Origin of the sequence: Thorsellia anophelis DSM 18579 (genome assembly GCF_900111395.1) — a bacterium.
Lineage (GTDB): Bacteria > Pseudomonadota > Gammaproteobacteria > Enterobacterales > Thorselliaceae > Thorsellia > Thorsellia anophelis.
The window spans coordinates 57,672-113,801 of sequence record NZ_FOHV01000011.1; the positions used below are offsets into that span (position 1 = coordinate 57,672).

Annotated in this window: 36 protein-coding genes and 1 pseudogene; 19 read left to right on the plus strand and 18 right to left on the minus strand. The window is 36.4% G+C overall.

What is annotated here, in order from left to right; all coding sequences use genetic code 11:
• The first annotated feature begins 272 nt into the window (after positions 1-272).
• From BMW37_RS08310 to BMW37_RS08325, 4 genes are all read left to right on the plus strand, one after another.
• Positions 273-1,859 (plus strand): TerC family protein, encoded by a 1,587-nt coding sequence (locus tag BMW37_RS08310; protein ID WP_093319595.1) that lies wholly within the window; start codon positions 273-275, stop codon positions 1,857-1,859.
• Between the two features lie 66 nt (positions 1,860-1,925).
• The gene (gene hspQ, locus BMW37_RS08315; RefSeq protein WP_093319597.1) at positions 1,926-2,243 is read left to right on the plus strand and encodes a heat shock protein HspQ; all 318 of its coding nucleotides are present in this window, start codon (positions 1,926-1,928) and stop codon (positions 2,241-2,243) included.
• A gap of 339 nt (positions 2,244-2,582) precedes the next feature.
• On the plus strand, positions 2,583-3,371 hold the full coding sequence (gene fabI, locus BMW37_RS08320; RefSeq protein WP_093319600.1) for an enoyl-ACP reductase FabI: 789 nt from the start codon (positions 2,583-2,585) through the stop codon (positions 3,369-3,371).
• Between the two features lie 183 nt (positions 3,372-3,554).
• Entirely contained in the window at positions 3,555-5,603 is a 2,049-nt protein-coding gene (locus BMW37_RS08325; RefSeq protein WP_093319602.1) for an exoribonuclease II, read from the plus strand.
• A gap of 54 nt (positions 5,604-5,657) precedes the next feature.
• On the opposite strand, the gene arcC is transcribed toward BMW37_RS08325, so the two are convergent.
• From arcC to gcl, 16 genes are all read right to left on the minus strand, one after another.
• Positions 5,658-6,617: a carbamate kinase gene (gene arcC, locus BMW37_RS08330; RefSeq protein WP_093319686.1), complete on the minus strand. Its 960-nt coding sequence runs from the start codon at positions 6,615-6,617 to the stop codon at positions 5,658-5,660.
• A gap of 159 nt (positions 6,618-6,776) precedes the next feature.
• Positions 6,777-7,580 carry an IclR family transcriptional regulator domain-containing protein gene (locus BMW37_RS08335; RefSeq protein WP_093319605.1) on the minus strand — a complete coding sequence of 268 codons (804 nt, stop codon included), beginning with the start codon at positions 7,578-7,580 and terminating at the stop codon, positions 6,777-6,779.
• Between the two features lie 139 nt (positions 7,581-7,719).
• Entirely contained in the window at positions 7,720-7,893 is a 174-nt protein-coding gene (locus BMW37_RS15105; RefSeq protein WP_177168622.1) for a hypothetical protein, read from the minus strand.
• 25 nt (positions 7,894-7,918) lie between these two features.
• The gene (locus tag BMW37_RS08340) at positions 7,919-9,511 is read right to left on the minus strand and encodes an L-lactate permease (protein ID WP_093319607.1); all 1,593 of its coding nucleotides are present in this window, start codon (positions 9,509-9,511) and stop codon (positions 7,919-7,921) included.
• On the minus strand, positions 9,508-10,926 hold the full coding sequence (locus BMW37_RS08345; protein ID WP_093319610.1) for a YlbE family protein: 1,419 nt from the start codon (positions 10,924-10,926) through the stop codon (positions 9,508-9,510). Before BMW37_RS08345 ends, BMW37_RS08340 begins: the two co-directional genes overlap by 4 nt.
• A gap of 12 nt (positions 10,927-10,938) precedes the next feature.
• The gene (locus BMW37_RS08350) at positions 10,939-12,471 is read right to left on the minus strand and encodes an AllF/FdrA family protein (protein ID WP_093319613.1); all 1,533 of its coding nucleotides are present in this window, start codon (positions 12,469-12,471) and stop codon (positions 10,939-10,941) included.
• A gap of 78 nt (positions 12,472-12,549) precedes the next feature.
• Entirely contained in the window at positions 12,550-13,737 is a 1,188-nt protein-coding gene (locus tag BMW37_RS08355; protein WP_093319615.1) for an oxamate carbamoyltransferase subunit AllH family protein, read from the minus strand.
• A gap of 81 nt (positions 13,738-13,818) precedes the next feature.
• Entirely contained in the window at positions 13,819-15,180 is a 1,362-nt protein-coding gene (allB, locus tag BMW37_RS08360) for an allantoinase AllB (RefSeq protein WP_093319618.1), read from the minus strand.
• A gap of 145 nt (positions 15,181-15,325) precedes the next feature.
• On the minus strand, positions 15,326-16,792 hold the full coding sequence (locus BMW37_RS08365; RefSeq protein WP_093319621.1) for an allantoin transporter: 1,467 nt from the start codon (positions 16,790-16,792) through the stop codon (positions 15,326-15,328).
• Positions 16,793-17,108: 316 nt separating this feature from the next.
• The gene (allD, locus tag BMW37_RS08370; protein WP_093319623.1) at positions 17,109-18,158 is read right to left on the minus strand and encodes an ureidoglycolate dehydrogenase; all 1,050 of its coding nucleotides are present in this window, start codon (positions 18,156-18,158) and stop codon (positions 17,109-17,111) included.
• Between the two features lie 15 nt (positions 18,159-18,173).
• A complete protein-coding gene (locus BMW37_RS08375) occupies positions 18,174-19,004 on the minus strand; it encodes a bifunctional allantoicase/(S)-ureidoglycine aminohydrolase (protein ID WP_093319626.1) in 831 nt (276 codons plus the stop codon).
• A 43-nt stretch (positions 19,005-19,047) separates the two neighbouring features.
• Complete coding sequence (locus tag BMW37_RS08380) at positions 19,048-19,533, minus strand: ureidoglycolate lyase (RefSeq protein ID WP_093319628.1); 486 nt, start codon at positions 19,531-19,533, stop codon at positions 19,048-19,050.
• 8 nt (positions 19,534-19,541) lie between these two features.
• A complete protein-coding gene (locus BMW37_RS08385; protein WP_093319631.1) occupies positions 19,542-20,819 on the minus strand; it encodes a glycerate kinase type-2 family protein in 1,278 nt (425 codons plus the stop codon).
• Positions 20,820-20,934: 115 nt separating this feature from the next.
• Complete coding sequence (gene glxR / locus BMW37_RS08390) at positions 20,935-21,816, minus strand: 2-hydroxy-3-oxopropionate reductase (RefSeq protein ID WP_093319633.1); 882 nt, start codon at positions 21,814-21,816, stop codon at positions 20,935-20,937.
• A gap of 33 nt (positions 21,817-21,849) precedes the next feature.
• Positions 21,850-22,620 (minus strand): hydroxypyruvate isomerase, encoded by a 771-nt coding sequence (hyi, locus tag BMW37_RS08395; protein WP_093319636.1) that lies wholly within the window; start codon positions 22,618-22,620, stop codon positions 21,850-21,852.
• A 68-nt stretch (positions 22,621-22,688) separates the two neighbouring features.
• On the minus strand, positions 22,689-24,473 hold the full coding sequence (gcl, locus tag BMW37_RS08400) for a glyoxylate carboligase (RefSeq protein WP_093319639.1): 1,785 nt from the start codon (positions 24,471-24,473) through the stop codon (positions 22,689-22,691).
• Positions 24,474-25,188: 715 nt separating this feature from the next.
• Between gcl and BMW37_RS08405 the strand changes: the two genes are divergently transcribed.
• From BMW37_RS08405 to BMW37_RS08445, 9 genes are all read left to right on the plus strand, one after another.
• Positions 25,189-26,331: a ribosomal protein uL16 3-hydroxylase gene (locus BMW37_RS08405; RefSeq protein ID WP_093319641.1), complete on the plus strand. Its 1,143-nt coding sequence runs from the start codon at positions 25,189-25,191 to the stop codon at positions 26,329-26,331.
• A 24-nt stretch (positions 26,332-26,355) separates the two neighbouring features.
• Entirely contained in the window at positions 26,356-27,183 is an 828-nt protein-coding gene (mazG, locus tag BMW37_RS08410; protein WP_093319644.1) for a nucleoside triphosphate pyrophosphohydrolase, read from the plus strand.
• A gap of 59 nt (positions 27,184-27,242) precedes the next feature.
• Entirely contained in the window at positions 27,243-27,704 is a 462-nt protein-coding gene (locus BMW37_RS08415) for a methylglyoxal synthase (RefSeq protein WP_093319646.1), read from the plus strand.
• A 185-nt stretch (positions 27,705-27,889) separates the two neighbouring features.
• Entirely contained in the window at positions 27,890-28,696 is an 807-nt protein-coding gene (locus BMW37_RS08420; RefSeq protein WP_093319649.1) for a DedA family protein, read from the plus strand.
• A gap of 344 nt (positions 28,697-29,040) precedes the next feature.
• Positions 29,041-32,964: a DUF4132 domain-containing protein gene (locus tag BMW37_RS08425; RefSeq protein WP_093319650.1), complete on the plus strand. Its 3,924-nt coding sequence runs from the start codon at positions 29,041-29,043 to the stop codon at positions 32,962-32,964.
• 254 nt (positions 32,965-33,218) lie between these two features.
• The gene (locus BMW37_RS08430) at positions 33,219-34,328 is read left to right on the plus strand and encodes an ATP-binding protein (protein WP_093319653.1); all 1,110 of its coding nucleotides are present in this window, start codon (positions 33,219-33,221) and stop codon (positions 34,326-34,328) included.
• A gap of 11 nt (positions 34,329-34,339) precedes the next feature.
• Positions 34,340-36,748 carry a DUF5682 family protein gene (locus BMW37_RS08435; protein WP_093319655.1) on the plus strand — a complete coding sequence of 803 codons (2,409 nt, stop codon included), beginning with the start codon at positions 34,340-34,342 and terminating at the stop codon, positions 36,746-36,748.
• On the plus strand, positions 36,741-37,865 hold the full coding sequence (locus BMW37_RS08440) for a vWA domain-containing protein (protein ID WP_093319660.1): 1,125 nt from the start codon (positions 36,741-36,743) through the stop codon (positions 37,863-37,865). Before BMW37_RS08435 ends, BMW37_RS08440 begins: the two co-directional genes overlap by 8 nt.
• Before the next feature lie 2 nt (positions 37,866-37,867).
• Entirely contained in the window at positions 37,868-39,949 is a 2,082-nt protein-coding gene (locus tag BMW37_RS08445; protein WP_093319662.1) for an SWIM zinc finger family protein, read from the plus strand.
• 333 nt (positions 39,950-40,282) lie between these two features.
• Here the strand turns inward: BMW37_RS08445 and hrpA are convergent, their stop codons facing one another.
• Positions 40,283-44,260: an ATP-dependent RNA helicase HrpA gene (gene hrpA / locus BMW37_RS08450; protein WP_093319664.1), complete on the minus strand. Its 3,978-nt coding sequence runs from the start codon at positions 44,258-44,260 to the stop codon at positions 40,283-40,285.
• Positions 44,261-44,888: 628 nt separating this feature from the next.
• On the opposite strand from hrpA, the pseudogene glgB reads away from it, so the two are divergent.
• The 5 genes and pseudogenes from glgB to glgP all read left to right on the plus strand — a co-directional run.
• Positions 44,889-47,072: pseudogene (gene glgB, locus BMW37_RS08455) on the plus strand (1,4-alpha-glucan branching protein GlgB); the annotation flags it as partial.
• 375 nt (positions 47,073-47,447) lie between these two features.
• The gene (glgX, locus tag BMW37_RS08460) at positions 47,448-49,460 is read left to right on the plus strand and encodes a glycogen debranching protein GlgX (RefSeq protein WP_093319667.1); all 2,013 of its coding nucleotides are present in this window, start codon (positions 47,448-47,450) and stop codon (positions 49,458-49,460) included.
• Positions 49,461-49,522: 62 nt separating this feature from the next.
• Positions 49,523-50,812, plus strand: coding sequence for a glucose-1-phosphate adenylyltransferase (glgC, locus tag BMW37_RS08465; RefSeq protein WP_093319669.1), 1,290 nt, complete (start codon positions 49,523-49,525; stop codon positions 50,810-50,812).
• Positions 50,813-50,828: 16 nt separating this feature from the next.
• The gene (glgA, locus tag BMW37_RS08470; protein WP_093319673.1) at positions 50,829-52,301 is read left to right on the plus strand and encodes a glycogen synthase GlgA; all 1,473 of its coding nucleotides are present in this window, start codon (positions 50,829-50,831) and stop codon (positions 52,299-52,301) included.
• Between the two features lie 66 nt (positions 52,302-52,367).
• Entirely contained in the window at positions 52,368-54,836 is a 2,469-nt protein-coding gene (gene glgP / locus BMW37_RS08475) for a glycogen/starch/alpha-glucan family phosphorylase (protein ID WP_093319676.1), read from the plus strand.
• 777 nt (positions 54,837-55,613) lie between these two features.
• Here glgP and BMW37_RS08485 read toward each other — a convergent pair.
• Positions 55,614-55,856, minus strand: a complete 243-nt coding sequence (locus BMW37_RS08485; RefSeq protein ID WP_093319693.1) for a Txe/YoeB family addiction module toxin — start codon at positions 55,854-55,856, stop codon at positions 55,614-55,616.
• A 72-nt stretch (positions 55,857-55,928) separates the two neighbouring features.
• Between BMW37_RS08485 and BMW37_RS08490 the strand changes: the two genes are divergently transcribed.
• On the plus strand, positions 55,929-56,130 hold a 202-nt coding region (locus tag BMW37_RS08490), incomplete at its 3' end, for a helix-turn-helix domain-containing protein (RefSeq protein ID WP_143047619.1).

Below are 56,130 nucleotides of genomic sequence, written 5' to 3' on the forward strand. Positions count from 1 at the left end.
CCCAGTATCTTAATGCTCAGCTAGGAATTATTTAGCTAGTCTAAATGAGTTAAACAACTCAAAACTATACTTTGCCAAACTTTGCCAAAAATATCTGCAACAACCTTAGGCATCTCATATAATTATCTAAAAAAGTTGTACTTTCATTTGCAAATTTTTACGTATTTGTTACGATATTGCTTTATTGAAAATTAAGCGTAAAAATTACACGTTCAATTAAGTGTTTTTTCCTAAATTGATTTTTTAAACTAGCAAAAGGTATACACAAACATATGGAATGGATCTACGATCCAACTGCTTGGGCAGGTTTAGTCTCTCTTATTTTACTCGAAATCGTGCTTGGTATTGATAACTTAATATTCATAGCCATTCTTTCCGAAAAAGTCCCAAAACATCAACGCGATAAAGCCAGAGTTACAGGCCTTGTACTTGCACTACTTATGCGAGTGGGTTTACTGTTTACAATATCTTGGCTTATCAAACTTAAAGCAACGCTTTTTACAATAGCTGAACATGCTTTCACTGCAAGAGATCTAATTTTAATCGTTGGTGGTCTATTTTTATTATTCAAAGCTACCATGGAGCTTAATGAAAAAATAGAAGGCGAAGATCACGAAGTCACCGGTGGTAGAAAAACGGCTAAGTTTTGGGCAGTTGTAACGCAAATTGTCATATTAGATGCTGTTTTCTCTTTAGATTCAGTTATAACCGCTATGGGTATGGTTGAGCACGTATCAATCATGATTATTGCTGTTACAATAGCAATTGGCCTAATGTTACTTGCAAGTAAACCTCTAACCCGATTTGTTAATAAACATCCTACTTTAGTGATTTTATGCTTAAGCTTTCTGCTCATGATTGGATTTAGCTTAGTTGCAGAAGGTTTCGGAGTTAAGATCCCTAAAGGTTATCTATATGCAGCAATAGGGTTTTCCGTCCTAATTGAAATATTCAATCAAGTTGCTTCATTTAATCGTAAAAAATTCTTATCAAATAGTAAACCACTTCGAGAAAGAACAGCTGAAGCTGTACTTAATCTACTAAGTGGTAAGCAAGCTCAAAGCGATCTAGAACATGATGCCCCTGAATGGAGCGCAGAACCAAAAGCTGAACTATCCAAAGATGGATTTAATCTTCAAGAAAGATTAATGATTGGGCAAGTTCTTAGGCTTGGCGAAAGAACAGTCAATAGCATAATGACGTCAAGACATGATGTGACTTTTCTTTCTCTTGATGATAATTTAGATAAAGTTTTACCTTTACTAGAAGAACAGCCGCATACTAGGCTTATCATTAAAGAAAAACGAGATGATGATGAACCTATTGGTATAGTACATGTTGTTGACTTATTGACTCAACAGCTAAATGGCATCCCTTTTTCATTGAGAAATGTTTTGCAAAAACCCTTAGTTTTCCCTGAACAACTCTCCCTATTAGCAGCACTTGAGCAATTTAGGCAAGCTAAAACTCATTTTGCATTTGTTGCTGATGAATTTGGCTCTATTGAAGGTTTAGTCACATTGACCGATATAATGGAAACAATTGCAGGTGATCTCCCTACAATTGAAGAGCCTGAGCAAACTAACTCTGACATACATAGAACAAGTCAACATCAGTGGATTGCTCAAGGGAATATAGCCCTTGAGGATTTAGCACAACATATCAAGCTTGAACTCGATAAAAAGAGAGAATATCAAACTTTAGCAGGTCTTTTAATGGAAGTATCTGAAAGGATCCCCTTGCTGGGCGAACACTTTACAATCGGTCAATATGAGTTTAAAGTATTAGAAATTGATAATCACAAAATATTGCAAGTAGAGATCAAACAAATTGTTATCGATGAGGAAACAGAATCGTAAGATACTTTATCTTACTATCAAAGGCTGGCATAAGGATTTTTCAGCCTACTTAAAAAGGAGGCTTATATGATGAAATCACAATTTAACATCGGACAGCATGTTCAGCATAGAATGCTCGGTTATCCTGGTGTCGTTATAGATGTGGATGCTGAGTATACACTAACCCAACCAACCCTTGATGAACTTGATGTTCATGAGTCATTCTTAACAAAGCCTTGGTATCATGTTATTTTACAAGATGAAAATGGTAAGCATATTCACACTTATTTAGCTGAATCTCAAATTAGTGAACGTTCATCTAGTGAAGATGAACCAGATGAAGGATTAAACGATATTAGCCGTTCTATTTATAAACAGTATAACGATTTAAAAGCTCGAATCTAACTTAGGATAGAGAATGATAATCTCACATACTTTGCCCGCTCAAAACTTTTGAGCAGGCAAAGTATGTGAGATTATTTGAATGAAGTAGATTTCCGTATTTTGTTAAATTAAACAATAATGGTGCGATAGATATCAAAATATGTTAAATTAATACACAAAGTCATGTAAACACACAATCTATTTTTGTGTTATTTTTGAAAAAACATATTGGCAGTAAAGATCATTGGTAATGCACAAAACCCATGATTAAGAAGGTTAAATGTGCAAGATTATATTTGCATTTAAGTTCAGTACGTTGACTAACTTAAATTATCACTAAAACAAAAACTTGAGGTACATATGGGATTTTTAACAGGTAAAAGAATTTTGATAACTGGTCTTGCAAGCAAGCTGTCGATTGCGCACGGAATAGCAAAAGCAATGCATGACCAAGGTGCGGAACTTGCTTTTACTTACCAAAATGACAAACTTAAAGCCAGAGTTGAGGGATTTGCGGAAGAATTCGGTTCTTCAATTGTTCTGCATTGTGATGTGGCCGATGATGAAAATATTACCTCTATGTTCACTGATCTAGCAACACATTGGCCAACTTTCGATGGCTTTGTACACTCTATTGGTTTTGCTCCTGCAGATCAATTAGATGGTGACTATGTTAATGCCGTTACCCGTGATGGATTTAAAATTGCTCATGACATTAGTTCATACAGCTTTGTTGCGATGGCAAAAGCATGTAGAGCGATGTTAAATCCAAACTCTGCACTTCTTACCCTTACTTATTTAGGTGCTGAGCGAGCTATCCCTAACTATAACGTTATGGGTTTAGCTAAAGCATCACTAGAAGCAAATGTCCGCTACATGGCAAATGCAATGGGCCCTGAAGGAGTGCGTGTAAATGGTATATCAGCCGGCCCTATTAGAACCTTAGCTGCATCAGGTATAAAAGATTTTCGTAAAATGCTAGCTCATTGTGAATCTGTAACACCAATACGCCGGGTTGTTACTATTGAAGATGTAGGAAACTCAGCTGCTTTCTTATGTTCAGATTTAGCAGGTGGAATAACTGGTGAAATCGTTCATGTTGATGGTGGGTTTAGTATTGCAGCAATGAATGAACTTGAACTGAAATAATCAAAATTAATACTTTTGGTTGAATGATTTTAATCTTAATAGCTCAATGCTTTGACCGATAGTGGGGGTATATGACACTATCGGTTTTTTTGATTATTAAAGTAAATTTTAATATATAGTTTCGATTAAAAATGTCCTTTTAACTATTCACATATTTTTCTCACTCAATTTAATTAGGTTATTATGTTCCAAAACAACCCCCTACTCGCTCAATTAAAGCAACAATTACATGTTGAAATACCTGTTATTGAAGGTTTAGTAAAAGGTACAGCTAAAGGCTACGGATTTCTAGAAGTTGACGCTCAAACTAGCCATTTCATTCCCCCTCCACAAATGAAAAAAGTTATGCATGGAGATAGAGTTACAGTCACTCTTAAAGCAGAAAATGGAAAAGAATTTGCCGAAATTGAAACTTTAATTACGCCTTCATTAGACCGTTTTATTGCCAGGGTTGTTTTTGAAAATAATCGCCTCGCAATCATACCTGACCATCCTCAAATTAATCAGTCAATAAATGCAAGATTATCTGAATCAGGTAAAACCGATTTTCATAATGCACTTATAGCCAAAGGTATTGAAGTAACAAGTCAGCACCAACTCAAAGATGGCGATTGGGTTGTAGCAAAATTAACCAATCACCCATTAGGATTGGCATCAGCTTCGCAAAAACCAGCTGCAAAAAATCAATTTTTCTTTGCCGAAATTATTCAGTTCATAACCTTTAATGAAGATCCACTTGCACCATGGTGGGTTACTCTCGCAGATCAAGACTTGCCAAGAACAGCGCCTGTTTTACCTGAACAGCTACAAACACTTTTAGCAGAATCATCAGCTATTGCAGGGAATGAGCCCTCTACAAATTATCCTGATATGACAGATATGTGTTTTTTCACTATTGACAGTGAATCAACATTTGATATGGATGATGCATTAAATATTCGAGCAGAGGGCGAGGATTTAATCTTAACTGTAGCAATTTCAAACCCAACAGAATTTATTACTAAAGATTCAGAGTTAGATTTAATTGCAAAAGAAAGAGGTTTTACGCACTACTTACCAGGTTTTAATGTACCTATGCTGCCAAGAGAGCTTGCAGATAATTATTGCTCATTATTACCAAATGAACATAGAAAAGTATTAGCATGTGAAATGAAAATTACTCAATCAGGTAGTATTGAAAAATTCCATTTCTTTACAGCTTTAATTGAATCAAAATATAAGCTTAGTTACACTCAAATATCTGATTACCTCGAAATGAAAGGTGATTGGATGCCTGATAATTTAGTTTTACAAAAACAAATCAGTTTGCTTGCAGATTTCACTAAAAGACGTCAAGCATGGAGAGAGAAAAATGCACTTATCTTTAATGAAAAACCAGAATATCGCTTCGTACTTGGAGACGAAGGCACCGTTACAGATATAGTCATCGAAGATAGACGCATCTCAAATAAAATGGTTGAAGAATCTATGTTAGCAGCTAATCTTTGCGCGGCTGATTTTCTGACTAGCTCTATTGGTTATGGGCTATTTAACGTTCATGAAGGATTTGATAAAGAACAAATTGAGTCGGCAGTAAAAACATTAACAAACTATGAAATCAGCTGTGAGGCTGAGAGATTACTGACATTAGATGGTTTTTGTGAGTTAAAGCGTAGGTTACTTGCTGAACCTACCGAGTTAATAGATAGTCGTTTAAGACGCTTTCAATCAATCGCTGAAATTCGTACAACTCCAGGTCCTCATTTCGGGCTTGGATTTAAAGGATATGCGACTTGGACTTCTCCTATTAGAAAGTATAGTGACATTATTAATCATAGATTAATTAAAGCAATTCTAACCCAGTCTGAAACAGAAAAAATTGAAGATACATTATGTGAGCATCTGATGGCCTGTCGTAAAACTAGTCGTCAAGCTGAGCGATTTATAGCAAATTGGCTCTATGCAAGATTTTTGGCACCTTTTGCAGGCACTTCGACTCAATTTAAAGGTGAAGTGATAGATATTAATCGTGCTGGGATGCGTATTAAATTAGTTGATAATGGTGCTATTGGTTTTATTCCTAACACATTTTTACATGATAATCGGGATGAAATTGTCAGTTTCATCGATGATGGTTATATTGAAATTAAGGCAACCAAAGTATATTCACTCGGGGATGTGATAGATGTCGTCATCCAAGAAGTGCGAGAGGAAAGCCGTTCAATTATATTCAACACTGTTAAAATGAAGTAAAAACCCACCTGCATAAACTTTTACTAACTGTTTATGCAGGTTAATCTAAAAAGATTATGAGATTATATGTGTTCCTGTTTCGTTTCTGAGAGCTGGTAATAATTTTTCTGGTAACGTGATAATAGCTCGTTGACCACCAGAGCGCACAAATGAAAGTGCTGCATCTATTTTAGGAAGCATACTACCTGCTGGAAAATGACCTTCTTTTTTATATTCCTCAATTTCATTTACTGTTACCTCACCTAAGCTTTTCTGTGTAGGCTTGCCAAAGTTTACTGCCACATTTTCAACACCTGTAGTAATCAATAAAATATCAGCATTTAATGTTCTTGCTAGCAATTCAGTAGAGAGATCTTTATCAATTACAGCATCAACACCAGATAGTAAACTCACCTCGTTTTCAATAGTTGATACAACAGGAATACCACCGCCTCCTATAGCAATAACAACATTTTGATTTTCAATTAATTGCATAATGGTATTAAGTTCAACAATATTCATTGGAGTAGGTGAAGGAACGACTCTTCTATACCCTCTTCCTGAATCTTCAACAAATGACCAAGTAGGATTTTCCTGCTGTAAAGTATTTTTTTCTTCAAGTGAAAAAAATGAACCAATTGGTTTGCTTGGTTTTTTAAATGAAGGATCAGCACTATCAACCTCTACTTGTGTTAATACAGTCACAACATTTCTTTGAACTTTTCTAGAGCGCAATTCATTTTGCAAACATTGTTGAATAAGGTAACCGATCCCACCTTGAGTATTAGCCACGCAATTTACTAATGGCATCAATGGCACCTGATTATGCTGATTAGCTATTTCGGAACGTTGGAGCTCTAAACCTACTTGCGGCCCATTTCCATGTGTTAAGACCACATTATAGCCCTCTTCAATAATATCAGCGATAGGCTTTACCATGAGCTTGATTGCTGATAGCTGGTGACTAATACTTTGTGAATCATTATCTGTAATGATGCTATTACCACCAATTGCAACAACAACAGTTTCTTTTATTTTTTTTGACATATGGCATCCTTAAATTTAAATACAATTTAACTTACAATTTTCGCTAGAGTCAATCAGTCTAACAATTTATTTTTACTGAATAATAATTACAAACGCGACAGTGTCACAAATGCAGAGAAAACGTAAAAGCAGCCGCAAAAAAATTCGTTAAATCATGGTATATCGTCTACTAATTTCTTGAGCAGCATTTTTTACATGAATGATGATTTTATTAATTTTTTCATCTGTCATTCTAGCTTTAGGGCCTGAAACAGAAACGGCAGCGAATATCTGATTATGCTCATCAGAAATTGGAGCAGCAATACATCTCAAGTCTAGTGCATGCTCCTCATTATCATAGGCATAGCCCTTATCTCTAACTAAAGCTAAAGCATCTAACAAATTAGCAAGTGTCCCAAGCGTATGTTCAGTATATTGAGTAAATAATTTATCATTCTTAAATAAATGTTCAATTTCTAAATTACTATAGTTAGACAATAATACTTTTCCTCCTCCAGAAGCATGAATCGGTAATCTTGCACCTATAGGAGAGACCATACGCATCAGTTCAAGACATTGAACTTGTCCTACAATAACAGCATCGAGTTTAACAGTGTCTAAAACACACATATTAACCGTTTCTCCAGATTCATTCATTAGCTGTTTCATTACAGGTGTAGCTATTTGCATTAAATCTCGACTCCGTGCAAATGTACTTCCCATTGAAAATAATTTACCACTCACTTGCCATCGCTCATTACTCAAATCATGAAAAATAAACCCATGGCTTTCAACTGTTTTTAGTAATCTATGGGTAGTTGAGTTTGGTAAATTAACTCTTACAGCTAATTCAGTTAATGTCAAACCATCCCTAGAAGACGCGATAGCTTCTATAAGCTGCAATCCTCTTGATAAAGACTGAACTTGAGAAACATTTGCTTTACTAGCTTGCGTCTTATTACTGCTATTCATAGTATCTCCTATGGCACTAAATACTGGATAAAGGAATTATAATCGAATTATTTATAAGTATCTTTAATTTAAATCTAAAGAAGTGTATAACTCATAGTGATACTATACAACTCAAATCAAGAATATATTAAATCAGTACTCAAGTATCTTTCAAGATTTTACGAGTAAATCCTAAACATAAAGATAATATAAATACCCCCCATCCAATTTGCTCACAAACTATCTCTGTATAAAGGCAAACTGCAGCAAGAATTAGCATCATTAAAGCGACTAAACGCCTTATACCTACCCAATTTAGTTTACTTACACTCATAGAACCTCTTTGCTAATAATTACCACTAAGCCATAATAGCCGTAATAATCCCAATAATTATTAATAGACTGATGATTAAAGGCAGTAATTTTTTAATAATTTCACCTTCTTTTCCGGCTATTCCAGCAGTTGTTACGCCAAGTAATAAATTAGAAGGGGAAATCATTGTGCCTATTGCACCGCCACTTGTTTGAGCTGCCAAAAATATTGCTTTGTTATTACCAGTGATCTCAGCCATGGATTCTTGAAATTGTGCTAATAGAATGTTGGAACTCACATTACTTGAAGACATAAATGCACCAATTGTGCCAACAAATGGTGAGAAAAATGCATAATATCCTCCAGTTACTGCTGCAACTCCCATAGCAAGCACGCCCACTTGATTACTACCGTTCATAACTTTGCTCATTATCAGAAGTAGCATAATTGATAATGCTGGAGGTACTGATTTATCGATGGTAGCTTTAAGCATATTCAAGATCGAAATCACGCTTAAGTGCCCTTTAATAAAATAGTAGCTAAATGCCATTAATGCTGATATTAATAAGAAAAAACCTGAATGTGTTAACCATGTGATTGAGCCGTATTCCTCAACTGCAGGGTTAATATAACCATAACCAGTCGTTGTAGAGGGAAAGGATAAGCTCATCTTAAACTGACCTAAAAATGTGTTTAAGGGTGTGAAAACCAGAACAACTGCTGATAAACCGACTAAAACATAGTAAGGTAATAATGCTTCATGAAAGCTCAATTTTGTGGATATTTCTCTATTTTGAACAACTGAAGAGTCTAAAATTTTAGAGGTGATGTTCGTATTTTTATATCTAGGCAATCTAGCAATAAAAAAAATGAGAGCCAACGCTAATGTTGTAGGTAATACCGCGCTTAACGCAGTGAAATATTGCGATGTAATAAGTTGTCCAGTTGATATCACACCGCCAATCAATACTATAGCGGGTAAACCATGGACTATTGCTCTGAACCCTCCATAAACATAAGCAATTACAAAACCTGCAATAGCAGCCGTAAACCCTGTAAATAGACTCGTCCACAAAGCTGCTTCTTTATAAGCACCAATATCATAACTTAAAAAAGTTTGTTGTACTAATGCTTGCCAGCCTAATGCCAAAGTGCCAAATGTCCCAGCCCACGCATGTCCAACAAGCGGTATTAAAACTGCCCAAAGTGGTCTCACACCAATCCCTATTAAAATTGGAGCTGTTACTGCGATAGGCACCCCGAATCCAGATGGGCCTTGCAAAAAACTGGCGAAACACCAACCAATCGCCAGTACCTGAAGCAATTTATCAGGGATCAATTGTGTTAAAGCATTTTGTATAGCTTGATAAGCATTAGTTCTAAAACTTAATTCATATAAAAATATTGCAGGGATAATAACAGCAATAATAGAAATACTATTCCAAACTCCTTTTGTTATTTCATATCCAATCGTAGATAAGGGGGATTGAAACACATATAGTGCTGACACAATCGATGTGACAACACCAATGATGGCGGCATCAACTACCGCCCATTTTCTTACGATTAATAAGAATAATAACAAAATAATCGGCAGCACTGCTGCTGACCATGTTATCAAGGTTACCGGCGTGGTCATTTAAGATACCTTGCCGCAAAAGCTTTTAGAGCGTCCACCATAATATCCATTGGTGGTGTAACGATACCCGCTCCAACTTGACCAACTCCAGCAAGTTTATGGGCTACACCAGTATTAATAATAGGCAACAATCCAGTCGATACAACTTTACGAATATCAATACCAAGCCCTACCCCTGCAAAATCCATTGTAGGTATGGGTAAATCATTATTCAATCCAACAGTGATTTGTTGCATTTGTTCTGTATATTTAAATGCCTCATAAACACTCTCTGCTCCAACAAACCGAACCACTGCAGGAGAAGCCCCCATCGCCATGCCGCCAATACCATAACACTCAACAATCGCTGAATCCCCCATATCTGGGTTAGCATCTGCCTCGCTGTAACCTGGAAAATAAAGAGCATTTGGTTTTAAACAAGGGGCAGTGAACCATTCAGGCCCAAGGCTACTGACGTTAATCCCAAAATTAACGCCGTTACGACTCATTGCTGTTAATACGGTACAATATGGAATATCTCTAACAGTATCAGTAATTGATTTTGTTGCTGCCATTGCTAAATTTAAAAAGAATTGATCATTTTTCTTGGCAATGAATTCCACTATAGCTTGCGCCTCTTCCACTCCTTGCGTTACTTTGGCTAACTCACCACTTATTTGGCGATAAAATAATAAGCTTGCTGCTACATTACGTTGGTGCATTTCATCACCCATCGTTAAGGCAAGTGACATGATATTTTTAAGATTAACGCCACCACATGCAACAAGCGCTTTATCTAATGCTGGGGCTAATACTTTTTCAAGCCAATGCAAACGCTCTATGACTTCAGGACCATTTGCTCCAAAACGCATTACCTTGCCAATCCCTTCATTAATTGTACAATATGCTTTATTACCATAGGTTTCATTGATAACCTCAAACAAAGGCATAGAATAAGAGATCATACCTGTCATTGGACCAACACAATTATTATAGTGATTAGGACCATAGGTAATTTGGCCACTTTCCATTAATGCAATCGCTTCTTCATCTGTATTGGCTAATCCTTCATATTTAATTGCACCAATATAAGCACCTTGCATTGGTCCACACATATCCCTCCATTCTATAGGTGGCCCTGCATGAAATATTGATGTTTTTGTCATATTAGGGATGCATTCATGAGCAGGCCTCACTCTTTTTAAAACCGGCTGTCCGGCCTTCATCTTATTAAATGCTTCAAGATTCGCAATATCAATTAAAGATTGACCCGTTTCATCTACTAATTCAGTAGCTAAACGAAACAGAATATTGATTAATTCAGTATTACCCTGGGCAGGTGGCTTCCAGTCTAAATTAATGTGAGAAATATCATTTTGTTCAAATGCATCAATAAAACTATCGACACCTAAATTAATTACATTTTGATTTGTCATAACATGCTATCCTTAATTATTATTCGCGATAACTGAACATGCCCATTTAGCTGCCAGAGCATTGCTCTCGAACACCATTACACCTGCCTGCTCTAGAATTTGCTTAACTGCAGTTCTACTTGGAGAGTCGAGTTCTGTACCACAAACAGATACTGCGATTAGGGTATTTTTACTTTTGCCATCAGATTTAGTTTCAGCACGCTTAACGGCTTGGACAAATGTCTGAGCTTGACCTTCAGCAGCGCCATAACCAATCACTAAATCAGCTATGACCACCCCAACTTCAGGATCGACTAAAGCTTGAACTAAATGATCCATTCTAAGTTCTGGTGCCATCATAGGATGTGGTCTACCGACGGTAAATTCATCTTCTCCAAAATCCCAAAAACAATTACCTTTACTCTGCATAGATGCATTAACGTACCCAAAACCCTGAACTTTTAAATTTGAATAGAGTTCTTTGCCGATGATTTTACCGGCTATTTCCGCAGACTCTTGACATAACGTGCCACCACTAAATAGTCCCCTTATATATTTTCCTTTTACCGTAACTAAGTTAGGTAATGCTTTGAAAAATGCTTTTGTATCGAGAGAGGGATTTGCCAGCTCAGCCAATAAACAGCTAAATTCTGTTAAATCATTTGCATAAGGAATATTAGCAGCTTTCTCTTCATCATAATTATCCGCACCTAAAAAATGGACTGCAACTTTTTTAGGAGAACGCTTGGCAAGTTCAATCAATTTTGCTCTTGTTTTAGCGCCAGGTGGCTTGCCTAATATGCCAATGATTTTAGTCGTGTCATCAGCAATCAATCTTTCAAAAGCACTTATTGCTGTGATTCCACCAATCTCATCTTTTAAATCGCGCCCACCTGTACCGTAGGCTTGGCTAATGCCAACCCCTAACCTATCAAGTAAACAAGTAACTTCTTGTAAACCCGTTCCCGATGCGCCAATTACCCCAACTATACCTTTTGAAACTTTATTAGCAAATGCGAACGGTATTCCTTCTATGATAGCCGTTCCACAATCTGGCCCCATCACTAAGCATCCTTTTTTCTTAGCAAGTTCTTTAAGCAGCCGTTCATTTTCAAGGGAGATATTATCGCTATACAATACCACATCGCATCCATAAGTTACCGCTTGAGCAGCTTCATAAGCAGCATAATCTCCTGCACTACTAATCAAAACAGTTGTTTTCCCCTCAAATTCATCAAGGGCTTCTTTTATTGTTTTAGGAATATCACGTCCAGCTTGGCCCTGTTTTTTAGGTGCAGCTTCAAGCATTTGTTTAACTATATTAAGTGCTGCATCAATTAAATCTTCAGGAGCTTTAACTGCAATTGCAAGATCATCAGGCTTTGCTTGGCTAATTTCAGTAGTCAGCAAACCTGAGCTTTGATACAAATCTTTATTGCGTTCTGTGGCCATCATCGCCGATATCTGTTCAGCGCCACTTGCATCACGCGCTTGGACGGATAACTTCATTAAAAAAACCGAATCTCTATATGTATCCGGAAGTACTATCGATTTGACAATAGACATGTCTGTTCCTCTTTAATGTTAATAGATAAAACAAATTAGCTTTTAAAATAATCTACTGAATTTTTTGATTAGCTATAATTAGATTTTTGATGAACATCTTGTCTGTTGAGTCAGTATCCCTACCCCAAAAACAAGCCCTGTTAACGCATCTATCCCTGAACTATGCCCTATTGTGAATAGGTGTTTTATTGAGTGAATCAAATCATTTGTAACTTTCTGGTTGTGCTTATCAATTGTGATAAATTGATAAAGACTGTCAAGTGAGTTAGCTAAAGGCTCCGAGACAAACCCATCAATAGCAGCTTTCAAAAATGCCCGACTAATTTTATGTGTATTCTTCCAATGACCTACAATTGCCCGCTTAAGTAATGAATGCAATCTTTTATGTTTAAAATACTTAAACGATATGATTAGCCCAACTAGAAAATCATCTCCTGAAGGCGTTAACCCATCACCAAAGCCAATTAACTGTTTTACACCCCTGCTTATACTTTCATATTCATTCTTGATAAGTCCCAGATGGATTAAATGTATTGCAGTTAACACATCTTTTATAAAATGTGTCTTATGGTCAAATAACAATTTTTGCTCTTCAAATCCAAGGTTAGAAAGTAAAAATTGCCCCTTGTTTTTTAATGTGCTAGATGATAAAGCTCGTTTACTACTCATACGCGCTAAATGAGATACATACCCAGTGCTCGATTTTCTTTTTTTATCTAATTGAAAGAATAATTCAACTAGATTGCGGTTCGTAGATAGAATCCAAGGTAAAATCATACCTAAACCGGTTGAATATATTTTCTGGACTAAAGAAAAGTCTGAGTTTAGAAAACCTTTTAGGGCCGCACTATATTTTTCGCTAAATGAACCGCATTGACTAAATAATATAGGGTTGAGTGAAAGAAAATCGACACAACCAATCCTTGTCGCAGTATTTATTAACTTAGCTCTATGCCGATTTTTTTCTAAACTTAGCTCCAAATTATCAATCATTAAATTCTCTTTAACTATACGCAGAACAAAATACTGACTGGTTCTCATCAATAAATTCATATAGTCAAATAAAACTTCCCACTGGTACACTCTAATTGACAAAGGTCCTAATGTAACCCATTGTGGAGTAAAGCAGATTATGTTATCGAGTTGATTGACATCAGCACAGTAAATCGCTTTAGAAAAGCATGCGATTACTTTACATTCCAACCCTTGCTCGTAATGTTCATAGTCACTCAATAAAAGGTAAGCGCTATAATCCATAATCTGCATTAAATTCGTACTCCAGAATTAAGATAATTTAAGCAATAAGTGAAGTGGATAAAACAATTAACCACACTTCACTAAATCATTTTATTGACTATGTTTAAGAATGAATTGGCCATTTGATGTTTCTGCCACACCCGTTGCAATATCATAAACCACTTCACCGCGACGAACTGTTTTAGCAATTTGTGCATTGATGGTTCTATTTACATATGGACTCACTTTATGACGATATTCAAGATCTTCATTTTTAAGTACATAGCTAGAATTTGGTTTAATTAAAACGATATCAGCATCTTTTCCGATAGCAATGCGTCCTTTATGTTTAAGCCCAAATCTATCTGCGGCATTCGTAGCCATAATTTTTGCAAATTGCTCAAGTGGCATACCCCGTTTTTGAACGGCCTCATCAAACATCATATCCATACAGTTTTGAATACCTGCGATGCCTCCCCATGCCTGCATAATATTGCCGTCTTTCATACTTGGTATACAAGGCGAGTGATCTGAACCTAAGAAATCAATTTCTCCATTCAATAATTTTTCCCACAATCTTTCCTGATTATCTTCATCTCTCAAAGGCGGTGAACATTTAGCTAACGTACCAATTTGAGCAAATTGATTCGTCGTTATCGTGAAATAATGTGGGCAAGATTCACAAGTTGCATCTTGACCTGCCTGTCTTGCACGAGTCACTTCAGCAACACCTTCAGGGCTACTTACATGACAAATATGGATACTACAATTTGCCTGCTTTGCAAGATAGAGTACGCGTCGGATTGCTTCAACTTCTGTGAATACTGGACGAGAAGCGACATAGTCATGTGCTGTGACTCTACCTTCATTAACTGCCTCAGCACCTAACCCATCACAGATGAGTGCATTTTCTGCATGTACAGCAATAAAACTATTAAACTTAGCGATTTGTGAAACACCTTTAAAAAATTCATAGTCATTCACATCGCGAAAATCATTACTGATTGATCTATCACCACATGTTGCAACAAAGCACTTGTAAGCAACCACACCACCTTCTTCTAGTTCATTTAAACGATCTACGTTGTAATTAACTAGCCCTCCAATAATCGCGATATCCACTGTCAATTTATTTTTTGCAGCATCAAACTTAACGGCTAATGACTCTTTGTCAACCGTCGCGGGTAATTGATTTAATGGCATCTCAATTAATGTGGTTACGCCACCTTTTGCTGCGGCGCGCCCTGCTGTTTTATACCCTTCCCATTCCGTTCTACCTGGTTCAGAAATATGCATATGTGGATCAACCATGCCTGGAACAACCACATGGCCAGTTGCATCAATTTCATTCTTAGCACCCGTTAAATTTTGTCCAATAGCCACTATTTTTCCATCTTTAATTGCAATATCAGTCACAACAGCTTCATTTTCTAAAACAACTTTACCATTTTTAATAATTATATCGTATGACATATAATGCTCCTCATTAAATTAATTAATCATAATTTGATATATTTTATTAAATAAAACAATATCTAATTACCTTCAGAAAATAATAACTACAACTTACTTATTTACAATAATAACCTTATCAAATTAAACTCATAAAATATATTTATTATGCTGTGGTATCAGAAATAGATTCTTCAATAATTTCCTTAGTTCTCATTTGCAATAATATATAAATAAAGAATGCAACTAACACCCCAACAAACCAAGAAACTCGAGATAAGTTTTCCATAAATGGAATGAATTTACCACTTAAAGAGAATACGACTGCAATTAATGTTGCGATAAAGGCGTTAGTATTAAAGCCACCTGAATAATATTGATAATCACCATCTTTTGTATAGAGCGTGTCTAGATCTAAATTTCCTCTGATGACAAAGAAATAGTGAGCAATCATCACACCGAATACAGGCCCAAGCATTCCACCTATAATATCGAGAAATAGGTAAATACTATTTTGATTTTCCATTAATTTCCAAGGACAAATGATAACACTAATAATACTGGCGATAATAACACCTGTTTTATAGTTGAGCTTTCTCGGTGCTAGTGCAGCTATTTGGAATCCTGCTGGGATGATATTACCTGTCGCATTAGTTGAAATTGTTGTCATTAAAATGACAAGTCCTGCAAATACTGAAGCGAAAACACTATCCCATTTCTGGATAATATCTAGCACATTCCAAGTGTCCATCCCATAATGAATACTTGCACCTGCAAGAATACATACACTTGCTACTGCAAATAAGATATACCCCACCAATAAACCGACAGTTTGTCCAACCGCTTGACCTTTAATTGAGTTTGAACTTTGAGTAAAATCAGAAGCGGTTACTGCAGGTGCAGCCCAAACAGATACAATCGAATTGATTACGACAAAGTACAGAAAAAAGCTTCCCCCAGTTGCTGCTGTTTGAGGCTTATAACTTAAAATATTACCCATACCCGCAAGATAGATAGCCCAAATAGCCATCCCACCAAATACAACATAAATCAAAGGATTTAATATTGCGGTGAATTTATTTAACACGCCACCACCGCCTAGTCCTATTAAAACATTAACAGCCCAAAAGAGTAAAAAACAAATCATATTAGGTACAGGTAATCCTATTATAGTTGCACCTGAGCCTATGTCCAAAAATGCTGGCCATATTTTAGCAATCAAAATTAGCAATGCTAAAGAGCCTGCGTAGTTTTGTAAGCCAAACCACATAATTGCAGCAATCCCACCTCTTAAAATACCTGGGACTAATGCTCCTCTTATACCGTAAGAAGCTCTTAATAACATCGTACCTGGGATGCCATATTTTGTTCCCGCAATGCCATTAAGAACAAGCATTCCCGCGATAAAAAATGCACTAACCGATATCGCAGTCATGACAGTAAATGTTGAGAATCCTAATGCTAAAAACCCGCCTACTGCAACGTAATTTGGAACATTATGAACTGACCCCATCCATAAAGTAAAATAATTAAATGTTTTCCAATTTTGTTGATCTTTTGTCTTAGGTAATAAATCATCACTATATCCACGACTTTTATATAGCTCAATTTGTTTATTTCTTATTTCAGTCATGTAAATCTCCTATTAGTCAGAGAAACAATTAATTTGGATTAGTAAGTATTAATGATTTACACTAAAACAAAAAATCATTATTAACTCACATTAACACCAACCAGAAAATATATAACATATAAAATCTTCACAAATAAATAGCAAATAGCAAATAGCAAATAGCAAATAGCAAATAGCAAATAGCAAATTAAATATATTAAAAATACATTTAATTAAAAAATATTTAATTTAAAAATATACCTAATTAAAAATATAAAATTTACTTAATTTAATTATTAGGGATTTATTATTAACAAATCCCTAATGAATAATTATTTTAATTAGCAAAAGGGCTCTTATTATCATAACGATTATGATGAATAATATCTGATTTTAAATATTCATAAATATCATCTACAATTTCAATTCCGTCTTTTTCATAAGCAGCAACACGTTTTGCACTAGATTGGCCTGGAACCATTACTTGATCAAAACCTGGTGCTGGTTTCATTGCATTTATCTCTTTAATTGTGTCCGCAATGCCTTGTGTAAATAACTCAAATGCGCCAAATCTTGCTGGATCGAAAACAATATGTAATTGACCGAGCTCTCTTCCTGCTGTCAAATCATGATACATTGAACTAACATGTTTACCATGTGGTTGCCCAACTAATATGCCAGAGAGAATATCAATTACCATTCCAAGCCCATATCCTTTAGCACCTGCAATGGCAAGCAATGCATGGACTTTATGCGGATCTGTTGTTTCACGCCCTTCGGCATCGACAGCCCATCCCTCTGGTATTTCAGTATTTTTTGATCTGGCATGTAAAATACGTCCCCATACTCCAACTGTCGTTCCCATATCAAAAACAATATGATCGCCATATTTACCTGGAATACCAAAACCAATAGGGTTCGTTCCATAATAACGTTCCGTTCCACCATATGGTACAACCATAGGATCTGATTGGCACATGGAGATCCCTATTAATCCAGATTCTGCTGCTTTTCTAACATAGTACGAAAGATCTCCACTATGTCCTAAACGACGTATCCCTATAATGGCAGCACCATTCTTTTTAGCCATTTTAATGGCTTCATCCATTGCTAAATTCGCGACGACATGGCCCGCTGCATTATCACCATCAAATACGCCAGTACAAGGACCAGTCTCCTCGAATTTAAAGGTAGGATTACAGTTAGTGCCACCTTTGTTAATTCGCTCTGCATAATATTCCACTCGCATTGCACCATGAGAATGAAGCCCTCTTGCATCAGAGTAGGTGAGTACATCCGCAACCATATCAGCATGCTCCCGGGTAAGACCAGCTTTATTTAATTTGTTTGACATCAATTGATGTAGTTCAGCTTTGGTAAGACGCATAGTTTCTCCTAAAATTTAACGAAAGCTTAATTTAGCGTGGCGATTAACATCTTTATATAATAAATACCTAAAATCAGAAGGCCCTCCGGCATAACAAGCTTGTGGGCAGAATGCTCTTAACCACATATAGTCACCTGCCTCAACCTCAACCCAATCTTGATTTAATAGATAATTTCCTTTTCCTTCTATAACATAAAGTCCATGCTCCATTACATGTGTTTCTGGGAATGGAATCACAGCGCCAGGTTTTAAAGTCACGATGGTAATATGCATATCATGGCGAATATCATTCGGATCCATAAAACGAGTTGTAGCCCACCTACCTTCTGTCCCTACCATTTCATTAGCTGGTAAATCTGCATCGTTAACAAAAATTGGATCTGGGTAATCAATGCCTTCAATTTTTTCATATGCCTTACGCCACCAATGGAAGTTAGCAATACCTGCACCATTATTCTTAAGCGTCCATTTAGCACCAGCGGGTAGATAAATAAAATCCCCCTTGGATGCAATATGATCTTTGCCTTCAAAATTAACCGTAATTTCACCATCTACAACAAATAAAGCAGTTTGTGCCTCTTTGTCTAATTCTGGTTTGTCACTGCCGCCTCCAGGTTGCACTTCCATAATATAATGCGAAAATGTTTCAGCAAAACCTGATAATGGGCGAGCGATAATCCATAAACGAGTTTTTTCCCAAAAAGGTAAAAAGCTGGTGACAATATCCATCATTGTCCCTTTAGGTAATACTGCGTAGGCATTCGTAAATACTGCTCTGGTGGTTGTTATTTGAGTTTGTGGTGGATTGCCACCTTTTAAAACGAAATAATTTTTATCATTTGACATAAATACTCCCTAATTAAAAATAGTATGAAGCTGCAAAAATAGTTTATACATCGAGTTTGAACGCTTCTTTTAAATCGATGACATCGCAATTATCACTTCCAGCTCGATCGACAACTAACATATCTGTGATATCATCAAGTGCAAGGATGGGGAAATGCCACACACCAGCATGATAATTAACCCCCTGTTTTCCATTTGTCACAAATAATTCAATCTTATTAGGATCGACTTCTTCGCCCGCTTTTGCAACTGCTACCAAAAATCTACGATTATGAATTGGGATAAACGCTTGACTCGCATGAGGATGTCTTTCCATCATATCTATCACAACAGGAAGTTGCACTGGTTTTGAACGTACTAAGCTAATGCTTGGTGTTTGCTCATTTCTGACATCAACATGGGCAATATTATGGTAACGCTCGCATTGTCCATCATTGATATGAAAAAAATCATTACCTTCAAATTCAATAACATCTCCGTATGCGATAAAATCATCTTTTGTCAAAGGTCTTGCTTTTTTAATCTGCATATCTCACCTCAAAGAATAAGTATTGCTCGAAAATCATTTACATTCGTTCTCGTAGGTCCCGTAATGACTTGATCAGAAAGTGCCTCAAAGAAACCATGTCCATTATTATTGTCTAATTCTGTTCTTGGATTAATGCCAAGTTCCCAAGATCTTAATAGGGTATCAGGTGTGATAATGGCACCGGCTACTTCTTCTTGGCCATCTACTCCATCAGTATCTGCAGCAAGTGCATAGATATTTGCTTTACCTTGTAAGACTAGCGCCATTGAAAGTAAACATTCTACATTCCGCCCTCCCCGACCATTACCTTTCAAAGTAACTGACGTTTCCCCTCCAGATAGAATGACGCACGGAGGTTTAATCGGATCACCATAATTTGCAGCTGATAAAGCAATACCTGCTAGCATGGTGCCTAAATCAGATGCTTCTCCTTCTAAACTATCACCAAGAATCAATGGAGCCACACCCGCATCTCGTGCAACGTCAGCTGCATGTTGCAAAGCCATTCTAGGTGTGGCAATCAAGTGATAAATACTTGTTTTTATCCTTTCATCACTACTTTTAATACTTTCAGCTTCTTGAGTTGCTAATGCAGCTTTGACAGATTCACTCAGCACTATTTTGTAACGTTTTAAAATGAGATTTGCATCTTCAGTTGTTGTGTTATCACTCACTGTGGGACCTGATGCAATATCCATTTCATTGTCACCAGGCACATCTGAAATAGCGAGTGTATAAACTTGGGCAGGGTAGCATGCGACAGCAAGACGACCGCCTTTAATTTTTGATAAGTGACGTCGTACACAATTCATTTCACTAATAGTTGCACCAGAACTTAATAACTGTCGACTGATATCCTGCTTTTCTTCAAGTGTAATGCCATTTAATGGCAGAGGTAAAAGTGCCGAGCCGCCTCCTGAAATTAGACAGATCACCACATCATCTGCTGTTAAATTAGAAACTAATTTAAGCATTTTCTTACTTGCCGCTATTCCGTTTTCATCAGGTACAGGATGACTTGCAGAAACAATTTTAATACGCTTGCATTCAGCTTCATAACCATAGCGAGTGACAACCAAACTTGCATCAATTTTATGCGGGTAGAGCTCTTCAAAGGCTTGTGCCATTGCAGCGGAAGCTTTGCCTGCACCAATCACTATCACCCGTCCTTTAGTTGCATTAGGTAATTTATTAATAAAAGGTTTTATGCAGTTAATTGGCTGAGCCGATTGAACGGCGCACAAAAATAGTTTTGTTAATAATGTGCGAGCCTTTAATTTTTCCATAATTACTCCAACTAGCATGATCATTTTGGGTTACACAATTTAGTTCAGGCAAAACTTTCTCAACCAGTTAAGAAACAATTAACCGTTACTCAACTGATTGAAAAGTAAGGTTACATTATGACTTAATTTCGAAATTAGCCATAAATTCTAACGCTTTAACAATAGAGGAATGATCCCAACCACTGCCACCATGCGCTGCACAGCTATTTAATAATTCTTGAGCTGTTGCAGTATTCGGTAACGACAAACCTAATTTTTTTGCTGTATCTAACGCAATACTAAGATCTTTCTGATGCAGCTCTACTCTAAAACCAGGGTTAAATGTTCGTTTAATCATTCTCTCAGCATGCACTTCTAATACTTTTGAAGAAGCAAATCCACCCATTAAAGCCTCCCTGACTTTTGCAGGATCAGCACCTGCTTTTGCAGCAAAGAGTAGCGCTTCTGCGCAAGCTTCAATATTAAGTGCAACAATGATTTGGTTGGCAACTTTAGCGGTTTGGCCATCCCCATTCCCACCTACCAATGTAATATTTTTCCCCATTGCTTCAAATAATGGTTTAGCTCTATCAAATGCATTTTGAGGTCCACCTACCATAATAGATAACGTACCCGCTTTAGCACCCACTTCCCCTCCTGATACTGGGGCATCTAGATAATCGCATCCGAGATCTGATATTTTTTGTGCAAATGTTTTAGTATCTATTGGAGAGATTGAACTCATATCAATCACTAATTTTCCTTTAGAAAGCCCAGCCGCTACGCCATCATGACTAAACAATACGGTTTCAACATCGGACGTATTTGGTACCATTGTGATAATAATATCTGACTTCTGAGCAACCTCTTTTGCAGTAGCACAAACCACTCCACCTTTATTTGTCAACTCTGGATTGACATTTCCTCGAGTATTGAGAAATAAAGAGTGTCCTGCATTAATTAAATTCAGTGCCATTGGTGCACCCATAATTCCCAATCCAATAAATCCTATATTCATTTTGAGCTCCTTACAATTCGTTATAACTACGGATTAAACAGTTAACCAAGATAGTCCAGCTTCAGTTGTCGTAAGAGGTTTATATTCTGCACCAATCCAACCGGTATAGCCCATTTCATCAATCGCTTTAAATAAGAATGGATAGTTAATTTCACCTGTACCTGGTTCGTTTCTGCCAGGATTATCAGCAAGTTGGATGTGCGCAATTTTTGATAAATTTTGTTTGATGGTATTAACCAACTCTCCTTCCATTCTTTGCATATGATAAATATCATATTGGATATAAAGATTATCGCTACCAACCTCTTCTAAAATATCGACTGCTTGTTGAGTTCTGTTTACAAAAAAACCTGGAATATCAAAGTAATTGATTGGCTCCATAAGTAATTTAATACCAGCTTGCTTTAATTCTTTTGCGGCAAATCTTAAATTGCTGATTAACGTTTTTTGAAGCATGCCCATTGCAATTCCTTCAGGGGCAATACCGACTAACACATTAACCTGCTTGCAATTTAAAGCTGTTGCATACTCGATTGCTTTACCGACTCCGTCTTGGAATTCATTTACTCTCTCCGGCAATATAGCAATCCCCCTCTCTCCTTTACCCCAATCACCTGCAGGTAGATTATGAAGAACTTGTTCTAACTGATGAGTTTGTAACAAATCAGCGAGTTGATTTTTATCGAAATCATAGGGAAAAAGATATTCAACACCTTTAAAACCAGCGAGTTTAGCTTTTTCAAATCTTGCTAAAAAATCCACTTCATTGAATAACATTGTTAAATTTGCACAAAACTTAGCCATTTATCCTCCGTTGAATATAATCAATGATGCTTAGGTCAGATAAAAATTTTAACTGACCGATAGTAAAGTTATTTTTTAGATGCGTTAATTGCTGCCATAGACATAGGCGCATCTGAGTAATTTTTTGCTAATTCTTCAAATTCGTTAATGTTATTGATTTCCCCACCCATGGAAATATTAGTCACTCTTTCTAAGATAACTTCAACAACTACTGGCACTTTATATTTATTCATCAGTACTTTAGCATCTTCTAATGCCTTACCAATTTGATTTGGGTCCGTGACTCTAATTGCTTTACACCCTAATCCCTCAACAACGGCCTTATGATCTACACCGTAACCCTCGATATCAGGATTATTGATATTATCAAATGCTAATTGCACGCAGAAATCCATATCGAATGCACGTTGAGATTGTCTAATCAAACCTAAATAACTGTTATTAACTAAAACGTGTATGTATGGAATTTTGAATTGAGCGCCGACGGCTAGTTCTTCAATCATGAATTGGAAATCGTAGTCTCCTGATAATCCAACAACAAGTCCATCATAACCTTTAGCTACTCCTAACGCGGCAGGTAAAGTCCATCCTAACGGTCCTGCTTGAGCTGCATTTATCCAATGTCTTGGTTTATAAACATTTAAAAATTGAGCACCCGCAATTTGTGAAAGTCCAATTGTTGTGACATAGCAAGCCTCTTGCCCAAATGCGCGATTCATTTCCTCATATACACGCTGTGGTTTGATTGGCGTATTATCAAAATGCGTTTTACGTTGCATTTCAATATCATGTTTACGATCAAAACACTCTTTAACCCAATCTTTACGATCACCTGATGTACTTTTAGCACTTTTCGCTAAAGCAACTAATCCAGTTAATGCCGCCTTTGCATCAGAAGCGATTCCTAAATCCGGATTGAATACACGCCCAATTTGTGTAGGCTCGATATCAATGTGAATAAATTTACGATCTTTTGTATAGACTGGAATTGAGCCAGTATGTCTATTAGCCCATCTATTACCAATACCAACGACAAGGTCTGATTCTAGGAAACTTGCATTGCCATAGCGGTGAGCAGTTTGTAATCCGACCATTCCAATCATGAGTGGATGATCATCTGGAATCGATCCCCATCCCATTAGTGTGGGTATAACGGGAATATTCATTAATTCAGCAAACTCAACTAATTCTTTTGAGGCTTCTGCATTGATAACACCGCCACCAGCAATAATAACTGGCTTTTTAGCTTCACTTATCATTTGCATCACTTTTTCAAGTTGTTTAGTGCTTGCTGCAGGTCGATAAACCGGTAATGGTTCGTATGTATCGATATCAAATTCAATTTCAGCCATTTGAACATCGATTGGCAAATCAATCAAAACAGGTCCCCGTCTACCTGAACGCATTAAATGAAAAGCTTGCTGAAAAACCCTCGGCACTAAGCCAGGCTCCCTGACCGTAACCGCCCATTTAGCTAACGGTTTAGCAATTGATTCGATATCTACTGCTTGAAAATCTTCTTTATGTAATTTAGCAACAGGTGCTTGGCCTGTAATACATAAAATTGGAATTGAATCTGCTACTGCAGCATAAAGCCCAGTAATCATATCTGTTCCAGCTGGTCCTGATGTCCCAATACACACCCCTATTCTATCCAATGCAGTTCTCGCATATCCATCCGCCATATGCGATGCACCTTCCACATGCCTTGCTAATATATGTTCAATACCACCTTCTTTTTTCATAGCACTATAGAGCGGATTGATTGCTGCGCCAGGTACACCAAAAACTGTTTCAACGCCTTCTTTTTTCATCACTAATACTGCTGCATCTACGGCACGCATCTTTGCCATTCGAACCTCCAAAATTGATTTGATAGTTGCATGTAATTAAAATTATTCACTTATTCTATATCTAAAATTTTAAGCCATTTCAAAAGCTAGACCTGGATTAAAGCATGTAACAAATTAGCTTCATATCTAGTTTGCGTTTTTATAGTAAGTTATTGGTGTACATATATCAACATAAAATGGAAATGATTTCCATTATTTTAATGCATAAAATGAAAACCAATTCCATTTTTAAGACTAACATCACAAATTTAGATAACCCATTAAGTTAAATAGTTTTCCTTGATTTAGATCAATGCATAAAACACATTGTCTCCATAGCTTAACTTTTACTTTATTAATTATATAATTAGTTAATTGAATTACATTATCTATAAATTTAACATTATAACTTAGCAATAAAATTATTAAGTTTAAAAAATAAATTATCACAGACACCTCAAATTTTAAAAATAAAAATTAATATTAAAATTAATTAACAATAACTTAAGATAAGTTAAAACTTGCTAATAAGACTTTAACCTGGTGTTCTATAAATACTTTGCTGAATCAAAGCGATAATATGGTTAGTTGCCAAACTTACTCATTTTTACCTAAAAGGTAGTTTCCTAATTAATCCATTCAAAAAATTTAATTACTATTATGTACTTTGCAGCACGATTCATATGCTAAAATAGACTAATACTATCAAAATCAACTTTTTCATATGGACGACTTAATGAGTTATATACTAAATTTAAACTGGCAAGACTTTTTAGATAACTATTGGCAGAAAAAGCCGGTTTTAATTAAACATGCCTTCAATCAATTCATTGACCCCATTACTCCAGAAATATTAGCTGGGCTTGCGATGGAACAAGAAATAGATTCTCGCATCGTGACAAATCACAACCAACAATGGTCTTTGATGCATGGCCCATTTGAGAATTTTTCCGAATTAACAGATAGCCATTCAACCCTACTTGTTCAGGCAGTTAATCACTGGTATGAGGAGGTGAATCCTTTGCTAGAGCCTTTTCGTTGCCTACCTAATTGGCGATTAGATGATCTTATGATCTCTTACTCAACACCAAATGGAGGTGTCGGACCTCATGTTGATCAATATGATGTTTTTATCTTACAAGGTATGGGAAAACGCCACTGGAGAGTAGGTGAAATACAAAATGTTAAATCCATTTCACCCCATCCACAACTTCTCCAAATCGAAGGATTTGAAACTTACATTGATGTCATATTAGAACCAGGAGATTTGCTGTATATTCCGCCATTAGCGCCTCATGAAGGCTACGCTATTGAACCATCTCTGAACTACTCGATAGGATTTCGAGCACCTAATGCAAGAGAATTATTAAGTGGATTTGCTGATTATGTGATTGAGAACCAACTTGGTGGTGAACGCTATTATGATAAAAAAGCTTATCAACTGCCGAGTACTATGTTAAGAGACGATGTACATTCAATTAATCCAACTGAGTTAATTGCTCTTAAGTCAATGTTACAAAATCTATTAGAGGATGACAATCATTTTACTCATTTTGCCGGTTCTTTTCTGTCACAATCAAGGCACGAGCTCAATTTAGTTGAGGACGAGTGTGTTACGCTTGAAGAATTATTAGAAATAGTGCACGAAGGTGAATCATTAATAAAATTATCCGGACTTAGAATTATACACCTAGATAATCATTTATTTATCAATGGTGAAATGTTTGATATACAAAACCCTATACTAAAAAACCATATTTTAAAGAATATACCATTTGATTATTCAACCTTGAGTTCCATTCAAGCAGATGAAAGCGCAATGAATCAATTACTAGAACTTGTAAATCATGGCTATTGGCATTTTGATTCTATTGATTAATATTACATTTATTAGGGCAATCTCATGATACAAAATAATAGTCAATCACATACAATAGAGACATTACGTCAGATAATGGTACAGCTTCGAGATAAAGATAAAGGTTGCCCTTGGGATATTAAGCAAACTTTTAAGTCATTAATCGGTTGTACACTTGAAGAAGCTTATGAGGTCAAAGAGGCAATTGAAACAAGTAATTACCTTGCATTAAAAGAAGAACTTGGCGATCTCTTATTTCAAATTATATTTTATGCAGAATTAGGTAATGAACAAGGCATGTTTGATTTTGATTCTATTTGCCACACAATCTGTGAAAAATTAATTAGGCGCCACCCACATGTATTTGGTGAATTAGCCAACAAGGAGCTTAAAAATCAGACCTCGGATGAAATGCAAATAAAACAGAATTGGGAAATGATTAAACAAGAAGAAAGAAACAACAAATCATTTACTTCTAGAATGGATGATATTCCACAGGCCCTCCCCGCTTTACTAAGAGCTCATAAGATTCAAAAACGTTGTCAATCTGTCGGATTTGATTGGGATAACCTCGATGATGTATTTGATAAAGTAGAAGAAGAGATATTAGAAGTTAAAGAGACCTTAATTAATAAGAAGCCCACTGAAAAAACAGAAGAGGAGTTAGGTGATTTACTATTTGCTTTAGTGAATTTAACCAGACATCTTGGTTATAATCCTGAATTGACATTAGACAAAGCGAACCAAAAATTTATGCGTAGGTTCAGACTTGTTGAGACCTACTTAGCAAATAGTGGGGTTAATTGTCAGCAAGCAACACTTGAGCAAATGGAAAGCGCATGGATTCATGTTAAAAAAAATGAATCTAGCTAGTTATATGAATCCACGTCTAATAATTAACATCAAAATATCTAATATAGAAGGTGCAGTTCATGGATAAAACAATAAGAACCATACAAAAAAACAAATCGATTGCATTAATTGCACATGATAATCTTAAGTCAGAATTGATCCAATGGGTTAAAACAAATGAAATCTGTTTATCTCATCATAATCTCTACGCAACCGGTACTACAGGCAGTTATATTGAGCAAGCAACAGAACTTAATATTCATAAATTAATCAGTGGCCCACTAGGTGGAGATCAACAAGTAGGCGCGTTAATTGCTGAGCAGAAACTTGATATGATGATATTCTTTTGGGATCCTTTGAATGCAGCTGCGCATGACCCAGACGTCAAAGCCTTACTCAGATTAGCTGCAGTATGGAATATCCCAATCGCAACAAATCAAGTGACCGCTGATTTTATTATACATTCAGCGCTATTTCATGAAGAAGTGATAATTTCAATCCCAGATTACGAGTCGTACATGATTAAACGAGGTATTAGCTGACGGATAAGATCCAAGTATAATAAATTAAATGATCACAAGCTAACTTAATATACGCTATTTTGTATCAGGATTAGTAATTACTTACTGGATAACAAATATTCTTCAACTCAAAATAACCAAATAAGATCAAAAATTTACTTAAACACTGTTTTTTATTTGAATTATTCACTAAAAGGTCTTAAAAAATGATGCAAACGCTAGCGCAATTCTTAACTGAGTCTATCTTCATAGCTGCTTTAATTTTATTTGTCATCACATTCGTAGAATCAATCGCGATAGTTGGCTTATTAGTCCCTAGTGCTATCATTATGACTGCAGTAGGTGCGCTCATTGCTCAGTCCTATTTCAATTTTTACTTAGCATGGGCAATTGCATTTTTAGGCTGTTTTCTAGGAGACGGTTGTTCGTTTTTATTAGGCAAATACTTTAAAACACCTATTATGAAGAATTCATGGATTATTAAGCAAAAAAAAATCATAGACAAAGCAGAATCTTCATTAATTAACAATCGCTTTATGGCAATTGTACTAGGTCGTTACATAGGTGTATTTAGGCCCATTATCCCCTTATTTGCAGGAATTTTAAATTTAAACTGGAAAGCTTATATTGTACCAAGCTTTGTTGCCTGCTTAACATGGCCAGTCTTATATTTACTTCCAGGTATTATAGCTGGTGCAGCAGCTAAGTTCCCTGAAGGTGTTAGCCCTACAGGCTTTCAACTACTGCTTGCTTTGGTTATTATAATGTCGTGGCTACTTTTGTGGTTTATTCCTAAATTTAAGAAAATTCGTAAACTGCAATCTAATCGGTGTGACGATAATCCAAACGATGCAGAGATACCAAGGTGGTTAATACAACTTTGTCATAAAAAAACTGCTCTTATTCTAATTGGTTTATCTTGCTTTGTACTCGTTTGCGCTACCTATTTACTTGTTACTCACCCATTGTTTTCAGTTTATTCGAGTATTCTTAAACATGTATTTTCACTCTAAATAGTCATGCTGAGGTGTATTTTACGTTTGATATAGTGAAACCATTTATAGTGGAACCTTTTTTCTTTAATTTATAAACAATCGTTTTATCCATAGGGAGATTTATTTACGTAGCTGGCAGCTTCAATAGTAGTTAATATTAAGATAACCCTCGTCTGAATTACTCTTTCATGTAGTTCATCCCTTCCTCTAAATGTAATGATAAGATAGAATATGTAAAAATTAATAACAAAATTAAGTTAATTTAAATCTTAATCATTCTTTTTTGTGATGACTTATGTAAACATCCAAGTTTTTTGCCTAAATTAGACATTCAACTTGATCTTTAATGTTAGGAGCCTTTCATGCGTTACTTTGAGTTAAAAGACAGTAAATCAAATAAATTTTGGCAAGTAGAACAAAGAGAAAGTGATATTTATGTCTGCTGGGGTAAAATTGGCACTAAAGGCCAAGAACAAGTAAAATCCTTTGAAGATGAGAATAAAGCAACAGCCTATATGACTAAATTGGTAAAAGAAAAAACTGCTAAGGGATATATTGAATTAGGGAATGAAACTGAAAACAGCTCGGATGTAACAAATGAGGCAATAACTGAACCTAATACATCTGTAATTAAAGCTACGCAAAAGAAAAAGCAGTCACCTAAAACTAAATCAGACGAAACAGCTCATTTACCATCAACAACTTTAACCACTCAAGAAACACTCATAAAAGCACCGCCCAAAGCAGTAATGAGTTTTGATGCTGAAATTAATCACGCACATGCGCCTTGGTTGGATAATTCCTTCCAACTTCCAGAATCATTTTTGTCTAAGGCATTACCGAGTAGAACACACCCTGCTGCGCCTCAAAATTTGAATGCAGCCACTAGCTGGAATGAATTACACAAGTTATTCACATTAGTCACTACTCATGATGTTAAAAAACTGATATTTGATTTTGAAAACACCCCCCCTGAATTTCATGCCGCTTATCAAGAAACAATAAAACGCCTAAATGAAAATACATTAGAAGGCTCAATGGAATCTGATGTGATTTTATTTGTGCTAATCACTTACATAGCTAGTGATTCTTTCTTCACTTACTATTTTCCTCTTGTGCGCTTCGACAATACTTCTATGACTGATTTTCTTGTTGCTCATAAAGGGCTTGAATATGCCATAGACATTTTTCTTTTAGCACAACAATTAGAATTCCATATTAACCGTTCAGACAACTATTCAACTACATTTATCTCAATTAATCGCGATATTATCTGTTCACTTGGGAATTTATCTTTAGGTGGTGCTTACACCCTTGGTGAACTTAAATTTAGAACCTATTTATCCTACGCTGAGGATGCAACTTGGCAGTCTTGTGCTGATAAACTTCTTAAAGCACTGCCAACATTACACCCATCAAGACAACCTTTGATTTCAGTTTTATTACCGGAAAACAAAACGTTAAGTGAACATCTAGCCCAAACAATACCAATGAACACTCCTGAATGGTGTGTTGCTTGGTTGAAACTTACAATTCCAGATATTAAAACAAGTGAAAGACTACAAAATATCTCATTATTCAATACACTTCTTAGAGATGAAAAAGTGCAAGAACTCGCCTTAGCGACTCTATTTTTAGAACAAGGCATAGAAGTGAGTGATCTATTAAAGGTTGAACCAACAACAGAAAAAATTATCACTGCCCTTACTTATATAGGCACGCCTTGGGCTATGACAAGATTAGCATCAGATGCGATTAAAGATAAAGCGGTTTTACCCCATTTTAGAAGCGGCATAGAACGGTTTCCAATAGCTTCAATTGTGGCTTTAGCACAAATGTCTTTGGAACGTAATGCTCCATTAATCGAAATGCATTTAAATCAATTGCTATTTACTCATCATGATATCATTAATACTCTAGCCCCATGGTTAAGTTTAGACGCTAGAGAGTTGGTTATGAAAAAAATAGAAAAAATCCTTGCGCCGGTTATTATTGCTAGTGATGATATGCTACCAACCTTTTTGACTTCACCACCTTGGCTGAAGAAAAAGAAGGCTGCGTTTAACCCAATTGATGTAAAAATGTTACCTATTGAGGCTGAAATTAAACTCACTGCTCAGGAAATTGAAGAGTGGTTAAAAATTCCCATGTGGGGTTCGAGCTATGTAATAGAAGCTGAAACTAATCCAAATCAACTCGTTAAAGGGTTAGGATTCAGATCATCAAATATTCAGCTATTTAACGATGCCCTAAATGCAATTAATCAGAAAAATACCTCTAAATTAATTGAACTTATCATACAAGCTCAAGGTACTGATAGTTTTAGAGAAATTAATTTTACCTATACTCGATATCTATCTGACGAAATGGCTTTATCAATCTGGACAAATTGCTCAACGTTTGCATGCTACAACGAACAATATATTTTAGCTAGATTCACTCAAGCAGCACTGCCTGGTTTAATCCGTTTTCTAAACACTAAAATTGCAGATAATGTCTTTTACTGGCCCAAAATTTTAAGTCCAGAATTAGCCCCTATTGTAGCTAAAGCATTTTGTAAACTTAAATCAGTTAAAAATCATGCCAGATCTTGGTTAGTCAATAATCCTAAATTGAGCATTATAGGACTTATTCCTGATGCGATAGGAAAAGCACAAGAGCCAAGTAATCATGCAAAATCGGCCCTTAGATTATTGAAAGATAATGGGCATGAAGCTTTAATTAAAACATGCGCTCAAGGTTATGACAATCCTGATGTCATTAAAGCAATTGAAGATATTTTAAGTGAAGATCCACTTGACCTTTATCCTAGTAAAATAACAAAATCTCCCTCATTTTGGGCTCCGAGTACTTGGAATAGGCCAGTATTAAAAGAAAATGGACATGCTTTAAGTGACACTGCCATAGAACATCTCGGCACAATGTTAAGATTTCCGGTTGCAGAAGGGATTTATGAAGGGATTAACCAAATCAAACATTTGTGTGAGCCTAATTCTTTAGCTAATTTTGCCTGGGATCTGTTTAATGCTTGGTTAGTAAGTGGTGGGCCTTCTAAAGAGAGCTGGGCATTTAACACATTAGGAATATTAGGAAATGATGATACAGCGAGAATGCTTACGCCTTTAATTCGAAGCTGGCCTGGCGAAGCGCAACACCAAAGAGCCGTTAATGGACTTGAGATCTTAAATCAAATTGGTTCTGATGTTGCCCTCATGCTGTTAAATGGAATCGCACAAAAAATTAAGTTTAAAGGTTTACAAGATAAGGCTCGTGAAAAAATTGCTGACATAGCCGAAGCGAGAGAATTAACAGTTGAAGAGTTAGAAGACAGAATCGCACCCAATTTAGGATTAGATGAAACGGGATCGTTAACCCTGAATTTTGGTAACCGTTATTTTTTAATTAGTTTTGATGAAAACTTAAAGCCTTTTGTAAGAGACAGTGAAGGAAATAGATTAAAAGATCTGCCAAAACCTAAACAATCAGATGATACTGAACTTGCAAATGAAGCAACTAATCGATATAAGCTATTAAAAAAAGATGCCAAAACAGTTGCAATGCAGCAAATTTTACGCCTTGAACTAGCGATGTGTCAAAGACGTCGTTGGACACATGAACTTTTTATGCAGTTCTTAGTCAATCATCCACTCCTTAAATATTTAGTACAACGCGTCGTTTGGGGCACCTATACAGTCGATGATGAAAGTAATTTCGGTGGGCAATTGATGGCGTGTTTCAGAGTCGCTGAAGATGGTTCATTCACAACAGCAGAAGATGAGACATTTACGATACCAGATTCGCCTCAATTACGTATCGGCATCCCTCATGCACTAGAATTATCAGATGAAGTTTCGACCCAATTTAGTCAGCTTTTTTCTGACTATGAATTATTACAGCCTTTTACTCAGTTAGGCAGAGAGACTTTTAGCTTAACTGAAGAAGAATTATCAAGTAAAGAAATTACTCGATTTGCAGGAAAAGAAGTGCCAACTGGTAAAATTCTTGGTCTAAACAATAGAGGATGGCGCAGAGGTGATGCGATGGATGGCGGTGGGATTACCTATTTTAGTAAACCAATTAATACTGAACTCTCTTTTTTCTTAGAATTTGAACCAGGTATGATTGTTGGTATGCTAGATGAGTACCCTGAACAAACTCTGGGTAATATTATCTGCAACGAAGGAAAAAACTATTGGTTTAGTGAGCAAAAAACACATTATTTTAATCAACTTGACCCGATTTTACTCAGCGAGCTCATAAGAGATTTATCTCAAGTAATCTCATAAAAAAATCACGTACCGCCTATCAATACACCTAGTTGAATTAATATAAAATGGATTAAATCGCTTTTTTAACATCATCTAGGTGAACTGATATTCGGTCTTTCCATCATATCGTTTTTTATGTAGTGGTACAGGCGATATAGTGTATTTTGATACACTTTTCGTTTAAGTGATACAACTTACACCATAATTTAAATACCTAACGCAAAACTTATACTAAACTAATACCGATATAGTTTAAGAACGAGCACTAATTAATGAACAGTCAAAATAGTATGCAAAATAATATTCAACGATTACCTGCTGAAATACAATATGCAGCTGAACTCAATCTCTTAATAGAAACAGATACTTCACCTCGCCCACCTGGCTGGTCAATGAGCCTGAATGCAGCAAGGAAATTTATTCTAGGGGATTCATCTCTTGGCATAGAACGTAAAATTGTTGCTAATATTTCAGCGATAGAGCGTATGCTTGTCTCTTTAGCAACTGGCCGAGGACTCATGCTTGTTGGTGAACCGGGTACTGCTAAGTCACTTTTATCGGAATTATTAGCGGCTGCGATTTGTGGTACATCTAGCCTTACAATCCAAGGCGGCGCATCTACAACTGAGGATCAGATTAAATATTCTTGGAATTATGCGCTTTTGATCAATGAAGGACCCTCTACTAAAGCGCTTGTTCCTGCTCCTCTTTATCAAGCAATGAAAACTGGCAAAATTGTTCGTTTTGAAGAACTAACACGTGTCCCATTAGAAGTACAAGATTGTTTATTAGGTATGTTGTCTGATCGTGTGATGGTGATTGCTGAATTGAATGATGGAGAAAATTTGTTATATGCAAAAGAAGGGTTTAACATAATTGCCACGGCTAATACCAGAGATAGAGGCGTAAACGAAATGAGTGCTGCACTCAAAAGGCGATTTGATTTTGAAACTGTTTTCCCGATTATGGATTTTGATCAAGAACTTGAATTAATTTCCTCTGCATCTGCTAAATTATTAGAAAAAAGTAATATACCCCATACGCTTCCTAAACCTATATTAGAAATTCTCGTCACCACTTTTAGAGATCTTAGAAATGCAGCTCATAATGCCTCTCAAAAAGGAGGTGGAATGGATGGTTTAACCGCTGTCTTGTCAACGGCTGAAGCAATCAATGTTGCTCATGCAGCAGGCATTAGAGCGTGGTTTTTAGAACAAAGAGAAGCCAATCCAATTGATTTAGTTGAATCGTTAGCAGGAACGGTTGTCAAAGATAATCCTGATGATCAAGCTAAACTCAAACGTTACTTTGAGCATAAAGTTGCTAAAAGGTCAGGAAATCATTGGCAAACTTTTTATCAAGCAAGGCACCGTCTACCTTAAAATAGAATTTAATGAACTATTCTAAACAAAATTCACCTACCATTATAGGTATAAGGCATCATAGTCCGATTTGTGCAAAATTAGTCTGTGAAACCATTACCCGCATTAAGCCAGCCATTGTCTTAATTGAGGGACCTATGGATTTTAACAGTCGCTTAGACGAATTGTTTCTATCGCATGAATTGCCCATTGCTATCTACAGTTATGGCTTACCTAAAAATGCAAATTCAGATAGACATCATAGCTCTTGGACACCTTTTGCTGAGCACTCTCCTGAATGGCAAGCACTTATCCAAGCTAAATCATATGGCGCACATATTCGATTTATGGATTTACCTGCATGGCATCATGCTTTTCACCATATTTCTAATCGTTATGCAGATCTCTCTGATCATGAACAATATGATCTTATTTCGGCATTTGAATCAAAACTGTGTGAAGAACTAGGCCTTACAAATTCTGATGCGCTCTGGGAGAGCTTATTTGAAAGCGAGTCGGATTTAGACGTATTAAGCGAAAAACTCAGCCTTTATTTTGAACAATTACGAGGAGAAACACTTGGCTCTTTAGGTAATCAAGCACGTGAGAAGATGATGGCCAGCTGGATTAATTGGGCTGTCTCTTGCCAAGATGGCCCTGTCTTAGTCGTTTGCGGCGGTTATCATGCGCCTATGCTTGCTAAACTCATCACTCAACATGATAAGAAGTTAACTGAACCTACACTTCCACCCATCACCGAGTGCACTCAAGAACAATTCACTGAAGATCAATTTACGACGGGTTCTTACTTAGTGCCTTATACCTATAAAAGACTTGATGCATTTACTGGTTATGCATCAGGTATGCCTTCACCACTTTGGCAACAGTGGGTTTGGAAATGGGGTTTAGAGCATGCAGGAATGGAACTATTAGAATCCATTTTTAAACAGCTAAGACGACTAGGGCAAGCAGCATCAACAGCAGATATGGCGGCCACATTATTAAAAGCACAGGGTTTAGCGCAACTAAGAGGTCACACGCTCCCTCTTAGAATTGATTGGTTAGATGCACTCGCAGGCGCGCTGATAAAAGATGCTTTAGAGGTCCCTCTTCCTTGGTCTTATCGGGGGACACTATTACCACATACCGATCCAATGCTCGTTTTGATTATGGATGTGATATCAGGTAATACGATCCAAGGTAAACTTGCAAGTCAAACACCCAAAGCTCCGCTACTTGCTTTTGTTCAGGATCAAATAAAGCGCTTTAAATGGCAATTTCCTACAACCATCACACTCGAGTTATTAACTGAGCAAGATAGACACAAAAGCCATTTTCTGCACCAGTTAGTGATACTGAATATTCCGGGTATTATCTTAGAAACGAATCACAAATCAGAGATAGCATTCCAAGCATTTGAAAAATGGCATTTACAATCTCCTTTTGAGCAAAAGGCTGCATTAATTGAAGCGTCTATATATGGCGCTACTGCTCATGCTGCTGCGAGCAAGAAACTGGAAAGTGAATTATATCAACTCAGCCATGAAAATAATGACTGCCTAATTAAATTAGTTGAATTACTGAATCAAGCAGTCTTCGCTGGTCTTAATGAATTTAACCATGAGATACTTAAACAATTAGAACAAATGATTGCAAGAGAAACTCAATTTGAAGCGTTAGGGATGGTATTAGACATAGCTTATCCACTTTATCGACATTCAGCATCAGCAGGAATGCGAGGCCGACCTATTTTACGCACTATCATCGAAACTGCATTTGACCGTTCTCTATGGTTATGTGAATCCTATGGTTTTATTTCAAGTGCTAACACGCATAAGCATATTTTGGCATTTAAAGCTATTTGGTCTATCACAAGAGATGCGCTTGCAATGCCTAGTGAAGAACTCAATACCCTATATCCTAACTTGCATCCAAAAAGAACGATCGCTGTTTGGCAGAGAAAATTTATGAACCAAATGGCGCATCCTTTAAGTCGTGGCGCAGCCTTAGGGGGGCTAATTAGTTTATCTGAACACAATGAGATGAACTTAGACTTACTAAATCATTCTGTCAGTTTATTAGAGTCGATTTCTATTGAAAATATTGGCGATTTACTAACTGGACTGCTTGCACTTGCTAGAGCATCTCTACTTCATCAAGACGATTTTTTGCACGCATTAAATCATCTCGTTTTATCATTTAGCGAAGATGAATTTTTACACGCACTTACCTCAATGCGTGCGGCTTTTTCGTGGCTACCGGCAAGAGAAAGAGGCGAAATCTCCGCACGAATTTTAAAAATCAACCATATTCATAATTTACCATCCGAGGCATTAACTAGACCTATCGAACCTGATCTGGCATTAAATTTTCCTCTCATGCAACGCTTAGACAAGCAAATTGTTAATGAATTAGTCTATTGGGGGCTCATTAATGAATAAAATAACAAACCCAGGTATACTCAGGTGGCGCCTCTTATTAGGTGAAGCAGCAAAATCTAACTTAGGTCAATTAGACGAAGGGTATCTTAAAATCGATGCGGCTCTGGAATGGTTATATGGACAAGATCCCTCTAAAACCGAACAGGGTGAACGCAGCGCAGATTTAGGCGATTCGAGATTAACTGTTCCAGAATGGATAAATGAAATCAATGAGTTATTTCCTAAAGAAGTGATTGAACGCCTAGAAAAAGATGCTATAGAGCTTTATGGAATAGATGAAGTTGTGACAAACCTTGAGGTTCTTGAGCGTATTGAACCTTCTGAAACGTTACTAAAAGCAGTGCTTCATACAAAACACCTAATGAATCCCGATGTGCTCGCTGCGGCAAGAAAACTAGTACAAGCTGTTGTAAAACAGATCATGGATCGCCTAGCGAAAGAAATTAGGCAATCGTTTAGCGGCACTCGAGATAGAAATAAACCTTCCTCAATCAAAATCGCTCGCAATTTTGATTTTAAACGTACGGTTAAAACCAACCTGCATCGTTTTGATGCAAAAACGAAAAAGCTCTATATTGACTCCCCTGCTTTTATGAGTCGTGTGAAAAAACATACAGAAAAATGGGACCTTTTTTTGCTTGTTGATCAAAGTGGATCGATGGTAAGTTCAGTTATTCACTCTGCCGTCATGGCCGCATGCTTATGGCAGCTTCCAGGTATGAAAACTCATTTAATTGCATTTGATACGCAAATTGTGGATCTAACGTCAAATGTCAATGACCCAGTTGAATTATTAATGAAAGTGCAACTTGGAGGAGGAACACATATTAATAAAGCAGTCGCTTACACCCAGTCACGAATCTCAAATCCATCTCGTTCACTTATTGTAATTATTAGTGACTTCTATGAAGGAGGTTCTGAATCAGATCTGGTTAGAATTGTACAAACTGCGGTTCAAGCTGGTACCAAAGTACTTGGATTAGCCGCATTAGATAGTACAGCTCATCCTAATTATGACAAAGCACTTGCAACAAGGCTCGTTGCGGTTGGTGCGCAAATAGGAGCGATGACACCTGGTCAATTGGCCACTTGGCTTGCTGAAAAAATTCAAGGTTAATTATGCATAAACGAATAGATTTGCTAGAGCTATCAAATGATGCATTAGTTGCACTTAGTAATGTTGGCTTTGTCAAAAGAGCGACAAAAGAGATAGCGGCCGGAAATATTCCTGAAATCAAAATTCAAGATGATTTAACGCTTTCGGCTCAATTTGAAGATGGACATAGTGTTCAATTAGCTGATGGAAAAGGACTTCGAGAAGCAAATTGTACTTGCCCTGCAAGTGGTATGTGTAGACACCGTGTCACGCTAGTACTCGCTTATCAAGCAACATATCAAGAAACTGATTCTCACCAAGCTGACTCAGATTTAACCAATTCATGGTCATTTAGCGCATTTAACGATCAGATACAAATGCTACCAAAATCTATTTTAAATAAAGCTAATAAATTAGTAGCAAATCGTATTGTTGTACAATTAGATAGCGGTAAAATGGCTAAAGAAGTCCCCCATGCAAAGCTACCGATGTGTGATGTGCGCTTTTTTTCAAAAAATAATTTATCGCATGCAAAGTGTGACTGTATTGAAGAGCGTATTTGTGAACATATCATTATTGCTGTTTGGGCTTTTGAACAAGCAAATAATGATCTATCAAAAGCTGAAATTCTATCTGTTGAAGTCAATTGCAAAAATGATGCTAATGCAGTACAAAACGAATTAGCTCAGAATATCTTCGAGAATCAAACAGCACAGCTATTAGATAATAGTTTAAGTGAATTATTCCTCCAACTTTGGATGGAAGGAAGTAATCAACCACAATCAATTTTAGAGGGGTTATTATCCCAATCAATTAACTATGCACAAAAGCTAGGTTGGTATTGGATAATTGAATCGTTAATTGAAATTAGAGCATTAATCAACGATCAACATAACCGCTCTACTCGTTATCACCCTCTAATATTCTTAGAAAGCATCACTAATCTTACTGCAAGGGTATTAGCCGCTAAACAGATGGCAAACATGGCAAGTCAATCCCTCTTGCCCAAAGTCCCTGCTAGTGACATCCTAGGACTTGGTATTAAAGGAGAAGTGAAATTATCTCATACTAAGCTCATTTCTTTAGGGACTAAATTATGGTCTGATGAACAGCATGAAGGTGTCAAACTACTCTTTATTGATCCCGATACGCATGCAGTATTGAATCTAATAAAGCAATGGCCCAAAATTGAAGATGATGAGAGTGGATATAAAAATACTCTCAGCACACGGAAATTAGCCGGTACTTCGCTTAACAAACTTGCAAGCAGCCAAGTCATAACCAATGCCGCTAAACGACTAGCAAACGGTATGATTGAGTTTAAGTCAAACAAACAAAATACGACTATCCTACCTTTGTCACCTACCTCTTGGGACTTACTTGGTGAACCAATCCGTCAACCTTCCGCCAATGCACTTTGTTCTTATCTCAATCAATCAAATCCCGATTTCATTCGTCCAAAGCAGTTGACAGATCAGCTTTTTATTTTACCTGTCACTCATGTTTTAGATTGGGGATGGGACGCGGCGCTCCATTGTTTAGACATAAAAATAATCAGTACAGAAGAACAATCGGATCAATTACATGAAGCTACTGTTGATAATATTGTCCATATTCAATTCAAATATGACCCCATTTCTCCAAATGCAGTAGATGTATTAGCAAGGGCTATGTTTGATGAAATTTCTAAACCTAAATTGATATCAGGCATCGCTAAACTTAAAGGAGGGAAACTCTATTTAGAACCACTTGCCGTCATCAGTGAAACCTCTGTTCATGTATTATGTATAGATAGTGCAAAGCCATTTAGCCTAGATAAATTCATAGATTTACAACAGCAATCGCAAATTGAATGTATTTTAACAGATATTGAAGAAGCTCTTGCTAGATGCTTAGAAACAGGAATTCGATACCAAAATAATAAGCTAAGAAATGAATTAACGTTATTATCAAAAAAAATAGAAGAGCAAGGATTTAGCTACCTCGCAAACCAAATCTTAAGTGTTTTAGAGATTATATTTAGTGAAAAAAAGGACTTATTGACTAAAACCTTATGCATTGTTCATCAGCAAATCCGATTAATTAATCAAAGGATTAATCACTGAGGTAGTTGCAAGATGATTAATTTAAATCCTCCGGCAATAAATTCACTAATAAAAAGTGGCTAGCTTTAGACTTGAATTTGTATTGAATATGTTGTATTTCTATTATACATACTTGGCGGTTTTTTAGTGATTTATTCATAAACTTTAGTTTATGTATCCTTTAGCAAAACCTAAGAAATAAGCTAGTCTGCTATGCAAATACTTAATCGAATAAAGGAAAAGCAATAAAAAACCGTTCAGAAATGATTTATTACAGTGTAAGAAACGTGAACACAGCAAAATCAAAATAGCATTATTGCCGTGTTCATTATCCGTGTATCAAATGCCTTTAAACTAAGTTTCAATTTGCATCATAGCTTGTAGAATTCTTTTTTCAGATATTGGATATGGTGTGCCTAATTGCTGAGCGAATAAGCTTATCCTTAATTCTTCTATCATCCAACGTATCGTAATCACCTCACTATTTGCTTTTAACTCTAGAGTTAACTTATTAAACCAATTCTGCCATTGCTGTTCAACTGCTTGGACTTTTAACATCTGCGCTCTATCTTTAAGGGCATCTACTTTGAGTTTTTCTAATCGTTTCTCAATTCCATTAAGATATCTTAGAATGTCTGGTAATTTATCACTACCATGTGCCACGACAAATTCAGGAAAAACAAGCCTAGATAGCTGTTGCTTAATATCGGATAAAGCAAAGGCGCTATTCATATCAATTTTGCCTTTCAACTGTTTAGACAGCTCATATTGTTTAGATAAAATCTGCTCAACTCGATTAGCGATTGCTACCACTGTTTCATTTATGTTAGCTTTTATATACTCAATCAATTTCTCATAGTCATTTTTTTCCCAAACAACACCACCATACGCGGAAATAAGATGATCAATTGCAGCTTTGATACAGTCGTCAATTAAAGTCATGACCTTGCCATATGGATTAAAATAAAGCCCTAACTTCGCCTTATTTGGTAAATGTTCATGTAAATATTTAATTGGGGAAGGTATATTTAACAAAACCAATCGCCTTAATCCTTCTCTCATTGACAACTGCTGCTGAGCGACTGAGTCAAAATATTTTATAACGACACTTTCTTTATTATCTACAAGTGCAGGATAAGCTTTCAATGTGTAGCCTTTTTTCCGTTGTTCTTGACACATTGGAATGCTATCAAAAGACCAATCAGTGTAAATATCACTCTCTATTTGATTACCGACAGCGGCTAATGCAGCTTCAACCTGAGGTTGCAAAGTCGCTTTTAACTCAGTTAGATTTTTTGACTTAGCTACAACTTTATTATGCTCATCAAACACTTTAAATGTCATTTTTAAATGCGATTCAATTCCTTCCAAATCCCAATCATCTTCATCAATCGTGACACCTGTCATTTTACGAAGTTCTTTTTCAATAGAACTTAGCATAGGCACATTGTAATCTGTCACTCTTGCTAAGACCGCTTCTGCAAAATTTGGTGCGGGTACAAAATTACGCCTTAATGATTTAGGTAATGACTTAATTAAAGCCATAACTAAGGTATGCCTTAATCCTGGGACAGACCAATCAAAACCGATATCTTGTACTTGGTTTAATATCCCAAGTGGAATATGGACAGTTACCCCATCATCAAATTCGCCCGGTTCAAATTGATAGGTTAATTTAAATTTATGACTCCCTTGATGCCAAAAAACTGGAAAATCACTTTGACTTACTTTTTGCGCATCCTCTCTAATGAGCATTTGTTTTTCAAAATTAAGCAAATCAGGATTGTCTTTTGATTTATTTTTCCACCAAGTGTCAAAATGTTTGGCAGAAATAGCATCGGCATCAATCCTTTCATCATAAAATTCATACAAAGTTTCATTATCAACTAAAATATCTCTGCGCCTTGCTCGATGCTCTAAGGCCTCAACCTCAGCCAATAATTTTCTATTCTCATGGTAAAAGGCATGTTTAGTTGTCCATTCCCCTTCGATGAGTGCATGCCTAATGAATAATTCACGACAAATTTCAGGATCTATTTTTGCATAATTGACTAAACGAGCTGCCACAATTGGTAATCCAAACAAAGTAACTTTTTCATAGGCCATGACAGCACCTTGCTTTTTAGACCAATGTGGCTCGCTATAAGTATGTTTAACTAAATGGGTTGCTAAAGGTTCAATCCAAAGTGGATCTATCTGCGCACATACCCTACCCCATAAACGTGTTGTTTCCATTAATTCAGCTACCAATATCCATTTCGGCGGCTTTTTAAACACAGCTGAATTAGGGAAAATATGAAAGCGGGTATTACGTGTTCCTTGGTATTCATGCTTTTCTGCCTCTTTCATACCAACATTGGTAATTAAACCGCATAATAAAGCCATATGAACAGTATTAAAGTCAGCAGGTTCACTATTAATAGGCAAACCCATCAATTTGATTGTTTGACGTAACTGAGTATAAACATCTTCCCACTCTCTTAATCGAAGATAATTTAAAAATTCTTTTTTGCACATCCGTCTAAACTGGTTATTTGTTAATGCTTTATCTTGTTCTTGAACATACCGCCACAAGTTTATAAACGCCATAAAATCAGAGCGCTCATCTATAAAACGTCGGTGCATTTCATCAGAAGCCTGTTGTCTGTCTTGAGGTCTTTCTCTTGGGTCTTGAATGGATAATGCTGCAGTAATAATCAAAAGCTCTTGTACTGCACCTGTTTGGCTCGCTGCGATGATCATTCTTGCAAATTTCGGATCAAGGGGAAGTTGTGCTAATTGTCTACCTAGTTGTGTAAGTCCTTTTTGCGAAGTCAAAGCGCCTAATTCTTCTAATAATCGAAGCCCATCTTGTATTTGTTTAATATCAGGTGGCTCTATAAAAGGAAATGCTTCAATATCACCTAGGCCAATAGACAACATTTGCAAAATAACAGATGCTAAATTGGTCCTTAATATTTCGGGGGTTGTAAATTCAGGACGCCCTAAAAAATCCGCCTCGCTATATAACCTGATGCAAATCCCTTCACTCACACGTCCACATCGCCCTTTTCTTTGATTAGCGGACGCCTGAGAAATCGGCTCTATCGGTAAACGTTGAACTTTAGTGCGGTAGCTGTATCGACTTATTCTTGCTGTTCCAGAATCTATGACATATTTTATGCCAGGGACTGTCAATGAAGTTTCAGCCACATTGGTTGCTAGCACAATTCGCCTGCCAGTATGAGGCTGAAAAATTCGATTTTGCTCACTGTTTGATAATCTTGCATACAAAGGTACGACTTCTGTATGCCGATATCTTGGATTGTTTAGTGTCTCTTTACCTAATGCTTCTGCGACATCTCTGATTTCACGCTCTCCTGTTAAAAAAACCAGAATGTCTCCATCACTTTCATAACTTAATTCATCAGCAGCTTCAATTATTGCTTGAATCAAATCTTTTTCATTTTCATTTTGAGCTTCCAAAGCAATTTCTTCATCTGTGTTAGACTCATAAATGGGTCGATAACGAACTTCTACTGGGTAGGTGCGGCCTGACACTTCAATAATCGGGGCTGGTCCATTTTTGCCAGAAAAATGTTTTGCAAATCGCTCTGGATCTATCGTAGCGGAAGTAATAATAACTTTTAAATCGGGTCTTTTGGGCAAGATAGAGGCTAAATACCCTAGGATAAAATCAATATTTAAGCTTCGTTCATGCGCTTCATCAATAATAATCGTATCGTATTGTGACAACAATTTATCTTGCTGAATTTCAGCAAGTAAAATACCGTCAGTCATCAATTTAACAAGTGTTTTGTCACTGACATGATCAGAAAAACGCACTTTAAAGCCAACGGTCTGACCAATCTGCCCTACCTGCTCGCCTTCTGTTAACTCATCGGCTAAACGCTGCGCAACTGCTCTTGCAGCCAGCCTTCTTGGCTGTGTATGTCCAATAAATCCTTTAATTCCTCGACCAAGCTCTAAGCACATTTTAGGTATTTGCGTCGTTTTACCAGAACCTGTTTCCCCAGCAATCACTACAACTTGGTTTTCAGCAATTGCTTTAAGAATATCTTCTCTCTTTTGGCTAACGGGCAAAGTTTCAGGATAAGTAATAATAGGAACAGATTGCTTTCGGATAGTAACTTTAGATTTCAAATTTTCAATTTCTTGCAAAATTTCTTTCATGACAGCTTGCTTGGCACTATCTTTTCTAATTTTATCTATTCCTCTGATGCGGCGTTTAAGTTTGATTGCATCTGCTATCAAAAGTTGATCTAACTCAGAGTAAAGTACTTTTAATGTCAAAGGTGCACATTGGGGTTCATTCTGCTGTAATGAAGTCATAAAAATCTTTTTTCTCAATATCTTGTTAATTTAAGTGGTGTGTTATGTGTAAATATGAATAATTGATTTATTCGTAAATTATACGATAAATACTATCTAATGTAACGATATCAAACTTGCTAATTGCAGTAATCTATTTAGACCTTGCTTAATCGTATAGCTGAAAAAATACAGGAAAAAAATAGCTTAAATTCGCAGCAATATTTGGGCATGTATGAGCAATAATTAATCATTCAATTAATTACTCATTTCTATTTGACGATTAATTGATTTATTTAAAGATTTAGATCGCAAATTTACAAAATAGCGTTTGGTTTTTGTCAAAAAGTTTTTTAATGTAACATTTGTAATATTTTAAGTGTATGCTTTGTTTGTCAACTTGTGTATCAATTTGAATTTAAAATTAGAGCGTACATTAATTCTTAACTAATGAATGCTTTTTCATCTGTTTTTAAACCCGTGTGAACGTAAGGATACTGTTATGAAAAGTCCTAAAGCTGAAAAAAATGACCAAGCCACCGTCAAAACGACCCCAGCTAAAACCGCTAAAAAAACATCTGCAACCAAATCACCAAAGACCAAAGTAGATAAAGTTGTAGATATTCATGAAGTCAAAACCATTACAGATATGGATATCGCGTTATTAATGGAAGCAAAACATCCAGATCCATTTAGCGTTTTAGGACTTCATCAACACGTAGAATCAAAACAATTTTATATCAATGCATTACTTCCTGAAGCCACGTGTGTCAAGGTCATCAACAAAGGTACATTAAAAGAAATTGCAACACTAGACAAACTAGATGCAAGGGGTATTTTTGGTTCATTTTTACCTTCAATTAAAAGCCGGTTTGATTACCTTTTTGAAGTTACTTGGCTTAATAATGATGAGCAACCACACACAATTCAGTTAGAAGATCCCTACAAATTTGGAGTAATTATTCCTGAAATGGATATTTGGCTCTTAAGCGAAGGGAAACATTTGAGACCATATCAACAATTAGGGGCCCATTTAACAACGATAGACAAAGTAGAAGGTGTTAGATTTGCTGTTTGGGCACCAAATGCTGAACGTGTTTCAGTGATAGGTGATTTTAATGTTTGGGATGGTAGACGCCATCCTATGCGCCTACGCAGAGAAGCTGGCATTTGGGAAATATTTATTCCTCATGCAACAAAAGGTGATCATTATAAATTTGAAATCCGTGATTGCTTTGGCGCAATTATTCATAAAGCAGATCCTTTTGCTTTCACAGCGCAGCTCAGACCTGAAACCGCGTCTATTGTAACAGCTTTACCTGAGAAAATTATTCCACCTTCTGAGCGTTTTACTGCAAACCAATTTGATAAACCTATTTCTATTTATGAAGTGCACTTAGCATCTTGGAGAAGACATATTGAATCAAATCAATGGTTATCTTATCAAGAATTAGCTACTCAGTTAATTGATTATGTGGCTTATATGGGCTTTACACATATAGAACTTATGCCAATTACAGAATATCCATTTGATGGTAGTTGGGGGTATCAACCAACCGGAATGTATGCTCCTACAAGTCGTTTTGGTAAGCCTGATGACTTTAGAGATCTCATTCATGCGGCACATGCTAAAAATATTGGGGTAATTTTAGACTGGGTTCCAGCGCATTTTCCAAATGATCCACATGGATTGGCACATTTTGATGGTACTGCACTGTATGAATATGCTGATCCTAAAGAAGGATTTCATCAAGATTGGAATACACATATTTATAACTACGGCCGTCATGAAGTCAGAAATTTTTTATCTGGTAGTGCGTTATATTGGGTAGAACAATTTGGTGCTGATGCTTTAAGAGTAGACGCTGTTTCATCAATGGTTTATCGAGATTATAGCCGAGCTGAAGGTGAATGGATACCCAATCACCACGGTGGTAGAGAAAACCTCGAAGCCATAAGCTTTTTACAAGAAGCCAATTCAATTATTGGGCAGCAATGCCAACATTGCATTTCTATTGCTGAAGAATCAACTGATTTTTCAGGTGTAACCCTCCCTCCTGAACATAATGGTCTTGGATTTCATTATAAGTGGAATATGGGCTGGATGCATGACACCCTAAGCTATATGCAAAAAGAACCTGTTTTTAGAAAATACCACCATCACCAAATGACATTTTCTATGATGTACCACTATACAGAAAATTTCATTCTTTCACTTTCACATGATGAAGTAGTGCATGGTAAAGGTTCGATATTATCTAAAATGCCAGGCGATGAGTGGCAAAAATTTGCTAATTTAAGAGCGTATTATGGTTTCATGTGGGCACACCCTGGTAAAAAATTATTATTCATGGGATGTGAATTTGCACAGGGCAAAGAGTGGAATCATGATGAAAGCTTAGACTGGCATCTACTTGATAATCCAGAAGGTTATCATGCAGGAGTGCAAAACTTCGTTAAAGATTTAAATTTACTTTATAAAAACAATTCCCCATTATTTGAATTAGATTATGACAATAACGGTTTCGAATGGTTAGTCGTGGACGATAGTGATAATTCTATTTATGCCTTTGTGCGCCGTGATAAAGCAGGGAATGAAATTATTGCTGTCAGTAACTTCACTCCGGTACCAAGGCATGATTACCGTATAGGTGTTAATCTTCCTGGCTTTTACGAAGAAGTGCTTAATAGTGATTCAGCATACTATAACGGTTCAAATCTTGGTAATCATGGTGGTGTTTTAGCAGAGGATTTTGAATTCAATCACAAACCATACTCGATCAACATCACAATTCCACCTATGGCTACAGTGTTTTTTTCAAATAAAATCGAAAACCTAAACACCCCAACGTCTAAAGATGAAGCTAAAAACGTTAAAAACCCAACGAAAAAAAAGGCTTCTTCAGCCACTAAAAAAACTGTAACTAAAAAAGCCAACTCAAGCTCAGAATTAAAACCTGAGTTACAACAAGATGACCTTAAGCAAGAAGCCTCTGCCTCAGTTGAGACTGCGACTGTTGTGAAAAAAGTTTCAGCAACAGCAAAAAAATCCGTCTTAAAAGAGAAAGCAATAGCTGATAAACCCAAAAAAACAACTGTTAAAAAAAGTACTAAGCAAACTGTTAGTAAAGAACCTGTTTCAAATAAAGCAGATGCGTCTAAAACAGATTCAATTTTATCTAATACAACTAATAATGAGGCATAGTGAATGACCATAGGTTCGAAATATTTATTAACTGAAGGTTCGCCTGTAAAGCTTGGTGCGACTGTGGATAAAAATGGCATTAACTTTGCCATTTATTCTGCGAGTGCCGAGCATATTGAATTATGCTTTTTTGATGACAATGAGTGCGAAATACGTTTAGCAATGCCTGGTAAAACAGGCAATATTTGGCATGGTTATTTGAGCTTAGATAGTTGCAAATTAGCAAAACCTGGACTTAGATATGGTTATCGGGCTTTTGGGCCATTTAATCCAGCACGTGGTGAACGATTTAATAGCCAGAAACTATTATTAGATCCATATAGTTTAAAAATTGACTCTACGCCTAAAAATCATACTAGCCATTATGGGGGTAACGCAAAACCTAATCACTATAACAGCGCCCCTTACATGGCTAAATCAATAGTATCAGCGCCTCTAAATTATCAATTTAAGGCGCCTAAACCGAATCATCCTTGGCATAAAACCGTGATTTATGAGGCTCATGCTAAAGGATTGACAAAAATGCACCCTGATATACCTGAAGCAATCCGTGGTTCATACGCTGGGTTAGTTCACCCTGTGATGTTAGAGCATTATCAATCACTTGGAATCAGTGCAATTGAATTATTGCCTATTGCACATCATAGCGATGAGCCACGACTTCAATCCATCGGTTTATCTAACTATTGGGGATACAACTCTATCGCTCATAGTGCTCTTGAGCCTAGTTATGCTTCTGGATTTCAAGGGATGAGTCCTGAAGAGGAATTCTGTTATGCTGTCGATAAATTACACGAATCTGGTATTGAAGTCATACTGGATGTGGTCTATAACCACACAGCAGAACTTGATGCTGACGGGCCTACTTTTTCATTCAGAGGACTGGACAATCAAAACGCATATTGGTTATTAGATAACGGTGACTACGATAATATGACTGGCTGTGGGAACGCAACTAACCTACAGCATGAGGGGATGTTAAATTATGTCCTGCATTCTTTACGCCATTGGATATTAGAGTATGGCGTTGATGGATTCAGATTTGATCTTGCCACGTTATTAGGCCGCACACCGGCTTTTGATAAAAATGCACGGTTGTTAGTGGCAATGATTAATGACCCTGTTATTAGCAAGGTAAAATTAATATCCGAACCATGGGATGTTGGATTGGGTGGATACCAAGTTGGACAGTTCCCTGATCCATTTGCTGATTGGAATGATAAATATCGAGATACCATACGTCAATTTTGGTTATATCACCCTATTACTCTTGGTGATTTTGCTCAAGCATTTGCAGGCTCTAGGCAACTTTTTGCAAGTAGGGAGTCACCTTTTGCCAGTATCAATTTCATTACCGCACATGATGGCTTTACCTTAGAAGATTGTGTTGCCTATAACAATAAGCATAATTTTGCTAATGGTGAAGAAAATCGTGATGGGACAAATAATAATTTTAGTAATAATCATGGTGCAGAGGGAATCACAAATGATGATACCATTTTAGCTAATCGTGCCATCACAAAACAATCATTGCTGTTCACATTATTACTCTCACAAGGGACGCCAATGATACTTGCGGGTGATGAGATTCATAATAGTCAATCTGGCAATAATAATGCCTATTGCTTAGATAATGAAACCTCTTGGTTAGATTGGTCTTCTAGTACCTCATCTTTATCTGCTTGGATAAAGAAATTGATTACAATTAGGCATCAGATCCCTGCTTTAACAGAAAACCAATGGTGGCAAGATGGAAAAAATCAAGTCAACTGGTTAAATGCTGATGCAACCTCTCTTAGCTTGGATGAATGGCAAAGCACCACCTATCCTATTTTGCAAATTAAACTCAGTGAAAAATGGTTGTTAATTTTTAACAGGAGTCACCAAGCACAAAATCTAATATTGCCAAAAGGTAAATGGCAGTTTGTAATTTCTTCTGATGAATTATTCAATATGTCTTCGTTTAATATGCAAACTGTCACCATTGAACGAGGTGTTTACTTATTTAAACAATAGAAAGTTAAATCTTAGCTATATACTAAATATCACTACTGTTTTTTTTAATTTTGGGAGGCTCTATGACCGTTTTTAATCAGCATGACCAACTAAGTTTAGCTCGTCAATTACCGTTAAAGTCTGTAGCATTAGTCCTTGCAGGTGGTCGAGGTTCTAGACTGAAAGATATTACGAATAAGCGTGCAAAACCTGCTGTTCACTTTGGTGGGAAATTTAGAATTATTGATTTTGCCATGTCTAACTGTATTAATTCCGGTATTCGTCGAATCGGTGTGATAACTCAATACCATTCCCATTCCCTCGTAAAGCATATTCAGCGCGGTTGGTCTTTTTTAACATCTGAAATGAATGAATTTGTAGACCTCCTCCCAGCTCAGCAACGTTCTGATAGAGAAGAATGGTATTCAGGTACGGCAGATGCAGTATTTCAAAACATGGATATTATCCGCCGATACGATGCTAAATATGTGATCATTTTAGCTGGTGACCATATTTATAAAATGGACTATTCCAGAATGTTAATTGATCATTTAGAAAAAGGCGCAAAAGTTTCAGTAGCTTGTATTCCTGTTCCAAGAAGTGAAGCATCTGAATTTGGCGTAATGGCAGTGGATGAAAACCATAAAATTGTCGACTTTTTAGAAAAACCAGCTGACCCACCATGTATGCCTAACGATGAATCTCGCTCATTAGCCAGCATGGGAATTTATATTTTTAATGCTGAATATTTGTTTGAATTACTGGAAGAAGATAGAGTTACAGAAGGTTCTAATCATGATTTTGGTAAGGATCTTATTCCCAAAGCAACTCGCCAAGGATTTGCTTATGCTCATCCCTTTACACTTTCATGTGTCAGCAGCTCACCTACCAATGAACCTTATTGGCGTGATGTAGGAACACTTGAAGCCTACTGGAAAGCGAATTTAGACCTTGCCAGTGTGACACCTGAACTTGATATCTACGATAAAGCTTGGCCAATTCGAACTTATGTAGAATCTCTGCCACCTGCTAAATTTGTTCAAGATAGATCAGGCAGTCACGGCATGACTTTAAACTCACTTGTTGCTGGAGGCTGTATTGTTTCTGGTTCTGTTGTTAGCAACTCAGTCCTATACTCAAGAGTGAGAGTTAACTCTTTTTGCACGATAGAATCTAGCGTCATTATGCCTGAATCTAACATTGGGCGTTCATCAAGATTACGCAATTGCATTATTGATAGGGGTTGTATTTTACCTGAAGGTACTATTATTGGTGAAAATGCGGATGATGATAGCCGTAGATTTCACAGAACAGAAAATGGAATTGTACTTGTCACAAAAGAAATGATTGCAAAACTAAATTCTAATTCTTAATTACTAAGGAGTCATTGTGCGGGTATTACATGTTTGTTCAGAATATTACCCCTTGCTAAAAACAGGGGGATTAGCCGATGTTATTGGTGCACTACCACAAGCACTTAATCAATTAGGAGCAGATTCACGAATTCTAATACCTGCTTTTCCAGCCATATGGCATGGAATGAAACAGGCTGATAAGGTCGATAAGGTTACCACTTTTAAGACATTTGCAGGTGAGATATCTCTTTTTTATGCAGAGCTCAATGGAACTAGTCTCTATCTAATTGACGCCCCCTATTTTTATGATCGCCCTGGTAGTCCGTACCATGATTCATATCAAAATGCCTATCCAGATAATGCGATTCGCTTTGCATTACTAGGATATATTGCCTGTGAAATCGCAAAAGGATTAGATGGATTTTGGCGCCCTGAAATCGTTAATGCACATGACTGGCATGCTGGTATAGCGTGCGCCTATCTTGCTTATCATGGAAGACCTGCAAAATCAGTTTTTACTATTCATAACTTAGCTTACCCTGGCTGTTTTCCGAAATACTACCACCAAAATGGTATAGAACAAGCAACCTCTCTACTTGAATTAATTGGGTTACCAGAGCATTTTTTTAATATCGAAGGGCTCGAATTTCATGGTCAAGTTTCTTATTTAAAAGCAGGGGTTTACTTTGCCGATCATGTCACAACCGTAAGCCCTACTTATGCAAATGAGATCTGTTCAGCTGAATATGGTGGTGGATTTGATGGTTTGTTGCAAACTAAACGTGCTAATGGTCAGTTGTCAGGTATTCTAAATGGAGTGGACTACCAAATTTGGTCACCTAATTCAGATACTTTAATTAAACAAAATTATTCTGCAAAAAATCTTGATCGTAAGTCCGACAATAAGCGGGCTTTGCAAGATGAATTTGATCTTACCATAGATTCTAAATCTCTTATCTTTGCAGTTGTGAGTCGGTTAAGTTGGCAAAAAGGATTAGATTTAGTCTTAGCTGCGCTTCCTAATATTATTCAAATGAAAGGACAATTAGTATTATTAGGTACAGGAGAAGCGCACCTACAACATGCTTTTGAAGAAATAGCTAAACTATACCCAGATCAAGTTGCAGTTGTGATTGGTTATGATGAAGCGTTAGCACACAGAATTATTGCTGGAGCTGATGTTTTATTTGTACCAAGTAGATTTGAGCCTTGTGGGCTGACTCAATTATATAGTCTAAAGTATGGCACTCTTCCTCTTGTAAGAAGAACGGGTGGACTTGCCGATAGTGTCGTTGATACTAGCATAGAAAACTTAGCTGACAATATTGCTACAGGATTTGTATTTGAACGTGAAACACTCGAAGATTTTCAGCAAGCCATAAGAAGAAGCTTTACCTTGTGGAACGATAATATTAAATGGAAGCAAGTTCAAAAAACTGCAATGGACGTTGATTTTTCCTGGGAAAAAGCAGCAAAGGCATATTTAGAACTCTACCGATCGCTTTAAAAACTTAAGATTTAAATGAATCAACTCAATAACCAAGCATTAAGATAATTTTAAATAGGAACCAATATGGAACACGTTAATTATTTACCTTCAAATTTTAATTATAATTCACCCGGCGCCACATCTGACGCGCTTAAGCAATCTATCGTCTATAAACTTATGTTTATTGTTGGTAAACATCCGGAAGTTGCTGATAAACATGACTGGCTTAATGCTACCCTTTTCGCCGTAAGGGATCGTATTGTAGAGCGTCAATTAAATGCAACAACCGCACAATTAGATCAAGACTCTAGACAAGTTTATTATTTATCAATGGAGTTTTTAATTGGACGTACATTATCAAACGTCCTGATTTCACTAAATATTTATAATGAAATTGCAGAAGCTTTAAAAGAACTAGGACTTAACATTGATGATATTGTAAACGAGGAAGATGATCCAGGACTAGGAAATGGTGGTTTAGGCAGGCTCGCAGCCTGCTTTTTAGACTCTCTTACATCTCTTGGTTTACCAGGGCGTGGTTATGGTATCCGTTATGATTATGGTATGTTTACGCAGAAAATTATAGACGGCCAGCAAGTAGAATCACCAGATAATTGGTTAGAGTATGGAAATGCATGGGAGTTTAAACGCCATCATCTTCGCTATAAAATCAAATTTGGTGGCAGAATTCAACAAGAAGGCAATAAAACGAAATGGCTTGATACTGAACATATCTTGGCATGTGCTTACGATCAACTTATCCCTGGATATGAAATCAATTTCACTAATACACTGAGATTATGGCGTGCTCAAACTAGCAAAGAAATTAATTTAGGCAAATTTAACCAAGGTAATTACTTAGAAGCAGTTGCTGAAAAAAATAGTTCAGAAAATGTTTCTCGTGTTTTATACCCTAACGATTCAACAGATTCAGGTAAAGAACTTAGACTTCGTCAAGAGTACTTTTTAGTTTCTGCCACAATTCAAGATATCTTAAGACGACACCTGAAAATTCATGATACGTTCACTAACTTGCATGAAAAAGCTGCGATTCACTTAAATGATACTCACCCTGTCCTTGCTATCCCAGAATTAATTCGCATTTTAGTCGACGAACATAAAATGTCATTTCAAGACGCTTGGACTATTACTAAACAGACATTCTCCTATACTAACCACACTCTCATGTCAGAAGCACTTGAGACTTGGCCTGTTGACATGTTAGGTAGAGTCTTACCAAGGCACTTACAAATCATATTTGACATCAATGATGTTTTTTTACAAGCAGTACGAGATCGTTTCCCAAATGACACTGATCTTCTTGGAAGAGTTTCAATCATTGATGAGGCTCATGGCAGAAAAGTTAGAATGGCTTGGCTAGCTGTGATTGCATGCCATAAAATCAATGGTGTATCAGCGCTACATTCACAATTAATGGTCGATTCTCTTTTTGCTGATTTTGCAAAAATTTATCCAGAGCGTTTTTGTAATAAAACAAATGGTGTGACACCTCGTCGCTGGATTGCACTTGCTAATCCATCTTTATCTAAAGTATTTGATACACATCTTAAAGGTAATTGGCGTAGGGACTTATCACTTTTAGCAGGTTTAAACCAATTCAAGAATGATGAAAATGTCCTAAATGCTTTAACTGAGTCTAAGTTAGAGAATAAAAAAAGATTAGCTAATTATATCGCAGAACATCTTAATACGGTTGTTAATCCAAACTGCCTCTTCGACGTGCAGATAAAAAGAATTCATGAGTACAAACGTCAACTTTTAAATGTACTACATGTAATCACTCGTTATAACCGTATAATACAAGACCCAGATGCACCAATTGTACCAAGAGTCGTTATTTTTGCTGGAAAAGCAGCTTCTTCATACTATGTTGCTAAACAAATTATTCATTTAATCAATGATGTTGCACAAATTATCAATAATGACCCAAGAGCCTTCAATAAGCTTAAAGTGGTATTCATTCCTAACTATAGCGTGAGTCTTGCCCAGATTGTGATTCCAGCAGCTGATCTATCGGAACAAATTTCATTAGCAGGCACAGAAGCATCAGGTACTGGTAATATGAAATTTGCTTTAAATGGAGCATTAACAATTGGTACGCTTGACGGTGCTAATGTTGAAATGCTTGAAAATGTTGGCGATGAAAATATCTTTATCTTTGGCAATACTGCGGAGCAAGTAGAGGCGCTCAGGAGTAAAGGATATAACCCAAGAGAGTTCTTTGATAAAGATGAAGAATTACGCCAAGTACTAAGTCAAATAGCCAATGGAACCTTTAGTCCATTTGAACCACATCGCTATATGGGTTTATTTGATAATTTGGTTAATTTTGGAGACTACTATCAACTCCTAGCTGATTATCGTAGCTATATTGATATGCAAGATGAAGTAGATAAGCATTATCAAAATAAAGATAAATGGGCTCAAAGTGTTCTTTCTAACATTGCTAATATGGGATATTTCTCATCAGATAGGACAATACAAGAATATGCTGACGATATTTGGAAAATCAAACCTGTTAATCTAGCATAAAATAATAATATCGCACCTTATTTTAATCAATTGGGTGCGATATTATTAGGCACTAAAGTTGAATTTGCTGATAATTACAAGGTCAAGCGCAATTGCCAACTCAAGTGATTGTATTATAATATCTTTAAATTTCTCATTTCAAATTGTACTCACTTTAGTTTTTACTGGGATAATAGCCATATTTAGCGTTTTTGTGGGTTCTAAGACTAAATTGACACTGAAAGGTTTGCTTTGATAACTTTCCTTGGGCATGGCAACAACCATATTATAATAACTATTTTGAAGTATCTTAAAAGCATTGTATTTCCTCATCATTCCGATCACTCATTCTCATTTATACCGATCACGTAAACTTATCCCAGTATAGGCTTAAAAGATTTCACATATAGGGTTTCTTTTCTAGTTCTGAGAATCGAAATATCGTAAGCCTTTTGAAGAAGCAACAAATGTTCAGCTGATGGCCTAACAAAAACAAGTTTTAATCGCATGGCTATTTCAGGAATAATTGAACTTCGTCTATTTAATATTTTTGACGGGGTTTTTCTGCTTAATCAAGGTGATTTGCAGTATTGCTGATTGTTAAATTTAAGGGTTTAATTAACAGCCCCCTCAAAATTTCTCCTTGATGGGCTTGGTTGTACATAGTCATTAGTGATAATCCTCATAGTTTACAATTTCAGCATCTCTTCCGTTGAATTTGAGAGTAATGAGTCAATTACCGCTTATTCTGACTGATCAAGTGCTTTTTTGAGATCCACTTAGTTCATGCAATCGAAATTATTCGTAATGATACCTGCATGATGCTATCAATATAGCAGTATCACTTATTTCATAAATAATTCTATGTTCTTCATTAATTTTTCTAGACCAAAATCCTGCAAGATTGTGCTTTAAAGGTTCAGGTTTTCCTGTGCCTTCGAAAGGTGTTCTGCTTATTTCTTTTATAAGATCATTTATTTTTTTGTTAGTCTTTCGTGGATTCGTATAATAAGTGCATAGCCGCTGTGAGTCGCATGGCATTAATTGAGGGTCGAAAAGATCAAGACTCAGAGATATAATGCTAAGCGACCAAACTAAGCAGAGGGCTACACAATGAGCTACAATCACCTGAGTCTTGAAGAAAGGCATTATATCAATACTGCATTAAAAAAAGAAATTTCTATATCACAAATAGCAAAAGATCTTGAGCGTTCACAAAGTACAATCAGCAGAGAAGTAAACCGTAATAAAGGACACCGAGGGTATCGTTATAAGCAAGCAAATAGCAAAGCCTTACAACGTCATAAAGATAAGC

What these genes read in the sequence shown, in the direction of transcription:
- BMW37_RS08310 (WP_093319595.1), top strand. Translation starts at nt 273, where the DNA reads ATGGAATGGATCTACGATCCAACTGCTTGGGCAGGTTTAGTCTCTCTT.
- hspQ (WP_093319597.1), top strand. Translation starts at nt 1,926, where the DNA reads ATGATGAAATCACAATTTAACATCGGACAGCATGTTCAGCATAGAATG.
- fabI (WP_093319600.1), top strand. Translation starts at nt 2,583, where the DNA reads ATGGGATTTTTAACAGGTAAAAGAATTTTGATAACTGGTCTTGCAAGC.
- BMW37_RS08325 (WP_093319602.1), top strand. Translation starts at nt 3,555, where the DNA reads ATGTTCCAAAACAACCCCCTACTCGCTCAATTAAAGCAACAATTACAT.
- BMW37_RS08335 (WP_093319605.1), bottom strand. Translation starts at nt 7,580, where the DNA reads ATGAATAGCAGTAATAAGACGCAAGCTAGTAAAGCAAATGTTTCTCAA.
- BMW37_RS15105 (WP_177168622.1), bottom strand. Translation starts at nt 7,893, where the DNA reads ATGAGTGTAAGTAAACTAAATTGGGTAGGTATAAGGCGTTTAGTCGCT.
- BMW37_RS08340 (WP_093319607.1), bottom strand. Translation starts at nt 9,511, where the DNA reads ATGACCACGCCGGTAACCTTGATAACATGGTCAGCAGCAGTGCTGCCG.
- BMW37_RS08345 (WP_093319610.1), bottom strand. Translation starts at nt 10,926, where the DNA reads ATGACAAATCAAAATGTAATTAATTTAGGTGTCGATAGTTTTATTGAT.
- BMW37_RS08350 (WP_093319613.1), bottom strand. Translation starts at nt 12,471, where the DNA reads ATGTCTATTGTCAAATCGATAGTACTTCCGGATACATATAGAGATTCG.
- BMW37_RS08355 (WP_093319615.1), bottom strand. Translation starts at nt 13,737, where the DNA reads ATGCAGATTATGGATTATAGCGCTTACCTTTTATTGAGTGACTATGAA.
- allB (WP_093319618.1), bottom strand. Translation starts at nt 15,180, where the DNA reads ATGTCATACGATATAATTATTAAAAATGGTAAAGTTGTTTTAGAAAAT.
- BMW37_RS08365 (WP_093319621.1), bottom strand. Translation starts at nt 16,792, where the DNA reads ATGACTGAAATAAGAAATAAACAAATTGAGCTATATAAAAGTCGTGGA.
- allD (WP_093319623.1), bottom strand. Translation starts at nt 18,158, where the DNA reads ATGCGTCTTACCAAAGCTGAACTACATCAATTGATGTCAAACAAATTA.
- BMW37_RS08375 (WP_093319626.1), bottom strand. Translation starts at nt 19,004, where the DNA reads ATGTCAAATGATAAAAATTATTTCGTTTTAAAAGGTGGCAATCCACCA.
- BMW37_RS08380 (WP_093319628.1), bottom strand. Translation starts at nt 19,533, where the DNA reads ATGCAGATTAAAAAAGCAAGACCTTTGACAAAAGATGATTTTATCGCA.
- BMW37_RS08385 (WP_093319631.1), bottom strand. Translation starts at nt 20,819, where the DNA reads ATGGAAAAATTAAAGGCTCGCACATTATTAACAAAACTATTTTTGTGC.
- glxR (WP_093319633.1), bottom strand. Translation starts at nt 21,816, where the DNA reads ATGAATATAGGATTTATTGGATTGGGAATTATGGGTGCACCAATGGCA.
- hyi (WP_093319636.1), bottom strand. Translation starts at nt 22,620, where the DNA reads ATGGCTAAGTTTTGTGCAAATTTAACAATGTTATTCAATGAAGTGGAT.
- gcl (WP_093319639.1), bottom strand. Translation starts at nt 24,473, where the DNA reads ATGGCAAAGATGCGTGCCGTAGATGCAGCAGTATTAGTGATGAAAAAA.
- BMW37_RS08405 (WP_093319641.1), top strand. Translation starts at nt 25,189, where the DNA reads ATGAGTTATATACTAAATTTAAACTGGCAAGACTTTTTAGATAACTAT.
- mazG (WP_093319644.1), top strand. Translation starts at nt 26,356, where the DNA reads ATGATACAAAATAATAGTCAATCACATACAATAGAGACATTACGTCAG.
- BMW37_RS08415 (WP_093319646.1), top strand. Translation starts at nt 27,243, where the DNA reads ATGGATAAAACAATAAGAACCATACAAAAAAACAAATCGATTGCATTA.
- BMW37_RS08420 (WP_093319649.1), top strand. Translation starts at nt 27,890, where the DNA reads ATGATGCAAACGCTAGCGCAATTCTTAACTGAGTCTATCTTCATAGCT.
- BMW37_RS08425 (WP_093319650.1), top strand. Translation starts at nt 29,041, where the DNA reads ATGCGTTACTTTGAGTTAAAAGACAGTAAATCAAATAAATTTTGGCAA.
- BMW37_RS08430 (WP_093319653.1), top strand. Translation starts at nt 33,219, where the DNA reads ATGAACAGTCAAAATAGTATGCAAAATAATATTCAACGATTACCTGCT.
- BMW37_RS08435 (WP_093319655.1), top strand. Translation starts at nt 34,340, where the DNA reads ATGAACTATTCTAAACAAAATTCACCTACCATTATAGGTATAAGGCAT.
- BMW37_RS08440 (WP_093319660.1), top strand. Translation starts at nt 36,741, where the DNA reads ATGAATAAAATAACAAACCCAGGTATACTCAGGTGGCGCCTCTTATTA.
- BMW37_RS08445 (WP_093319662.1), top strand. Translation starts at nt 37,868, where the DNA reads ATGCATAAACGAATAGATTTGCTAGAGCTATCAAATGATGCATTAGTT.
- hrpA (WP_093319664.1), bottom strand. Translation starts at nt 44,260, where the DNA reads ATGACTTCATTACAGCAGAATGAACCCCAATGTGCACCTTTGACATTA.
- glgX (WP_093319667.1), top strand. Translation starts at nt 47,448, where the DNA reads ATGACCATAGGTTCGAAATATTTATTAACTGAAGGTTCGCCTGTAAAG.
- glgC (WP_093319669.1), top strand. Translation starts at nt 49,523, where the DNA reads ATGACCGTTTTTAATCAGCATGACCAACTAAGTTTAGCTCGTCAATTA.
- glgP (WP_093319676.1), top strand. Translation starts at nt 52,368, where the DNA reads ATGGAACACGTTAATTATTTACCTTCAAATTTTAATTATAATTCACCC.
- BMW37_RS08485 (WP_093319693.1), bottom strand. Translation starts at nt 55,856, where the DNA reads ATGCCATGCGACTCACAGCGGCTATGCACTTATTATACGAATCCACGA.